Genomic DNA, 57,671 nt, shown 5'->3' with positions numbered 1-57,671 from the left:
TTCATATAGTCCTGCGCTTCATTACGGCCCATATCAAGCTGTTTCGCCAGGCCAAAGGCACTCATACCGTAAATCAGGCCAAAGTTGATGGCCTTGGCGCGGCGACGCTGTTCGCTGGTCACCGACTCAATTGGCAGGCCCAGAATTTCTGCCGCCGTCGCGGCGTGAATATCTTTGCCGTGTCTGAACGCATCAAGCAGCGCCTGATCCCCGGAGAGGTGTGCCATGATCCGAAGCTCGATTTGCGAGTAGTCGACAGCCAACACTTTATACCCCGTCGGAGCGATAAATGCCTGGCGGATCCGGCGACCTTCTTCGTTACGAACCGGAATGTTCTGCAAGTTCGGATCACTGGATGACAGACGCCCGGTCGCAGTCACAGCCTGATGATAAGAGGTATGCACACGCCCTGTCGCCGGGTTGACCATCTTAGGCAGCTTGTCCGTGTAGGTCGATTTCAGCTTGGCCAAGCCGCGATACTCCAGGATCAGTTTCGGCAGCGGATAGTCCAGTGCCAGCTCCTGCAGCACCTCTTCATTGGTGGAAGGCGCACCTGACGGTGTTTTCTTCAGTACCGGCAGCCCCATCTTCTCAAACAGGATAGCCTGCAGCTGCTTTGGCGAGCTGAGATTGAATTCCTGATCAGCAATCTCGAAGGCTTTCTTTTCCAACTCATCAAGGCGAACGGCAATTTCACTCGACTGTGCGCTAAGCAGCATGCTGTCAATCAAGACCCCGGTACGCTCCATGCGTGACAATACAGGTACCAGCGGCATCTCGATATCGTCAAACACCGATTTCAGCTTCTCGTCGGCGCTCACTTTCTCTATCAGTAAATTGTGCAGACGCAGCGTAATGTCGGCATCTTCTGCGGCATATGGCCCGGCCTGTTCCAAATCAATCTGGTTGAACGTCAGCTGCTTCTTGCCCTTGCCGGCAATCTCTTCAAAGCTAATGGTCTTGTGTTCGAGGTAGCGAAGGGACAGGCTGTCCATATCGTGACGGCCGACCACACTGTTGTAGACATAAGACTCCAGCATAGTGTCGTAGCGAATACCTTGCATCTCGATGCCATAGCGAGCCAGAATGCTGGCATCAAATTTAAGGTTCTGCCCGACCTTGGCTTGCTGCGGATCTTCCAGCAACGGCTTGAGCTGCTCCAGTACCCAGTCGCGATCCAGCTGAGCCGGTGCATCAAGGTAATCATGGGCAACAGGCACATAGGCCGCCTTGCCTTCCTCGACGGCAAACGATAACCCGACCAAATTGGCCGTCATATAATCCAGACCGTCGGTCTCGGTATCGAATGCCACGACCTCAGCGCCCTTAAGCTGCTCCAGCCAGCCGGTAAACGCCGCTTCATCGAGTACGGTTTCATAACCGCTGCGATCAATGGTCGGTGCCACTGCTTTTTTCTCAGCCGCAGGCTGAGCAGACTGTTCCTCGGCCACAATCTTGCCGTCACCGCCATCGAGCATTTCTGCCAGCCAGCGGCGGAACTGCAGTTTGCCGAACAGCTTTATCAGCTCGTCGGTATCAGGCTCACCTTTACGCAGTTGATCCGGGGTCACATCCAGCTCGACATCCAGCTTGATCGTTGCCAGCTCGTAGGACAGGTACGCCGCCTCTTTATGTTCTTCCAGTTTCTTCGGCATCGTCTTCGAGCCACGGAAACCCAATGGCGGGATCGCCTCCAGGTTGTCATACAATGCATCCAGACCACCGATCCCGGTCAGCAGCGCCTTGGCCGTCTTTTCACCGACCCCGGGTACACCCGGAATGTTATCCACTTTATCGCCCATCAAGGCCAGGTAGTCGATGATCAGCTCAGGACCGATCCCGAACTTATCAACAACACCGGCCGGATCCATCACGACATCGGTCATGGTATTGATCAGGGTAATGTTCTGATCCACCAGCTGGGCCATGTCTTTATCACCGGTGCTGATCAATACCGGCATGTTCTCTTTCGATGCCTGAGTAGCCAGGGTGCCGATCACATCGTCCGCCTCAACCCCAGAAATCGAGATCAACGGCAGTCCCATTGCCTTGATCACAGCATGCAGCGGCTCAATCTGCCCCCGAAGATCGTCCGGCATCGGCGGGCGGTTGGCCTTATATTCCGGATACATATCATCACGGAAGGTTTTGCCCTTGGCATCAAAGATCACCGCAATATGCTCGGTTGAAAACTGGCGCAGAAGACTACGCAACATATTCACGACACCAAATACTGCTCCCGTCGGCTCACCGTCCGAGTTCGTGAAGTTTGGTGCTGCGTGATAGGCGCGATAGAGATAAGAGGATCCATCAATCAGGATAAGTGGATTTTCAGGGATAGTTGCCATAACGATATTCTTATATCCGGGGGATGAAAGAGTTAGGGCACTAGAATGCCATGACAGCCAGCAAGTGTTAACTGATGTTTTCCACCAAGCCACCATTATCTGTGGATAACTTTGTTAGTATTTAAAATCAAACAGTTGATCAAAAAACATGAAAATTATGCAATTTTCATTCAACTCAATATAAATCAACAACTTAAGATCTTAAGCAAAAATGGATCCTCGATCCTAAAATGATCATTAATTGTGGAAAAAGTTAACATATCGATCTGAAATAAGAATATCTGAATGCAAAAACAGACATATCTGACCATAAAGGAAGCCAAAATGAAGAGAATCGCAGTTATTTTAAGCGGCTCAGGAGTATTTGACGGAGCTGAAATCCACGAGGCCGTATTGGCGCTGCATGCCATCGAGCAAGAAGGCGCAACCTGGCACTGTTTCGCCCCCAATATTGCCCAGCACCATGTCATTAACCACATCACCGGCGCAGAAATGGATGAAACCCGCAACGTACTGGTCGAGGCTGCCCGTATTGCCCGAGGCAATATTGACGATATCGTCAACCTCAATGCCGCCGACTACGATGCCCTGTTACTGCCGGGCGGATTTGGCGCCGCCAAAAATCTCTCCGATTTCGCGTTCACCGGGGCCGGTTGCGAAGTAAATCCGGAAGTGAAAAGAGCCTGCCAGGCCTTTGCCAAAGAAGAAAAGCCTGCCGCCTATTTGTGTATTGCCCCAACCCTGATCCCAACAATCTACGGCCCGGGAGCCAAAGGGACCATTGGTACCGATCAGGATACCGCCATCGCCTTCAACAAGATGGGAGGCGAACACATCAATTGTCCGGTTAACGACTTCGTACTGGATCAAAAGCGACGCATCCTGACGACCCCAGCCTATATGCTGGCAGGCAGTATCTCGGAGGCGGCAAGCGGTATCAACAAGCTGGTGAAGGAACTGGTGAAGCTGGCCTAGGCGCCAGAAAAGAAAAAGCGGCGTTACCTGAGGTTATGAGTACCCGGTAAGCGCCGCTCAGCAGAATTGGTGTTCGTTTTCAGCCCTACACTAAAAACACAGACCGTCGCTGAAGTACACTGGAAGCAATGTGAGCAATGTCGTGCCTTCAAACAAGGGAACCTTTTGCTGTTCTCCCTCGCTGAGTGCAAGTTAATAATAACCATTCTCATTTAAGATGCAAGTATTTTATCGCGAATAATTGTCATTTAATTGCCAGGTTCTTCACAAAATGCAGCCTATAGTCTTCAAGCCCGTCTTTTTTCTCCATATGTTCAATCAGATAGCCATTTCTTAGCAATAACCTCAACATCGCTGGGAAGCGGTTACGCGATTTGACCCGCAGTTCCTCAAAGCCCTGCTGTTTCACCCAGGTTTCCTGTGCCTCCAACAGCGCCTGCGCCACCCCGCTACACCGCCCCTCGGGTGCCACGCCCCCCAACCAGCTATAAAAACACGTCTCGGACAGGCGGTAGCCGATTTTTACCCCGACCAGCTGCTCATCCAGTTCAGCCACGAGGATCAACGGTGCTCTGCCTTTCAATCGAACTTCAAGCGCATGTTCATCGGCTGGCTGGGCAAACTCACTGATCTGAGCCAGCACCTGTGCGGCTTCAGTCAAACTTGCCTGGCGTATCTTCATCACTCCTGCTCCTACTTCTTAGGGTACAAAAAAGCCGACATGGCGTCGGCTGTAAGTCTATACCCTTTATTGTATCAGATAAGCCCCTGCTGAGACTCCAGCTTGGGGGTAATCGTCGTCAGGCGCTTGATCAGGTAATTGAGCAGTACCCCGTACATAGGCACAAACAAGCCAAGACTGATGATCAGTTTAAAGCTGTAATCCACCAGCGCGATCTCGACCCAGTTTTCCGCCATAAACGGATCCGGGCTGTTATAAAACGCAATGGCAAAAAACGCTACCGTATCCAGGGCATTACCAAAAATAGTCGAGCAGCTTGGTGCCACCCACCACTGCTTGGTCTGGCGCAGGCGGTTAAACACCGAGACATCCATGATCTGTCCCAGCAGATAGGCCATGAAGCTGGCTATCGCGATACGGGCTACAAACAGATTAAACTCACCTAAATGGGACCAGCCCTGATACTCACCCTGATAGAACAGCACCGACAACACATAGGAAATGGCCAGTGCCGGCAGCATCACCCGCAGTATGATCTGTCGTGCCATAGCCGCGCCAAAAATTCTTACTGTCAGATCAGTGGCCAGAAAGATGAACGGAAAGGTAAAGGCGCCCCAGGTGGTATGAAAACCAAAAATGGTAAACGGCAGTTGTACCAGATAATTGCTCGAGGCAATAATCAGCAGGTGGAATACAACAAGGAACGATAAGGCTTTGCGCTGCTGCGCGAGAGAAAATTGAGATGCAGTCATTGTCAGACCTTTTTGTCATTGGGGGAGAGGGAACCCAAAACACTACAGCCAGGCTCTCATACCTGCCCGCAGCAACCGAAGCGGCGATTATACATTAACCGCCCAGGTTGCCTAGCCCTGATCATGGCTTTCAATCTGTGCAATCGTTTGCTGACAAAAAAAGCAATTTGATCAGCCTGTAAGCAGGGTAGCCAGAAAGGCCAGCGTCTCGCTATCATTAGGCGACAGCCACTCCAGCCACAGAGCTCCGGCATAATGTTCGCCCTTGAGCATCAGCCGGCAACCTTCGAAATCAATCAGCCACACATGCAGATCGGCATTAAGCTCTCGTTCGACAACCGTCGCATCGATCTGTGTCAGGAACTGTTCGGCTAGCGCAGGAAAACTATCAAAATCGAATTCAGGGCCACCGATCAGCAGTAGCCCCTGCTCCAAATCAAGCTCCCGACAAACAAACGGCGAGGAAGAGACAGTCATTACATATTCCTTTTTATCTACGACAAGCCCACCTCCCATACGGTCTAGGCGGCTTTCCTGTAACCAAGTGTTTCTATGCGTATCAAGCAATAAAGGGGCTATAGCCAGCACGGCTGATCCATGTTTTTATAAGCTCGTTGCCTAGTCGCTGGAAACACATCCCGTCGGTTTCCGATTCCCTAGCAACAGGTGATATTAACATTCTCACCAAATACGCAAGCTGTTTTGTAGCGAACAGAACATACTCGTTATGTTTCTTAAACGCATTTATACCGGACTCGGAATGTCCGGTATTTTTTTATCTACTACTCGCCGGTACCCGCCATCAGGTGATCTTCGATCACGTTCAAAAATACATTGCCGTACTTTTCCAGCTTACGGTGGCCGACACCGTTCACCGCCAGCATTTCACCCGCCGAGGTCGGCAGCATCTCCGCCATTTCCATCAGGCTGGCATCGTTAAACACCACATACGGCGGCAAGTCTTCCTCGTCGGCAATGGCCTTGCGCAACTTGCGTAATTTGGCAAACAGCTTTTTGTCATAATGACGGTTGGCCAGCTTGTCATTTTTCGCACTGCGGGTCGCAATATCCAATCGCGGTACCGCCAGCTCCAGCTCCACTTCGGCGCGCAGTACCGCTCGTGCCTTTTCGGTCAGCTGCAACGTTGAGCTACGGACAATACTCTGGGTAAGAAAGCCCCGGTGAACCAGCTGGCGCAAAATACTCACCCAAAACTCGTGGCTATGCTCGCGGCCAATACCATAGGTGCTCAGCTTATCGTGGCCGTGCTCGCGGATACGCTGGTTCTGCATACCACGCATCACATCCACCACATGGTTGATACCAAAGCTCTGGTTGACCCGATAAACGCAGGACAGGGCTTTCTGAGCCGCTTCAACCGCCGCAAAGCGCTTGGGCGGGTCGAGGCAGATATCACAGTTACCGCACGACTCTTCCCGATATTCACCAAAATAGTTGAGCAATACCTGGCGGCGACAGGTCTGCGCCTCAGCAAACGCCCCCATTGCATTGAGCTTGTGGCTTTCCACCTGCTTCTGAGGCCCTTCCTCTTTTTCATCCAGACAACGGCGCAGCCAGGCCAAATCCGACGGATCATAGAACATCACCGCTTCTGCCGGCAGACCATCACGGCCGGCCCGCCCGGTTTCCTGATAATAGGACTCGATATTACGGGGGATATCGTAATGCACCACAAAACGGACATTGGGCTTGTTGATGCCCATTCCGAACGCCACGGTGGCGACGACGATATGAATATCGTCCCGCTGAAAGTCCTCTTGCACCCTCACTCGCTCGGCATGCTCCAGACCGGCATGATATGCCGCCGCCCGGAGCCCGTTATCACACAACTTTTCGGTAATTTGCTCCACCCGTTTACGGCTATTGCAATATACAATCCCGCACTGCCCGCGAACGCCGCCCAGGTAGCGGGTCAGCTGCGACATCGGTTTGTACTTCTCCTGCAGGGTATAGCGGATATTCGGGCGGTCAAAACTACCCAGGTAAACATGCGGCTCAACCAGACCGAGCCGGGAGACAATATCATTGCGGGTCGTTTCATCCGCCGTTGCGGTCAGGGCCATAATTGGCAGCTGGTCAAAGTGCTGTTTCAGCGTGCCCAGAGACGCATATTCAGGGCGGAAGTCATGCCCCCACTGAGAAATACAGTGCGCTTCATCAACGGCAACCAGGCTCAGTGGCATGTCATAAAGACGCTCGAGAAAATCACGGGTCAGTACCCGCTCCGGCGAAACATACACCAGCTTAACCTCGCCGCTCTGCATCGCGCGGTAGGTATCCTGCATAGCCTCGCGGGACATGGTCGAGTTGAGGTAGTCGGCCGCCACTCCGTTAGCCTTGAGCTGGTCAACCTGATCCTTCATCAGCGAGATCAGCGGAGAGATCACCAGTGTCAGCCCGTCACGCATCAGGGCCGGTATTTGATAACAGAGCGACTTACCGCCACCGGTTGGCATGATCACCAGGCTGTCGCGGCCTTCCGCTATCGCCTCAATCACCTCTTGCTGGCCAACACGAAAGGCCTGATAGCCGAACACATCCTGTAAGATCTGTTCGCTGGTCGCGAGAGAAGCTGGCTGACAAACGGCGGCGCTGCAAGATGACATAAATCGACTCTGTAGTTGACGAGCTGGCTATTCTATACCAATCAGATCGCCGATGTGAACGACACTTACAGCAGCTTCCCCCAGCCAAGCCGGCAAAATGTTGTTTCCTGGAAAACTTCTCGCAAATCCCCACCAGCCTTCGGGCAGGATTTTCTTATCATGTCCGGTGCTAACAAAATCATCAAAAGTTCTGGATGACATCCAACCTGAACACGATTTATACTGCTCCCGCATACCTTTTTAGAAAATGTCATTATTTTCTCTGAATTTTATAAAATAAACCTAAGGATAAGATGGACCAGCAAGCTAAAGATACCCAGCGAGGGGTCATGCTCGCCCTTGGCGCCTACACCATGTGGGGCATTGCACCAATTTACTTTAAGTCTCTCCAGCATGTCAGTCCGCTGGAGATTCTCAGCCACCGGGTGATCTGGTCATTCTTTTTTCTGGCAGCGCTGATCTTCATCGGCAAGCGCTGGAGCAAGGTCAGGGCTGTGCTTCGCCAGCCCAAAACACTACTGGTATTGACGGCCACTGCCCTGCTGGTTGGTGGCAACTGGCTGATTTTCATCTGGGCCGTGAACAACAACTATATGCTTGATGCCAGCCTGGGCTATTACATCAACCCGTTGCTCAATGTCCTTCTGGGAATGTTCTTTCTGGGAGAGCGGCTACGCCCGCTGCAATGGCTCGCCGTCGCGCTGGCGGCCTGCGGGGTTGCCGTACAGCTGATCCAGTTCGGCTCCCTGCCGGTGATTGCCCTGGCCCTGGCGTGCAGCTTTGGTCTCTACGGGCTGCTGCGGAAAAAAGTCAATCTGGATGCCCAAACCGGCCTGTTCATGGAAACCTGTATTCTGCTGCCACTGGCTACCATCTACGTATTGCTGATCGCTGACAGCCCAACGGCTGACTGGGCGGCAAATCCAGCCACGACCAACTTGCTGCTGATGGCCGCCGGGATTGTTACCACGCTTCCGCTGCTGTGCTTTACCGGAGCTGCCACCAAACTGAAACTGTCTACACTGGGATTTTTCCAGTATATCGGCCCAAGCCTGATGTTCCTGCTGGCCATTACGGTCTACGGCGAAAGCTTTACCGCCGACAAAGGCTATACCTTCGCCTTCATCTGGGGAGCACTGGTGCTGTTTAGCTTCGATGGCATCAAGGGCCATCGCCGGGCCAAAAAACGGATTCAGGCAAGCTAGTCCGGCTCACTACCTGCCACAAAGGGTAACTGGCGGCTTGTCAGTTTTTTACAAGCCGCCATCTGTCATTTATGTTCTACTGATAGCCATATTTTTTGACGGCGCCCAATTTACCTGCATCATATTTAACGGCGCTATATTTAACGGCTCTATATTAAACAGCCCCGTATTAGACGGCACCATGCACTCTCAGCCTGCCGGCGGTTAGAAGGATCAGGATGAACAAAGTCAACCACCGAAAATCCGGCATTGATGACATCAACCTGATTGATGCGCATTACCAAAGCTTTGCCTTCAAGCGCCACTACCATCTTGATTACCATCTGGGGCTGATCACCGATGGGCAGCAGCAATACTATTTCAACGGTGCTCGTCATCAGGCTGGTGCCGGTCAGCTGGTGATCATGCCGCCGGATGAAATTCATGACGGCCAACCCCAGCAGCAAGGCTACAAAGTCAAAGTGTTCAGCATTTCCCCGGAATGGCTCGACCACCAGGCCAGCGAACTGTCGGGCAACTGCCAGGTGCACTTTCCGCAGCACAACGTGACCGACAGCCAGCTCTTTTTTCAGCTTAGCCAGCTACACGCCCAGCTGGGCAATCCACACTTTCCCCAGCTCGCCAAGGACTGCATGCCGATCGAGTACTTCTCGCAGCTACTCGGCCGATACAGCCAGCTCCGTCCCCAACCAGTGGTAGCACTGGGTAGCAAAGATCTCCACCAGCTCCGGGACTACCTGATGGCTAACCTGGATCAGAAAATTAGCCTCGACGACCTGGCCAGGCTGTGTGATCTGAGCCCTTCCCAGCTGCTGCGCCAATTTAAAAAAGCCACCGGCATGACGCCCTATGCCTGGCTGGCCCGCCTGCGGCTGGAGCATGCCATGGCCCTGCTCAAAGCAGGCTACTGCAGTACCGATGTCGCCTATTATGTCGGTTTTTATGATCAGGCCCATTTCACCCGGACCTTCAAACAAGCCTTTGGCGTCGCGCCCTCGGAAATCTAGCCAGCCTGTCAATTTTTTACAAGCGCTCCCACGCTCACCCAGGCATGCTAACCCGTGTTATACCACCACCGGATAAAATGAAATGCACGAACTTACCCCATTTGTCACCCTGCTTACCGTCCATGTTATTGCCCTGCTAAGCCCGGGGCCAGATTTTGCCCTCGTCGTCCAAAACGCAGGGCGCTACGGACGCCAGACCGGTGTCACCATTGCACTCGGCCTATCGCTGGGGATCCTGCTTCACTCCATTCTGAGCATTACCGGTGCCAGCCTGCTGATCCGCGAGCAGCCCGCCCTGTTTGCCATGCTACAGGCCGCAGGCGGCGGCTACCTGCTCTGGCTGGGCATCGGCGCTACCAAGAGCGCACTGGAGTTACTCTGGCGCAAAAGCGAATCTCATGCCTCTCCAAGCCCTGCCCAGCAGTTGATAGGTAACCGCAAACAGGCGCTGGCCAAGGGGTTTACCACCAACATCCTCAATCCCAAGGCACTGGTATTCTTCCTGAGCCTGCTATCGACCCTGGTGCCGGCAGATATGTCCGTGGCAGGAAAAGCCACTGCCATCAGCCTATTGTGGGTAACCTCCTTCCTATGGTTTGCCACGCTGGCCTGGCTGCTAACCGGACAGCGGCTGCAGCAAAAAATCCAACAGTGGACACCTTACATTGACGGACTCTGCGGCCTGCTGTTTGTCAGTATCGGCAGTATGATCCTGCTCCGCCTGGTCCTGCCGGCCTGATGGGAAACCTGTAATAAATTGTTGATTACGAGCACAAAACCTGCTCAACAATTAGACAGCTACGGATTCTGCTCTTACGCTATCGAAGCACCCCGTATGCGAAAGAGGAATGAACCATGGAGTGGAATACGTCCCGCCTGGCTGTGGCACTGGCAGCCTGCTTGCTTGCCCCTGCCGCCCTGAGCAAGGATACCAGCAAGCAAACGGCCGATCAGGTTGCCCCCGAGGCTGCTACCGGGATCAGCCAACAGCAGCAAGTAAGCGGCAAAGACTGGATGGTCGCCAGCGCCAACCCCTATGCCAGCGAAGCGGGCGCAGCAATGCTTCGCCAGGAAGGCAATGCGATTGATGCCATGGTGGCCACCCAGCTGGTTCTCGGGCTGACCGAGCCGCAGTCCTCCGGCATCGGCGGCGGAGCATTCATGGTGTTCTGGGATGCAGAAAAAGAAGCCCTTACCACCTTCGACGGTCGTGAAACTGCCCCTTTTGCGGTGACGCCGCGCCTGTTTCAAGATGAAAACGGTAAGCCGCTGGCCTTCTACGATGCCGTGGTCGGCGGCCGCTCAGTCGGAACCCCGGGAACGGTCAAGCTGATGTGGTATACCCACCAGCGTCACGGCAAACTGCCCTGGAGCGATCTGTTTGCCCCGGCAATAAAACTCGCCACCGAAGGCTTTACGGTCAGCCCGCGCCTCGCGGCACTGGTCGCCAAAGATCAGAAAAATCTCCAGCGCTGGCAGGCCACCAAAGCCTATTTCTTCAATGACGACGAAAGCCCTATCCGGGCCGGACAGCGTCTGACCAACCCGGCCTATGCCGACACCCTCACGCAAATTGCCGAGCGTGGCGCCAGCGCGTTCTACCATGGCGACATTGCCAAGGACATTGTCAAAACCGTCCGCAATGCAGAGGGGAACCCCGGCGTACTCAGCGTGATGGATCTGGCCACCTATCAGGTCAAGGAACGAGAGCCGATCTGTGCACCGTACCGCCAGTTTGAGATTTGCGGCATGGGGCCACCAAGCTCCGGCGCCCTGACCCTCGGCCAGATCATGGGGATGCTGAACCAATACCCGATCGACAAAATGGGCCCGAATGACGTCAACAGCTGGCGCCTGCTGGGTGATGCCTCCCGCCTGGCCTTTGCCGATCGCGGCCGCTACATGGCCGACAGTGACTATGTCCCCATGCCGACAGATGGCCTGCTCGATCCCGGCTATCTCAAGCAACGTGCTGCGCTGCTAAAAGGCGACAAAGCCCTTGCCACAGCCGAACCGGGCCTGCCGGTCTGGTCCCATGCGATGCGCTACGCCATGGACGAGTCGCTAGAACTGCCTTCCACCAGCCACTTTTCGATTGTCGACCGTGATCGCAATGTTGTTTCAATCACCACCACCATCGAAAACGGTTTCGGCTCACGCTTGATGGTGCGTGGCTTTCTGCTCAACAACGAACTGACCGACTTTTCCTTCCGCAGCCATATCGGCGGTAACCCGATTGCCAACCGGATTGAGCCGGGCAAACGCCCGCGCTCGTCAATGGCCCCAACCATCGTGATGAAGGACGAGCAGCCGTATCTGGCCGTCGGCTCGCCGGGCGGCAGCCAAATTATCGGCTATGTCGCCAAAACCCTTGTGGGCCATCTCGACTGGGGACTGGATCTACAACAGGCCATCAACCTGCCCAACATGAATAACCGCTTCGGTGCCTTCGAGCTGGAAAAAGGGACCACGGCAGAACAATGGGCCCCCAAGCTTGAGCAACTCGGGTTCGAGATAAAAATCAAAGATCTCAACTCGGGAGTACAGGCTATTCGGATTGACGGCAAGCAGCTTTCCGGTGCTGCCGATCCACGCCGGGAAGGCAAGGTTATCGCCCAGTAAACTACTGAACATTAACCTAGCCTCAAAAACAAAAGCCCGCCAATGCATCAGCATGGCGGGCTTTGTCTTTAACGGCCTGTCAGCAGTGGACTATTACATCGGCTCCAGCTTGGCGTACTGGGTTACCAGCCACTTAATCCCTTCGCCATTGAACGCGACCTGGACCCGGCTCTGTGCACCGCTACCTTCAAAATTGATAATCGTCCCTTCACCAAACTTCGGATGCTGCACCCGCTGACCGAGGCTGAAGCCCGTCTGGTTGAAGTTGTCACTCACCTGGGTCTGGCTGAAACGACCGCTGCTCGCTGGCCGCGAGACCTGCGCCTTCATCCGGACTTCCTCGACGTATTCAGTCGGGATCTCACGAATAAAGCGTGACGGTTTATGGAAATTGTCCTTGCCGTACAGGCGACGCATTTCCGCATAGGTGATATACAGCTTCTGCATTGCACGGGTCATCCCCACGTAACACAGACGGCGCTCCTCCTCCAGGCGTCCCACCTCCTCGGTCGTCCGCGAACTCGGGAACATCCCCTCTTCGACACCGACCATAAAGACGACAGGAAACTCCAGCCCCTTGGCGCTGTGCATCGTCATCAGCTGCACTGCATCCTCGAAATCATCGGCCTGCCCTTCACCGGCTTCCAGCGCCGCATGCGACAGGAAGGCTGCCAGCGGGGTCATCTCTTCCGCTTCTTCCGGCACCTCAAACTGACGGGTGGCGGTCACCAGCTCTTCGAGGTTTTCGATTCGTGCCTGCGCCTTCTCGCCCTTTTCCTGCTCGTACATCGCCCGCAGTCCCGAATTACGGATCACCTCGTCGGTTTGCTGGAACAGCGGCAGATCACGGGTATCATCCTCAAGGGCATTGATCAGCTCAATGAAACGGCGCAGCGAATTGGCCGCACGGCCTGCCAGCACCTGCTCTTCCAGCAGGGCGACACTGGCCTGCCACATCGTCGCACCGCGATCGCGCGCCGCCATACGAATAGTTTCCAGTGTCCGGTCACCCAGGCCACGGGTCGGAGTATTGACCACCCGCTCGAAAGAAGCATCGTCATTGCGGTTCGACATCAGGCGTAGGTAGGCCAGCGAATCTTTGATTTCCTGACGCTCGAAGAAGCGCATTCCGCCGTAAATGCGGTATGGCAGTCCTGCCTGAATAAGCGCCTCTTCCAGTACCCGCGACTGGGCATTACTACGATACAGGAAGGCAGTCTCGTTCAGGGTACCGCCCTGATCGCGCCATTCCTTGATCTTGCCGACTGCAAAACGCGCCTCGTCCAGCTCGTTAAAGGCCGAATACAGCGAGATTGGCTCGCCCTCGGCCCCTTCGGTCCACAGGTTCTTGCCCATTCGCTCGTTGTTGTTGGCAATCAGTTCGTTGGCCGCATTCAGGATATTGCCAGTCGAGCGGTAATTCTGCTCAAGGAAGATCGACGAGGCATTGGTGAAATCCCGCAGGAAGCGCTGGATATTTTCTACCTGGGCACCACGCCAGCCGTAAATCGACTGGTCATCATCGCCGACAATCATCACGTTACAGTCCGGGCCGGCCATCAGGCGCAGCCAGGCAAACTGGATGTTGTTGGTATCCTGGAACTCGTCGACCAGAATATGTTTGAAGCGCGCCTGATAATGCTCGCGAATGTGCTTGTTGTCGCGGATCAGCTCAAAGGCACGCAGCAGCAGTTCGGCAAAATCCACCAGCCCGGCACGATCACAGGCTTCCTGATAGGCGGTATACACCCTCAGCCAGGTTTGCTCGACGGGATCATTGAAGGTATCGATGTTGGCAGGTCGCAGCCCCTCGTCCTTCTTGCCATTGATATACCAGGCCGCCTGGCGCGCCGGCCAATGTTTCTCGTCCAGGTTCTGCGCCTTGATCAGACGGCGGAGCAGACGCATCTGATCGTCGGAGTCCAGAATGTTGAAGTCATCGGGCAGGCGTGCATCCAGATAGTGGGCACGCAGCATGCGATGGCACAGGCCGTGGAAGGTGCCGTTCCACATACCGGCCGACGAGCCCTGCATCAGCTCGTTGATCCGGCCGCGCATCTCGGCCGCCGCCTTGTTGGTAAAGGTCACCGACATGATTGAATACGGCGAGGCCTGCTCAATCTGCATCAACCAGGCGATACGATGGACCAGTACGCGGGTCTTGCCGCTGCCCGCACCCGCCAGGACCAGGTGATTACCTAGCGGCGCAGCCACCGCCTCTCTTTGCTTGTCATTAAGGCCATCTAACAGGAGTGAAGCGTCCATCGTTACCTACTGGTTATTTATACAATGCTGGGGATTATACCAGCTCAATTCAAGAATGCCTCGATATCTTCGCCCTCCCCGGAGATTCAGACAAACCGGCTTTCCGACGACACAGCCGTTTGATAAGTCACCAGTTTCAAACGCTTGCCTTTTATTATTTGTTCTATGCTTGGAAATGGCGGGATGTTACGCACCAGAAAAAAAAGTTAAGAAAGAGTGAAATAAAAAACCGGTTCGCCCTTTCTTATGTTCCGAGAGCGCAATAAGAAGCGCCAACAATAACAAAAGGAAACGTTGCTCCATGCAGCAACAGTCAGCAAATTAAAGAGGAATGATTATGAAAAAGACAACCAATATCGCTCTAGCATCAGCCGTTACCGGTCTTATTGCGCTTGCAGGTACCGCAATGACCACCTCAACCGCGGTGGCAGCCGAAGCCAAAGAGAAATGCTACGGCGTAGCCAAGGCCGGTAAGAACGACTGCGCAACCAAGACCAGCTCATGTGCCGGTACGTCCAAAACGGACAACCAGAAAGATGCTTTCATCATGGTACCAAAAGGTTTGTGTGACCGCCTGGCCGGTGGCTCTACTTCATCGTCTTAATGACCCCGACACCTTGTACTGTTAGTTCAATCTAAGGAATGATTATGAAGAAAACCAACGTAGCCCTTGCCACTGCTGTTTCCGGCCTGCTTGCCCTGGCCGGTACCGCGATGACTGCCTCGACCGCTGTTGCCGCTGAAGCCAAAGAGAAATGCTACGGCGTTGCCAAAGCCGGTAAAAACGACTGCGCCACCAAAACCAGTTCATGTGCCGGCACCTCCAAGGTCGACGGCCAGAAAGATGCCTTTATCATGGTGCCAAAAGGCCTGTGTAGCCGCCTGGCCGGCAGCTCGCCAGAGGCAAAATAAGTGGGCGGCCTGACACAGCGCCAAGTGGTTGGGGTGGGGTTACGCTCCCCCCACATCACCCAGGTTCTGGAGCAGAAACCGGATATCGGCTGGCTGGAGATCCACAGTGAGAACTACTTCACCACAACCTCTACCGCCCGACAGCAGCTACGGCAGATTGCCGAGCACTATCCGATTAGCTGCCACGGTATCGGCTTGTCCCTCGGTTCGGCCGATCCCCTGGATCGCCAGCACCTGAGCCAGCTCAAACAGCTAGTTGATGAAATCGACCCGATTGCCGTCTCGGATCATCTCAGCTGGAGCTCTGTCGACGGGCAGTTTTTCAATGATCTGCTGCCACTGCCCTATACCGAGGAAGCGCTTGAGCACTTTTGTCACAAGGTCGAACAGGTGCAGGACTATCTCGGTCGCCAGATGCTGATCGAGAACCCGTCCAGCTACCTGAGCTTTGCCAGCTCGGCGATTCCGGAATGGGAGTTTCTTCATCAGGTACAACAACGCACCGGTTGTGGCCTGCTGCTCGACCTGAACAATATCTACGTCAGCGCCTTCAACCATGGCTTTGACTGTGATCAGTACATTGCTGCGCTGGATGCCTCGGCGGTCAAAGAGATCCACCTGGCCGGCTTTACCGTCAAACAGTTCGAAGACGGCGAGATCTGGATTGATACCCATAGCAAACCCGTCAGCGAACCGGTATGGCAACTCTATCGCCGTTGGGTACAGCAGCACGGCAGGACACCGACCCTGATTGAGTGGGATTTGGATATTCCGCCACTCTCTGTCCTGCTCGGGGAAGCCGACAAGGCACGCAACATTATCATGCAGGAGGCGCAAGATGGACAAATCCTTACCCCCTGACCGGGACAAAGACGGCAAGCTGCACCAACTGCAGCAAGACTTTGCGGCAGCCCTGCACTACCAGCCCAGCACCGTGGCAACAAACATTGCCGATGGCCAGTTTCCGGCCGAGCAGCTGATCCAGATTTACCGCAACAACTTTATTATCAGCCTGTCGGAAATCCTTGAGGTGGTCTATCCCTGCGTCAAAGCCGTGGTCGGTGACGAGTGCTTTAGCCAGCTTGCGCGCCAGCATGTTCTGACTCACCCGCTGCAGCAAGGCGATGTCAGCCATTACGGCCACGGGTTATGTGAGACCATCAACAGCCAACCGGCACTGACAGAAGCCGTGCCGTACCTGACGGATCTAGCCAGCCTGGAATGGCACCTCGATCGCGCCGCCCATGCGCCGGCCACCGACAGCCAGTTCCCGTTTGCCAAGCTGGGACAACTGACCGAGGCCAATTTGCCCCAGCTGCAGCTTGAGGTACCCGAACCAACATTTTGTATCGACTCCGACTACCCGGTCGCTACCATCTGGCAGATGATCACCGACAACGCCGTTGAAGAGATTGATCTTAGCCAGCCGGAATCTGCGGTGATCCAGCGACGCCCGGATCAGATGATGGTACTAAATACTACGCCGGGTGCCACCGGGCTTATCCGGCTCAGCCAGCAGCAAGGCCGCCTTGGCGACGCCTCCGACGAAATGCTGGCGATGCTCGGCGAGCTCGTCCAGCGACACATTTTTACCGACATTCATGGTTTGCCAGAGGGAGAGTGAGCATGCTGATTTTTATCAAACAAATCGACGGCCTGGCACAGCGTATTACGGAGCCTCTGATCCCGTTGCTGCTGCTATTCACCCGACTCTGGGTGGCCTGGGTATTCTTCAAATCCGGCATGGTCAAATACTCCAGCTGGGACAGCACCCTCTACCTCTTCGAGTATGAGTATCAGGTGCCCTTGCTGCCATGGCAGCTCGCCGCCTATATGGGAACGGCCGCCGAACTGATCCTGCCGGTCTTTCTGGCACTGGGGTTATTCACCCGTCCGATGGCACTGGTACTGTTCGTCTTCAACATCATTGCCGTGGTGTCCTACCCGTTGCTGTGGGAGAAAGGCTTTTTCGACCACCAGCTATGGGGCATGATGATGCTGGTGAATGTGTTCTGGGGCGCGGGACTAATCTCGGTCGACAGGCTGATCAGCAACGAGCCAAAGCAGAGCCTGCTGGAATAGCACGGCTAGAGCCGCGATAGATTTATCGGTTCCAATCGGATCAAAAAAGGCGATCACCGAGATCGCCTTTTTGTTCTTCCCAGCCAGCACTACACCAAGTCAAGCAACTGTGACAGGCGACAGATTTCGACATCCGGCAGCCATTTTGCTTTGGGTTCACGATGCAGCTGACGCTGCTGGTCGTTATACCAACAAGCCTGAAAGCCATTTCGTTTCGCGCCGCCGACATCCGTGACCAGATGATCGCCGACATGGAGAATGTCCTGTGCCGCCGTGCCCAATAACGCAGCAGCCTGGGCAAACATATCCGGCTCGGGTTTCGCCAAGCCGTCCCGGCCTGCCACCAGCACCCGAGAAAAATACTGGCCGAGACCTATCTTGTCCGCATCAACATTGCCGTTGGTAATAGCCAGCAAGGGCAGCGTCTGACCCAGCACGGCCAGTACCCGATGGGTTTCCTCCGGGACATCAACCTGATTGCGGACAACCAGTACCCGCTCCAGTCCTTCCCGGGCGGCCAGCTCGGCCTTCTCCTGTGAATAACCAAGCTGCATCAGTCCGACTTTAAGCACCTCATAGCGCCAAAGGCTTACATCATGGCGCAAATAAGGCGTCTGCTCCGCCAAACGCATTTTCAGCCGCAGCCAGTCTTCCCTGGCCATACTGTGGCTGCACGGATGGTACTCAGCCAGCCAGTCATGCATCGCCTGCTCGGCCCGCCGGATCACCGGGCGGTTATCGTACAGGGTATCATCCAAATCAAAAGTCAGCGCCTTAGGCGACTGGAGGTTGCGATAAAACTGCATATCAGCCCTCGGTTACATCAGCAGAATAGGTGGCAAGACGCACTAGCGTTTGTTTCGTTTTGCCCTCGGATGTGCTTCATCATACACCTGTGCCAGGTGCTGAAAATCGAGGTGGGTATAAATTTGGGTGGTCGACAGGTTGGCATGGCCGAGTAGCTCCTGCACCGCCCGTAAGTCCCCGCTCGACTCGAGCATATGGGTGGCAAAGCTATGGCGTAGCTTGTGCGGATTAATATGGCTGGATACGGCCTGTTTCTGGCCCCATTCCGCCATCCGTTTCTGGACGTTGCGGTTGGAAATCCGCTGCCCCAGCTTGGAGACAAACAAACCAGGTTCACCGCTGGCCGCCAGCTGTCCGCGGACCTTGAGCCAATGGCCAACCCAGTCGCGAGCCAACCCGGCAAAAGGCACAATTCGCTCCTTATCCCCTTTACCGATCACCCGGATATCACCCTTGCTCAGGCTAATATCGCGCACATCCAGGTTTACCAGCTCCGACAGACGCAGTCCGGCTCCGTACATCAGTTCCATCATCGCCCGATCCCGAATTGACAGCGGATCATCCTCATCAACGCTAAGTAGCTGATCCATCTCGTCAACATCGAGATTCTTGGGCAGCGGCCTGGCTTTGCGTGGCGCAGACACCCCCTTGGCGGGGTTGGCCTTCAACACGCCCTGGCGTACCAGATAATCAAAAAAGCTGCGCAGCGCCGACAGGCGCATCGACAAGCTGCTGGCCTTCAGGCCGTCACGCATCCCCTTGCTTGCCAACTGGCGTACCCAGCCGGCATCGACCACGCGCCAGTCCGTGACCTCCAGCTCAACCAGCTGCTCGGCCAGCGTTGTCAGCTGACGCTTGTAGTTCTGCTGAGTGTGCAGACTGAGCTCACGTTCGCTACGCAGGTACTCGTAAAAACGCTGCAGGGGCTTGTCCAGCCCGGAAGGCAACTGACTCAATCAATTACCTCGCGGGTATATTCCCAGTGATGGATCAGGCGAGTCAGCACCAGGGCCAACTGCTCGACAAACAAGGTATCCATCGCAGGCTGGAAATGACCGCCATCGGCACTGGCAAAGCTCAACACCCCGATAGGATGCTCGATCCCCAGCGGCAGCACCACATAGGAGCCTAGGTGCGGCGGATGGCTAAAGAGCAGCTCGCTCTCTTGCCTGCGCAACCGTCCCATGTAAACCGGCCGATGCGACAAATGGGCAACACGAAAGCCCTCAAAAGCCTTACGCGGTAAATAGAGGTTATCATCAAAGCTATCGAACAGCTTCAGGCTGAAGTCCAGCTGCAGCTGGCTGCTGAGCTCTTCAAGGATCACCAGCGCCTGATAGATATTGTGGGTCTGAAACAACTGCTGCTGGGCGCGGGCAAAGATTTCAAACAGCTCGCTGTTCTTACCGGCGGCGGTTACCAGGGTATTAATTTCCCCCTCAAGTTCACGCACCCGGCCTCGTAGCCTGTCGAGCTGAATTTCCACCAGCGACACCGCACCACGCTCACTGTGGGCCACGCGCAGCTGGGTCAGTAATTCCGACTGGCGGATAAAAAAATCAGGGTTGTCGAGCAGAAACTCAGCCACATCCTGATCGGACAACGGGGTGTCTGCCACTACGGGCAGCTCACCCAGTTGGGATACATCTGTCATAATACTATTTGTCCATCAAAGACATGTGCTACAGGGCCAGTCATATACAATGGCTTGCCTTCTCCGGCCCAGCGAATATGCAAATCGCCGCCCGGAAGGCTCACTTTTACATTTTCATCCAGCAGCCCCTGCTGCTGACCAATCGCGACAGCGGCACAGGCACCACTGCCACAAGCCTGGGTTTCACCGGCTCCACGCTCGTAGACCCGCAGCTTGATTTCGCGACGGTTCACTATCTGCATAAAGCCCGCGTTGACCCGCTCAGGAAACCGCTCGTGGGATTCCAGCAACGGACCCATCGTCTCGACGTCAGCCGTATCGACATCGTCCACCACAGTCACGCAATGCGGATTCCCCATGCTTACCGCGCCACAGAATACCGTGTTATCACCGGCTCGCAAAATATAGGTTTTTTCACTTTGCTTGGCACGAAACGGGATCTTGCCCGGCTCGAACTCCGGCGCCCCCATATTGACCGTCACCTGGTTGTCATTTTCCAGCTTCAGGATCATTTTCCCGCCCTTGGTGCTGACGGAAATATGGTATTTGTTGGTGAGCCCTTTCATCCAGACAAAACGGGCAAAACAGCGGGCACCGTTGCCACACTGCTCAACCTCGCTACCGTCGGCATTGAAGATCCGGTAGTGAAAATCTGTCTCCGGATCATAGGGCGGTTCTACCACCAGCAACTGGTCAAAACCGATCCCCCGATGGCGATCGGCCAGCCGCTTGATGGCGTCAGGCGAGAAGAACGCATTCTGCGTCACGCAATCCACCACCATGAAATCATTGCCTAAGCCATGCATTTTTGAAAAATTGATCTGCATGATGTCCCTTCTTGTTATTCTGGCAACAGGTGCTCAGACTGCCACAATTGCTCCAGCGTTTCACGCTCGCGGACCACATAGGCATCTTGACCGTCAACCATGATTTCGGCAGCGCGTGTACGGGTATTATAGTTTGACGCCATCACAAACCCATAGGCTCCTGCCGAACGTACCGCCAGCAGATCGCCCGGTTCGAGGCACAAGGTTCGCTCCTTGCCGATGAAATCGCCGGTCTCACAGATAGGTCCGACAAAGTCATAGGTCTGCTTCTCACCCTCGCGCGGGCATACCGGCACAATGTCCTGCCATGCCTGATAGAGGGTCGGACGGATCAGATCGTTCATTGCCGCGTCGACAATAGCAAAATTTTTGTGCTCGGTGTGCTTGAGATACTCAATTCGGGTCAACATCACACCGGCATTAGCGGCAATTGCACGGCCCGGTTCAAAAACCAGTTCCAGCTCGGGGTGGTCCTTGAGGCGAGCCAGCAGCTCGGTGGCATAGTCAGAAGGCTGTGGTGGCTGCTCGTCACTGTATGTCACGCCCAGTCCACCGCCGACATCGAGGTGCTCGATTTCAATGCCTTCAGCCTTGAGGGTATCAATCAGGGCCAGCAGGCGGTCGGTGGCATCGATAAACGGTTCAATATCCGTCAGCTGGGAGCCGATATGACAGTCCATACCGGTCACTTTCAGGTTTGGCAGGCTCTGTGCCAGACGGTAAACCTCCGGCGCACGGTCAAACACAATACCAAATTTATTGTCACGCAGGCCGGTCGAGATATACGGGTGGGTCTTGGCATCAACATCCGGGTTGATCCGCAAGGACACCGGCGCCACTTTGCCCAGCTCGCCTGCCACCTCATTCAGGCGCTCAAGCTCAGGCTCGGATTCAACATTGAAGCATTTAATACCCAGCTCCAGCGCCCGCTTCATCTCCGCGGCCGTCTTGCCGACACCGGAGAAAACAACCTTGGCCGGATCGCCACCGGCGGCGATAACCCGCTCCAGCTCGCCCTGCGAGACAATATCGAACCCGGAACCCAGCCGGGCTAGCACATTGAGTACCCCGATATTGGAGTTGGCCTTCACGGCATAACAAATCAGGTGCGGGTGGTTGGCCACCGCCTGATCAAACGCATTCCAGTGTCGCTCCAGTGTTGCCCTGGAGTACACATACAAAGGGGTACCGTAACGCTCAGCGAGGTCGGTAAGTACAATGTCTTCGGCCCAAAGCTGGCCGTCTTGCTGGTAGTTAAAATAATCCAAAGTTGTCTCTTCCCTGTCTGATCGCTGTCGTTACTGCTGTTGTTGCTGCTGCTCGGAGTCGTCCGGCATATATAGCGGCCCGCTCTGACCACAGCCATTAAGTGCCAATACACCCAGTACTAAAATTGCCAATAAACCTTTACGCATTTTTCAAAGCCAGTGATTATCATTTCATTGCCCTCTATAATCGCACCAACACTAGGAAAAGCAATAGGACGCAATGGGATGAATGATACAGAATTTCATAAGTTAGCCGATGAGGTTCTTATGAGCATCGAGGAAGGCATCGACGAATCCGGTGCAGACATTGAATATGAGACGACCGGCAACGTACTGACACTGGAATTCGAGAACCGCAGCCAAATCGTCATTAACCGCCAGGAGCCGTTGCACGAAATCTGGCTGGCTTCAAAATCAGGTGGTTACCACTTCAAATACAAAGACGGCCTGTGGCACTGTACCCGCAGCGGGGCCGAGCTGATTTCGCTGGTGAAGCAGGAATGCTCGCTACATGCCGAAGAGCCAGTGGACTGGTCATAGGCCGGCACGACGACTAGGCAAACAGCCCGAAACGAAAAAGCGAGAGCCGACAGACTCTCGCTTTTTGTTATTCGGCCCCAAAACCCAACTACCGTGTCGACAGCGACATCATGTTGGGGGCGGCTCCAGCCGCCGCGGGTCGCGGGATTTGCTGGCCACTCTTGAACGGGATCACCTGCGGCTCACCGCCATCGTTGTGCACGATGTCGTAAAACTGCGGCAGGTTAAAATTGATGAAGTTGGCGCTATAACTGAAGCGATCCTGGGCCGAGGTGTAGAAGCGGTTTACCCCATGGACCATCTCATCTTTGTCACCGCTGCACTGGCGGTAGACTTCCACCCGGTTCGACTCGTCGAGAATATAGATATTGTAGCCGGCATCGCAGTCTTCGAAGAAAAACTGGATCAGGCCTTCGCTGGCATAGGCATCGACAATTTCCGGCGGGTGCGGCTCATCAGCCTTACCCATCACCAGATTGGCCGAGCCAAACAGCTTGTTGGTCGAAATACAGCTATAGAAATCAACCGAGTTTTCCAGCTTCTGGACTGACACCCCACGGCGCTCGAAAAACAGGCCATGGGTCTGTTCGCCAATGCGAATCGCCTTGAAGCGACGGCGTTTCTCCTGCTCAACCGGCTTGAGGCGCATTTCGATACACTCGGCTACCAGCTGATAGACCAGGTTGCGGATCAGGCCGCGCATGTGCTTGCTATAGCAGAACACATCAACCGACTCCGGCGGGATTGCATCCTGGTGCATCTTGCCCAGTACCGTCTTAAGCGCATCCAGCATGGCATTTTCACCGCTGAAGTTCAGGGTACGCACCTCGTTCCACGAATTACGGTAGACCAGATCCACACTGCCCACCAAGCAAGTCTGCTCGGGGCCATAGCTAAAGATGTCGGTATTTTTAAAGTCAAAACGGACCGAACGGTTTTTCAGCTCGGTCGTCGGATCATTTTCCAAGTTGACAAACAACCCGAGCTGGCGAATTTCGCACGGGCTCGACAGCGCCTGCAGGCCCGGCTGCGGACGGCGGATCGGGAACGTATTGCGGATATCGCTGACCAGCTGGTAGAGCTTGTCGATATCCATCGCTGCATCGCGTACCACATTGTGCAGACAGGTCGATTCGGTCAGCAGGCCGTTAAAGTATGCCCAGGCAACCAGCTTACTCAGGTAACGGTTATGTTCCAGCGACGGCTGGCCCAAAATGGCATACGGATCGAGCGAATGCTTGTACAGATACCAACCTGCGGCATTGGTTCGTCCGGCCGGCACCTGGATCAGGCTCAGGTTCGGCTCATGCAAGTCAGGGGAGATCTGCGGGTTGAGCAAAGTGACCTTGCCCGGCAGAACCTCAAACGCGGCGTACAGCTTACGCGCCAGAATACTGATGTCTTCCGGGCTAATTGCCGAAGTGATGTTATTACGACGGGCAAAGCGGATCAGGTTACGGTAGCTAAGCATCAGGGCATCGAGCAGCTCATTGTGCGCCCGCTTGACCTGCTCTACCTTCCAGTCACGGCGGTTGTCCAGCTCAAGCAGCACCTCTTGTGGCCACTGCCAGTCAGACGTCAGCTTGTCCAGGACCTTACGACGCCACGCCACCGAGCCGGAGGCCGGCTCACGGGTCAGCTTCTCATGTGTCTTGAGGTAGAAGCAGCGACGGACCAAGTCCAAGCGGCGGTGATCGTCAATACGCTCCAGGTAAAGCGTCACCTTCTCAAGCATCAGGTAATACGCATCCATACAGTACTCGGTGCGATCTTCCGAAAAGAAGCGGCGCTTGCCGTCGACACTGAGCAGCTGGGTGTGCGGGTATTCCCATGAGTATGCCTCGAGCAAAATCGCTTTCAGCACTGATTTATACGGTGAATCGATACTCTTGTAGAGCTGCCACAGGCTGGAGCCAAAGTATTCCTCGGCCGGAATTCGGGTCAGGCCACCGAAATCAATCCACTCTTCACGACGGATATACCCATTCGAATCAAGGTAATCGATATATTCGTCGTAACACTCTTCCATTTCCGGCGGCACCATGAACCACATCAGGCGCTGGCCGGCAAGCTGGACCGCCGAGCGGTAAAACTCGTCAAGCAGCAGCAGGTGCTGGCTCGAGCCGCAGTTATCACCGGTCATCTGCTCGGAAAAATTATCGCGGAAACGATTTTCGTCAATCAGGAAAAAGTTGGCCTCGACGCCCTGTGCCATCGCCCAGTCGGAGATCAGCGAACACTTGCTCTCAAGCGCCTTGCGATCGTCCGCCGCCATATCGGTACGAATACAGACCCAGATATCGAGATCACTGGTCAGACTCTGACCCAGCGAAGAGGTACTGCCCATGGCATACAGGCCAAGGATCGGGTATTCATCGTTAGGTAGCTGAGGAGGAGTGATGGTCGACTGGCTGGTTAACGCACAATCGTCGATCAGCTGTTGCTGCTGTTCGGAAACGTCAAACGCGGCAATGCCCACAGGCACAGCCTGATCAAGGTAGCCGGGTACCGCCGGGTGATTGTAGTGGAGTAACACGGTCAGCAGGTTGAATACCTGCTCGGACTGCGCATTCATGGCTGCGCGGGCACGCTCCAGCCTTAGCTGGTTGTGCTTATCCAGTCTACTTTTAAGCGTCTCGATATAATTATGCAAATTACTCTTCCAAGAGCTACCAGCTAGAGAGCGGCCCAAATCTTGTCATTATTAGTGTAGATAGTGTCCTACACGCGAGCAAAAACGTGATCAATGTAACAGTTTTTACTTTAACCGTAAAGATAGTGACGATTTATGACAGCTTATGAATGGCTCGCTTTTTGGCAAATTGGCGATACAGCCCATCCTTGTCCCGATTCCCTCAAGCTAGTACAAACTCAATAATCCGCCAGCAGCGGTATTGTAATGAATTTTCCACTTAAAGGTTATGTGAGAAATATCACATTAATTACAACACATATCAAGACAATACTGCTTCACCGCACTGAGGGCAACAAGTGAATTACCATCATGGCGCAGTAGTGATACGATTACCGTGTATAAATGCAAGCGATTTAATGGACCCTATTCTATGACCGATAAACCGATCCGCATTGCCACCCGCAAAAGCCCGCTGGCAATGTGGCAAGCAGAATTTGTAAAAGATGCACTGGAGCAGGCTCATCCAGGCCTGATTGTCGAGCTGGTACCAATGGTTACCAAAGGCGACATCATTCTGGATACCCCGCTCGCCAAGGTCGGTGGTAAGGGTCTATTCGTAAAAGAACTCGAAGTGGCCATGCTCGAAGACCGCGCCGACATCGCCGTACACTCGATGAAAGATGTCCCTGTCGAGTTCCCCGAAGGCTTAGGGCTGGTCACTATTTGCGAACGCGAAGACCCGCGTGATGCCTTTGTCTCCAACACGTTCAATACGATTGACGAACTTCCGGCCGGTGCCGTAGTCGGCACCTCGAGCCTGCGCCGTCAATGCCAGCTTCGCGCCCAGCGCCCTGATCTGGTTGTCAAAGACCTGCGCGGCAACGTCAATACCCGTCTGCGCAAGCTTGATGACGGCGAATACGATGCCATTATCCTCGCCTGTGCCGGTCTGATGCGACTAAAAATGGATGACCGCATCCGTGATGCCATCGCACCAGAGACCAGCCTGCCAGCGGTCGGCCAGGGAGCTGTCGGCATCGAATGCCGTCTGGATGACACCCGCGTCCGGAAGCTACTTGATGCCCTGAACCACCAGGAAACCGCGACCCGCGTACTCTGCGAGCGTGCAATGAACAACCGCCTGCAGGGTGGCTGCCAGGTCCCTATCGGTAGCTACTCGGAACTCAAAGGCGATCAAATCTGGCTACGCGCCCTGGTTGGCGAACCTGACGGCAGCAAGATTGTTAGCGGCGAGATCAGCGGACCGGCCGCTGATGCCGAAGCTCTGGGCACCCAGCTGGCAGAGCAGCTGCTCGACGACGGTGCCAAGGACATCCTGGATAAGCTATACGGCAACGCCTGATGACCATACTGATCACCCGCCCGGCCCCAGAATGCCACCAGCTTGCGCAGCAGCTCAATGCAGCGGGGATCAGTGCTATTGCCCAACCATTGCTCGATATTCAGCCGGGAAAACAACTTCCTACGTTGATTTCCCAGCTAAATCAGCTGCAATCAGGCGATTTTCTGATTGCTGTCAGTGTTCATGCAGTGAACCTGGCGCACAATTACTTAACAACACAAGGTGCCAGCTGGCCAAAAAACGTGCATTATATGGCCGTTGGGCACAAAACTGCCGCAGCACTCTCCGAGTGCACAGGCAGCGACGTGCAATCACCTCAGTCGCGCTGTGACAGTGAAGGATTACTGGAATTACCGGCACTGGCTCAAGCTCGGATACAAAACCGCCGGATACTGATTTTACGCGGCAACGGCGGTCGTGAATTGATCTACCAAACCTTGCAACAGCGCAAGGCCGAGGTCAGCTACTGCGAGACCTACCTGCGCAGCTGGAACCCACTCGATGGCGAGCAGCTGTGCCGGACATGGCAGTCGAGGCAGGTGTCGGCACTGGTTGTCACCAGTGGCGAGCAGCTGGCATACCTAAGTAGTTTAATTCCTGATGACAACAAGGCTTGGTTTCTTCAGCGCCACCTTTTCGTACCAAGCCAACGAATCGCGGACCAGGCTACAACGCTTGGTTTTTGTACAATTTCCACCGTGGGGAGTGCGGCCAACAACTGCCTTTTCACGACCCTAAGCAAGATAGGCACGATGGGATAATCGGATGACTGACAAAAAAACCAATAACGAAACCTCTGCAGATAACAAACAATCGGCAGTGTCAAAAACAACGGACAAGCAAGGTCAATCAAGTGCCAAAGCCCAGGCACCTGAAACCTCTGCACCGAAGGAAACAGCAGCCAAGGCGGAAGCCAGCCAGCCAGCGCCTGCTCCTCAGCCAGCCGAAAAGCAAAGCGGCAGTAAAATGGGGGCTATCGCCATTGCCCTCGTCATCGCACTGGGTGCCGGCCTGTACTACCACGGTCACCAGCAAACCCTGGCCCAGAACGCCAAAATGGCTGAACTTCAGCAACAGCTGGCAGGCGTAAAAAGCAACCTGACCAACAGCATTGCCGCCACCAAACAAGAAACCCTCAACCAAGTAGAGAAGAGCCTGCAACGTACCGGTGTCTCTATCTCGCAGCAGGGCAAATCAATTACCGGCCTGCAAATGGCGCTGTCGGAAATGAAAGGACGCCGTCCAAACGACTGGCTGCTGGCCGAAGCGGATTACCTGGTCAAAATGGCCGGACGCAAACTATGGCTGGAGCATGACACGGCCAGTGCCACCATCCTGCTTGAATCTGCCGATCACCGTATTGCCGAGCTGAACGATCCAAGCATGACGCCGATCCGCGAAGCCATGCACAGTGACATCACCGCACTGAAAGCCGTTGCCCGTGTTGACCGCGACGGCCTGGTGCTTCGTCTGACCAGCCTGCAGGAAGCCGTTGCAACACTGCCGCTGGCCAATGCCATCGTGCCGGAAGCGACAGCGACCGAGTCGGGCACAGTGTCAACTTCTGTTGACGACTGGAAAGAAAACCTGAAGACATCCCTGAAAAACTTCAGCGAACACTTTGTTACCTACCGTACCCGCGACGGCAGCGTTATCCCGCTACTTTCGCCTAAGCAGGACTTCTACCTGCAGGAAAACATCAAGTCGAAGCTGGAAACCGCGATCAAGTCGGTTTACCGCGAGCAGGGCGAGCTATACACCAAGTCACTGATGATGGCCAAAGAGTGGGCCGAGCAGTTCTACGACATGGAAGATCCTGCCGCGCAAAGCTTCATCAGCACCCTGGATAAACTTGCTCAGGAAAATATTGAAGCGAGCTACCCAAGCACGCTGAAGTCACAGCCTCTGATCACCAATGCCATCAGCGAGCGCCTGCGCCAGCAAGTGAAACCACTTAGCACAGAGGAGAACCCAGCATGATCAAACTATTATTGCTGGTTGCTGCGCTGATTGCCGGTATTGTTGCCGGCCCGATGCTGGCGGGCAATCAGGGCTATGTGCTGATTTCCGTTGCCAACCAGACCCTGGAAATGAGCCTGACCACCTTGATCCTGATTGTCGTGATCCTGTTCGGCTCTTTCTTCCTGCTGGAGACCATTCTCAAGCGTATCCTGTCTGTCGGCAGCTCGACCCGTGGCTGGCTGTCTGGCCGCAAAGCACGTAAAGCTCGTCAGCTGACATCAACAGGCTTGATGAAGGTCATCGAAGGCGACTGGAAACAGGCCGAGAAGCTGGTTGTCAAAGCCGCCAAACACAGCGATGCGCCACTGCTTAACTACCTGGCCGCCGCAGAAGCCGCACAAAGCCAGGGCGACGCCAACCAGCGTGACGAGTACCTGAAGCTGGCTGCCGATATCGATGGTCAAAACCTGGCTGTAGCCCTGACTCGCGCCAAGCTGCAGTTCCGTCAGCAGCAGTACGAGCAGGCCGTGGCGACTTTGCAGGATATTCAGCACGAGCACAGCCGTAACCCGGTACTACTGGCGCTGCTAAAAGACTGTTACCTGAAACTGGAAGACTGGAAACCGCTACTGGCACAGCTTCCTCAGCTTGAGAAACTTGGTGTGATCACCGCCGAGGAAGCCGCAGAGCTGCAAATCAAAGCCGAATGCGGGCTGATGACCCACATTACCCAGCAAAGCGGCAGCGAGGGCCTGATGGGCCACTGGAACAGCCTCAACCGTAAAACCAAGCAACGTCCAGAGCTTATTGCCTGCTTTGTAAGGCTAATGAGCAGCCACAGTGCCGACAGCGAGGCGTACACCGTGCTTCGTGACGCGCTGAAGAAAAACAACGACGAAGATCTGATTGAGCTGGTACCGGCACTGAACCTGGCCGACTACCACCCGGCCATTGTCCGCCTGACAGATCTGCTTCGCTATGACAGCAGCAACCCAAGCACCTACAGTGCACTGGGACAGCTGTACATGCGCGAGGAAAAATGGGAGGAAGCCAAGCAGCACTTCGAGAAGGCTATCGAGCTACGACCGAATATGGCTGACTACGGCTACCTGGTTGATGTAATGGAAAAACTGAACGACAGCAAGGCTGCCGCGGATCTTTCCCGTCAGGCCCTGACACTGGCTCTACCTGCCAAAAATTAACATTTAAGCAATATGATATTTTGAGACAAAAAGCACCCATTTGGGTGCTTTTTTATTCTTAAATTCAGCACCTTATGTGTCTATTCGCGATAGTTTGTATCCAAGTGTTAACAGGCATTTCATCTTATATCTGACCTATTGCTAGCATTATGTAAAAGTTATTCAATGCCATCTCTAGTCGCTAACAGGTGGATAACTAACTATGGATATGCTTCCTTGGTTAATCGTTTCTGGGATTGTTGTTTCTGTGATCACTTGCCTGATGACAGCGGTTTTGATCAAAGAATCATAATCGGCCGGAAATTAAAAAAGCCTCCGTACTCGGAGGCTTTTTTAATGGTGTCATTGTCAATTGGTATTACAGGCGGCTAGAGCTTTAACGCTTTTTTGGTCTTCTGCAGCGCCTTCTCATAGCGCTTAACCGCCTTGGCGGCTTTCTTCAACCGCTTGTTTTTCTTCTTAGCCAGCTTCTTCAGCCGCTTGACCTGTTTTTTGGTCACAGCCGGCAACAAAGCCACACTCTCCTGCTCAACGGTGGCAACCGCATCCAGCTGGGCGCGAGCCACAGCAGGCAATGCCGGGAGCGGCCTGACGTTGGTGCCCTGCCTTTCTGTCTCAGAAGCCATTTTTGGAGCAGGAGCCACTTTGGAAACTGGAGCCAATAACGCAGCTTTCTTAAGGGCGCTGGGTTTGCACAGGTACTCCTTGCTGCTGGCCGAGCGTGCACAGCTGCTGCAGACAAAATTAGGCGTACTGACTATTTTGCTGATGTTGGCAAACTGATCGACAATTTCAACTCGGCGATATTTACATAAAGACTTTGCCATTAACCACTCCTTCAGCCAAAGCCAATGATTATTCTTCTTTCTAAGGGTATCACCGCATAGCAGCAAGCAACAGTCAGGAAAGTGATAGCAGTGATCGGCTCAGTTCTATTTCATGGCAGCCAAAACGTAGACATCAAACCGGTTTTTCTTGGTCTCTATCGCCGTTGACGGCTTTTGACCGGCCAAGAATTCGGCGTAGTCAGGACGCTTGACCACCACCCGTTTGGTTGCCAGTGCCATCGCCGGTGCCAACAAGCTGTCTGCATCGTTGTCTGCACCAACCAGAGTCTGGAACACTCGCATTTCTTTCTTCACCAACGCCGACTTTTTCTTGTGCGGATACATAGGGTCAAGGTAGACCACATCCGGCGCGGCAAACTCAGGATCCGCAGTCAGCTTCTCCAGGGCATCATGGCTTGAGGCATGGAGCAAGGTCAGCCGCTCACTGATCCAGCCGCCAATGTCGGGATCCTGCTGTGCACGGCGCAGACCGTCATCAAGCAGCGCTGCCACCACCGGGTGACGCTCGACCATTTGCACCTTGCAACCCAGGGAAGCAAGAACGAAGGCATCGCGACCCAGCCCGGCCGTACCGTCAACCACAGTCGGCGTCACGCCGCCCTTCAACCCAACCGCCTTGGCGATGGCCTGGCCCCGGCCGCCACCAAACTTACGCCGGTGAGACGCTGCCCCACCCGCCAGATCGACATACACAGCGCCCAGCTTTGGCTCGTCACGTTTGTGCAGCTCAAGCCTCTCGCTCGTCAGTACCAGGGCAAAGGTACTGTCTTCATCATGGCTCAGCCCCCAGCGCAGGGCCAATTCATCCAGTTCATGCTGACGGTCAGGCGTGTCACAGATTAAAGCGAGTTGCACAGAATTCTCCGGTAATCAATCAATAAGCCCCGGCGATACGGCTCGCACCGAGCGATCTGGGGATATAAGGGGCAAGATTATACCACTGCCTCCGAGGATTGGCGCAACTCGCTCACCAGATCGGCCAGTGGCTGCGGTTTGCCAAACAGATACCCCTGAGCATAGTCGACACCGAGATCATCAAGCTTCGTGAGGATAGCTTCGTTTTCGACAAACTCGGCCACAGTCTGCTTGCCCATTTTCTTCGCCAGCTCATTGATGGCCTTCACCATGGAATAATCCATCTCGTCGTCAGCGATGTCACGCACAAACATGCCGTCAATCTTGATAATATCCACCGGCATCCGCTTCAGGTAGCCAAACGAAGACAGCCCGGATCCGAAATCATCCAGCGAAATCAGACAGCCCAATGACTTCAGCTGGGTAAAGAGCAGTATCGCCTCGCTCATGTTGCCGATGGCCGCCGTTTCGGTGATTTCCAGACACAGCTTGTTGGTCGGCAGGCCGGAGCTACTGATTTTCTCCACCATGAACTGGATAAAGTCCCGGTTGCCCATCGACTGCCCAGAGAGGTTAATCGAGCACAGCTCCAGTTGCTCGACCGCCTCAGGATGGGCGACAAGCCAGTCAATAACAGCATTGACCACGTAGCGGTCAATCAGGTGTGCCAGGTTATAACGCTCAGCCGCAGGCATAAATAGCCCGGGGGATATCATGGAGCCGTCACTTTCGCGGATCCTGACTAGGATCTCGTAATGCTGTTTGTTACTCGTGGAGGTTAGCGGGGCTATTTGCTGGGCGTGCAACTCCAGCCGCTTCTCGGCCAGTGCCTTGCGGATCAGGTTAACGCACTCCATTTCCAGCTCACGGCGCTTGAGCTCTTCGTCATCCGGATGGTAAAGGTGCAGACGGTTTCGTCCCTCGTCCTTGGCCGCATAACAAGCGGTATCCGCCTGGGCATGAACCTGCTGTGTCGAACCGGCCGTCTCGTCGATAAGCCGGATCCCAATCGAGCCGCTAAAGCTAAACCGGGAGTTCTGCCAGTAAAACTCAGCCTCTTCCAGCAGGTGCAGAATTTCATTACCAAACTGCACCGCCTCATCTGAACTACAGTGACGCAGTATGATGGCAAACTCATCGCCCCCCAGCCGAGACAGCGTAGCCTTCTCCGGGGTGATCCCCCGCAGCAACAGGGCTACTTGCTTCAACGCTTCATCACCGGCTTCATGGCCCGCGGTATCGTTAATCACCTTGAACTGGTCAAGATCGATATACAGCATGGCATGCCGGGCTTCCAGCTCCCTGGCTTCGAGCAACACCTCTTCCAGCTGCTGTTCAAAATGGTTGCGATTAAACAAGTCCGTCAGGTAGTCATGGCAGGCCTGATACTCCAGCTGCGCCTCCAGTTCACGGGTCGAAGTAATATCCTCGCCAACCAGCAGCAGCTGAAGTTTTGACTGGGTAGGACGAATCGTCTCGCGGATCCAGACGGTATGGCCGTCAGCACATTTGTACCTGAGCTGCCGGCGCCAGACCTTTTGCGCATTGCTCTCACGAACCCCCGAGATATATTGCTGCGGCAACGGCACATCATCGAAATAGAAATCCGTTACCTTATGCCCCAGCATCTGACGCTTGCTGTAGCCCAGCAGATCGGCCGCAAACTGGTTAACCGACTGAATGCGAGCCTGACTATCAACAGCCAGCAGGATAACCGGCTGCTGCTCGTACAGCAGACGGTAACTGACTTCCCGCTCACGCAGCTTTTCTTCCATCTGGTGACGGGAGGTCACATCACGGGCCTCAAACAGCAACTGCTCCGCCTCACCGACCGACTCCGGCATACGCTTCATTGCAATATCCAATACCCGCCGGCCGTCCTCACTACTCTGGACCTCGACCTCAAAGCGGACCCGCTGATCCTGCCAGGCGGCATAAAAGGCCTTGCTCAGGCGAGATACCGTATCCTGATCCCAGCAGTGCCAGCGCCACATCGGGCTGTCATATTTGATAATTGAGCGACCGACCAGGTTCTGGAGAGCCAGGTTACCCGAAATTAACACCCCGTTATAATCAAGGATGCCGATATACTGAAAGCTCTGATCAAACACCCCTTCAAATAGGGCCCGGCTCTGTTGCAGTTTGCGCTCGCTCTTGCGTAGCCGGCGAATGATCAAGCTAAGAAAAACAATGATTGCGCCCATAATCACCACAGCCACGGTAATCGCCCGCAGCTCTTTGCTATAGCGCTCAAACCAGCTCTGCGGTTTATTGATCACCACCACATCATCCGGCACGCCCAACCCCCAGCGTTGTAAAACCTGGTGGTTAAACATCTCCTTGCCCGCACTATAGGTAAACATCGGCAGCTCGCTGATTTCGCCATCGATAACCGCCACCAGCATCTGGCCGATTTGCTGCCCCTGCTCATAGCCACTGCTCATGACGCCCCCGACCACACCATGCTCCAGCAAGTAACGGTAGGAAGCATATACAGGTGCCGAGGCAACCTTGGTCAGCGCATCAACGAAAGCGCGGCTTCCCATATACTCGCCATTACTGTCAAAGTAATAGCTTAAGTAGATAATCGCAGACTGGTCAGGCAGTTGTGCGGCACGTGAAAAGATGTCGTCAAACTTACCGGGGGTAAATCGGTGCACGTCCAAATCAGACGGGTTCAGTGTCTGGTAGTCATTGATCTCCTGCCACATCGCCTGTCCGGTATAGGTCTCGTCAGCTATCACATAGATTTGCTTTAAGTCAGGCTGCTGCGACAGGGCCAGGGAAATATTGTCTACCGGGTTGTTCACTTCCAGCACACCCGCAACCTGCGACAACTGATCATGTTTCTCTGGCTGGTAGTTATTGATCCCCACCATCAATACCGGCGTCTCGCCCACTTCCTCAGACAGCTGATTCACCAGCCACAAGGCATGATCATCCGTCACCACAATTGCCCGGTACTTTTCCCGGGTCAATTTGGCCCGGTAGATATCGAGCAGTTCATTGAGGTAACTTTCAGACTGATAGCGTTTGCTGTCCATATAGCTGACATGAAGGGGAATATCATGCGGCTTCGAGGCTGACTCCAGCCCTGCCTGCAACGAATCCGTCCATTGCATGCCCTGGTGGTAGGAATGAATAACCAGGGTATCTTTGACCTGGGCATAAACATGGGCATAGGCAGGTGCCACCAGCAGCACCAAAAACAAAGCTAGAAAGCGCATAGAACGTAGAAATATCCCTATCGTCAAAGTCCATCGAATGCGCAGGCCTAGCTGCCGGCGCAGCTGTCTAAATACAGCGCAATTAAGTCTGATTATTCGATACTGAAGCCAGCTCAGTATAAGATATGAGCTGTATCGGATAAACAAGGGATAATACAAAACCATGACCCAGCCACCACGGATAGACGATTTAGATCGCGATATCCTCAACGCCCTGATGAATGATGCCAGGATCCCTTATGCAGAAATGGCCAAGCGGTTCAATGTCAGCCCTGCCACGGTGCATGTCCGGGTGGAAAAAATGCGGGCAGCCGAAATTATTACCGGTACCGAAGTGGTCGTAAACCCGAAGCTGCTCGGCTATGACGTCTGCTGCTTTATCGGTATCAATCTAAATGCCGCCCGTGACTATCATTCGGCTCTTGCCAAGCTCAACGAGCTGGACGAGGTCGTCGAAGCCTATTACACCACCGGCGCGTACAATATTTTCGTCAAGTTGATGTGCAAGTCGATTGAGGAGCTGCAGTATGTGCTGATCGACAAGCTGCAGGCGATTGATGAGGTGCAGTCTACCGAGACCCTGATTTCGCTGCAGAACCCCATCAACCGCAACGTACAGCCATAAAACAAGAGGCGAGATACTCCTATCCCGCCCCTGTGGCTAGCCAATACTCCGTGGAGTCTTAGGCTTTATTGTCGCTGTCTGCCTGGCGGGAGGCCGCCTCTTCAGCCAGCCACTCGGCAACCGGCTTGGCAAAGTAGGTCAGAATACCGTCAGCACCGGCACGCTTGAAGCACAACAGCGATTCCAATACTGTCTCGCGCTCTTTGAGCCAGCCGTTTTGGATGGCCGCCATGTGCATCGCGTATTCGCCTGATACCTGATAGGCAAACGTCGGTACCTGAAGCTCACTCTTCACCCGGCGTACCACATCCAGATACGGCATACCCGGCTTCACCATCACCATATCTGCCCCTTCGTTGACATCCATGGCCACTTCGTGAAGAGCTTCATCGCTGTTGGCCGGATCCATCTGATAGGTCTTCTTGTCACCACCTTTGAGGTTACCTGCCGAGCCGACCGCATCACGGAACGGGCCATAGTAGTTCGAGGCATACTTGGCAGAATAGGCCATGATCTGGGTATGAATGTAACCCGCCTCTTCCAGGGCTTCACGGATTGCGCCGATACGACCATCCATCATATCGGACGGTGCAACCACATCGGCACCAGCTTCGGCATGTGACAAGGCCTGCTTGATCAGCACCTCGGTCGTCACGTCATTCATCACGTAGCCGGTCTCGTCAATAATGCCGTCCTGACCGTGAATCGTAAACGGATCCAGTGCCACATCAGTGATCACCCCCATCTGCGGCACATGCTCTTTCAGCAGGCGGACAGCACGCTGTACCAAGCCTTCCGGGTTATACGCCTCTGCGGCACAGGTGCTTTTGAAATCCTGCGAAATCACCGGGAACAATGCAATCGCCGGTACACCCAACTTTGACAGATACTCCGCTTCCTCCAGCATCAGATCAATAGACAGGCGTTCAACGCCAGGCATTGACTCCACCGTTTCACGACGGTTTTTACCCATCAGGATAAACATCGGGTAAATCAGATCATTCACAGAAATCTGGTTTTCTGCCATTAGACGACGGCTAAAATCATGCTTACGCATGCGACGCATACGGCGGGCTGGAAACGCGCCCTGGATAGATACAGACACTGCATACTCCTTGTATGGGTTGGTTCGCTTTATGCTGATGATACCACTCTGTCAGGCTTCGGGCGATCCGATCGCAAAAAATGCCTGAGTCGTAGTATAAGAATGGGCAATCACTTCAGCCGTTTCCTGATTGCGACACTGGGCAATCACAGACGCGATATGCGGCAAAAACTTAGGTTCATTACGGCTGGACTTGGGCTTCGGCCGGTAGTCCCGCGGCAGCAAATAAGGGCAGTCCGTCTCGATCATCAGGCGGTTGTCCGGTATATGACGCACGATCTCGCGCAACTCAGTGCCCCGGCGCTCGTCACATACCCAGCCGGTAATGCCAATATGCAGATCCATGTCCAGACACTCTTTCAGCTCCGCCTCGCTACCGGTAAAGCAGTGCAGCACTGCGGCCGGAAGCCGGTCACGCCACGGTTTCAAGATGGCCAGAAAGCGCTCATGGGCATCACGGCAGTGCATGAAGACGGGCATATTGAGCTCCGCCGCCAAGGCCAGCTGCGCCTCAAAAACTGCTTCCTGCTGCGGCCGTGGCGAGAAATCACGATTAAAGTCCAGCCCGCATTCACCGATTGCCACCACTTCCGGCTCTGCCGCCAACTGGCGGATAGCCGGCAGAGCCAAATCGGAGACCATTTTGGCATCATGCGGATGTACCCCGGCCGTACTGTAACAATATTGAGGCCATTGGCGGGCCATCGCCTGCGCCTGACGGCTTTCTTCGATACAGGTTCCGGTCAACACCAGGCCTATGACACCAGCCTCCTTCGCCCGCTCAATCACCGCCTCGCGATCCTTGTCAAAACGACTATTGGTCAAGTTGACCCCGATATCTATCATGTGATCATCCATCTCTGAAAATTGTATAAAAAAACCGGCCAGCGGCCGGTTCTTCTGTCATGCATTACGCTTACTGCTCGTCATGTTCCGCGTTTTCCTCTTCTCCGTCGCGAATATAGAAACGCGAGAAGAACAAGCCAACCTCAAACAACAAGCACATCGGAATGGCCAGCAATGTCTGCGAAATAATGTCCGGCGGCGTCAGCATCATCCCCACCACAAAGGCTGCCACAATGATATATGGCCGCTTCTGCTTCAGGCTCTGCGGATCGGTCGCTCCGGTCCAGCACAGCAGAATAATGGCAACCGGGATCTCAAAGGCAATACCGAAGGCCATAAACAGTGCCAGAACAAAGTCGAGGTAGCTGGCAATGTCTGTTGCAACCTGTACCCCGTCCGGCGCAATGCTGGTAAAGAAACCAAACACGAGCGGGAACACGACAAAATAAGCAAAAGACACCCCGGCGTAGAACAGCAACGAGCTGGAAAACAGCAACGGCATGATCAGCTTACGTTCATGCTTGTACAGGCCAGGTGCAATAAAGCCCCACACCTGATACAAAATCATCGGTACAGCAACAAACACTGAGGTAACCAAAGTGAGTTTTATTGGTGTAAAGAAAGGCGATGCCACATCCGTTGCAATCATCGTCGCCCCGTCGGGCAGACGCTCGACCAAAGGTGCCGACAAAAACGCATAAATGTCGTTGGCAAACCAGACCAGACCAAGAAAAACCACTAAGACACTCAAAATGGAACGCAGCAGCCGATTACGCAGCTCTACCAAATGGCTGAATAACGGTTGCGTTTCTTCGACTGTAGACATAGTGATGTAATTTAATCCTGCTTTTGAGAAGTCGTTGCTGAGGTGTGCTCGTTTTTCTCAGCATAGGGACGCTGCACATCCGCGGCGGCTTGTTTCAGCTCTTCCACCGAATCACGCAGTTCAGGCGACAAGTCCTTCATTCCCATCTGCTCGGCCTTCTTCAGATTCTCCTGCAATTCCTGAATTTTCAGCTCTTGCGACAGTTCATCTTTCACCGAATTAGCCATATTACGAGCAGCGCCAACCCAGCGCGATACCGAACGGATCGCGACGGGAAGGCGTTCCGGCCCCAGTACTACCAATCCCACCACCGAGATCAGTATTAACTCCCAGAACCCGATATCAAACACGCGTTAAACCTGCTCTTTGTCTTTCTGACTCTTTTGAGCCGACTCACCCTGCTGATCATCAGCAAGTTTCTTTTGCTCGAAATCCGCGTCAGCGTCTTTCTTGGCTGCCGAGTCATCTTCACCGATCGCTTTCTTAAAGCCCTTCACGGCAGAACCCAGATCACCGCCCAGCGAGCGAAGTTTCTTGGTACCGAAAAGAAGCACAATGATCAATGCAATGATAAGCAATTGCCAGATACTAATACCACCCATGCTTGTTTTACCTCAGCTAATTGTGGTTGATAACAAAAACGATATGTTTAGGCTGCATACTTTACCTGCTATTTGCGGCAAGCACGCCACCCAAGTAACCAAAACGTGACCCCCGTAACGGCCGAGACCGCTGGATAAGTTTCAATATGATTACTAAAAAGTATGGCAGAACATACAACCAAGGTTGCACCTATACCAAAATAGAACCTTGCCAGGCTCTGATCACGCCGACTGTCCATAAAGTTGTCGTAGAGTGTATCAATCCGTTGGTTCAGTGCATTGCCCTGGCGCAAACTGTCATACAGTAATTCCGGCAACTCCGGCAATTTTTCTGCCCAGAACGGAGCCCTACTTTTAACACCATCAATCACAGCCTGTGGTCCAACCTGTCGGGACATCCAGTCTTCCAGGAAGGGTTTGGCCGTATCCCACAAGTCCAGCTGCGGGTAGAGTTGGCGCCCTAACCCTTCGACATACAACAGGGTTTTCTGCAGCAGCACCAGTTGCGGCTGTACTTCCATATTGAAGCGACGTGCGGTATTAAACAGGTTCAGCAGCACATGGCCAAACGATATTTCAGCCAGTGGCTTTTCAAAAATAGGCTCGCACACCGTGCGGATCGCGAACTCGAAATCATCGATGTTGGTGTCTTTCGGTACCCAGCCTGAATCAACGTGCAACTCGGCCACTTTCCGATAGTCTCGGTTAAAAAAGGCCAGCAAGTTTTCAGCCAGGTAGCGCTTGTCTTCCCGGTTGAGGGTGCCGACGATACCACAATCGAGCGCAATCCACTGCGGATTTTCCGGGTTTTCTCGTGCAACAAAAATATTACCGGGGTGCATGTCGGCATGGAAGAAACTGTCGCGGAACACCTGGGTAAAGAAGATGTTCACTGCGTTTTCGGACAGCAGCTTCAAATCTGTGCCATTGGCCACCAGGGCATCGACATCAGAGACCTGAATGCCGTAAATTCGCTCCATCACCAGCAAGCGCTCGCTGCTGAGATCGGTATATACCTCAGGCACATACAGCATCTCGCTGTCTTCAAAGTTGCGGCGCAACTGAATACCGTTAGCCGCCTCGCGCATCAGGTTCAGCTCGTCCAGCAGGGTCTTCTCGTACTCCCGTACCACCTCGACCGGACGCAGGCGACGGGCTTCCGGCAACGCCCGCGACAAAATGCGCGCCATCCGGTACATCAGCTTAATATCGGCCTGAATCACCGGCAGAATATCCGGACGGATCACCTTGAGTACGACCTTGCGACCATCCGATTTCAGCGTCGCGGTATGAACCTGGGCAATAGAGGCGGATGCCAGCGGTGTTTCGTCAAAGTCATCAAACCAGGTTTCCAGCGGTCCACCCAGCGACTGCTCCATCTGCTGCTTTGCCAGCTTGCCGTCAAACGGGGCAACCTGATCCTGCAGCATCGCCAGCTGATCGGCGATATGCGGCGGAAACAAATCCCGGCGGGTCGACATCATCTGGCCGAACTTGATCCACACCGGTCCCAGCTCCTGCAGCGCCAGCCTCAGGCGGACACCCAGCGGTTTGTCGGCATGCTGGTTCTTGATCCAAAACAGTGACTTGCGAGCCATTTTCGGTGCTTTAACCCGCGGGTCGTCAGGCAAAAACTCATCCAGCCCGTAGCGCAGCTTCACCGTGGTTATTTGGTAGAGGCGTTTAAACTCCGAATAGGTCATCATGATTTAACGTCGCCCCAGCAGCTGATCAAGGCGGGCCTCGAAGCGGGCAACATCCGATTTCAAATCATCGACCTGATCGGCAAAGTGGGCAATCTCCAGCGCCTGCGGCGCAAGCTTCCATTCTTCGGTGATCACTTCTGCCAAATCGCGCTGACGTCGCTTCGCTTCCTGACGAATACGTTGCGCGCCAGTTTTCAGCCCGCTGACCAGGGTGTGGGCAACAATATCACCGGTATATTGCGACAGCTTCTCTTCCACATCCGGTTTTAGCCCGCTCAGCAATGCCGAGAACTGCTGGGCCAGCTGGATATCTCCTTCCAGCGCCAGCTTATCGGCCTTGATCAACTGGGTCAGGTTAGCCTGCTGACGCAGCTCCGGCAGCACGGTCAGGTTCAGTGCAAGTTCGCAGTCCACCTCACCTTCATAGACTGCCAGTACGTCTATTTGCTGACTGAAAATAAAGATCAGCTTCTTGCCAAACTCATTAATGGTTACGCTAATGACTTTGCCGCGCAGACGTCCCAAACGACGCTGACTCTCGGCGTCGTCCTTTAACAGGGTATTTAGCGAGGTTTCTACCGCGCCGGTAACAAAAGCATCGAATGGCATAATGTCCTCAGAACTTGTAGCCGCGGTGCAGGGCAACAATACCGCCCGTCAGGTTGTAGTACTGGGTCTGCTCGAAACCGGCATCCTTCATCATGCCTTCCAGCGTATCCTGATCCGGGTGCATCCGGATAGACTCAGCCAGATAGCGATAGCTTTCCGCATCATTGGCAATCAGTTCGCCCATTTTCGGTAACAGATGAAAAGAATAGGCATCGTAGACCTTAGACAGCGGCTCAAGCTGCGGCTTGGAAAACTCCAGCACCAACAGGCGGCCACCCGGCTTCAGTACCCGGAACATCGAGCGCAGTGCCTTGTCTTTGTCAGTCACGTTACGCAGACAAAAGCTAATAGTAATACAGTCAAAGTAATCATCCGGGAACGGCAGCTCTTCGGCATTGGCCTGCACATAACCGACGTTACCGACGATGCCGATATCACGCAGCTTGCTGCGACCGACTTTCAGCATCGAGTTGTTGATATCCGCCAGTACAACCTGACCATCTTCACCGACGATACGGGAAAACTTAGCCGTCAGATCACCCGTACCACCACCGAGATCCAACACACGATGGCCACGGCGAACACCACTGCAATCAATGGTAAAGCGCTTCCATACCCGATGGATACCCATCGACATCATGTCGTTCATAATGTCGTATTTCGCGGCTACGGAATGAAATACTTCCGCGACCAGATCCGCTTTGTCTTCCTTGGCTACAGTACGATAGCCAAAATGGGTCGTATCTTGTGTGGTGTCCGTCATGCTATATCCGTCATACTATATGTGTTTAATTATCCGGCTTAGTGTACTTGATGGCTGCGGTTTGCTCAAAGCACTACGGTAAATCATTTGCAACCGAGGCAGCGGGCGATAATACCGACGGTATGTTTTCTTCCGTGGCAGCGACCGCTGCTTGTGCCTGCTCGGCCAGAGCAGGGTTGATATCCCGCTTAACCTCAACACCCAGCAACTTGAAGCTTTCAGCCTGGCGGATCACATTGCCGCGCCCTGTCGCCAATTTATTCATTGCTCCCTGGTAGCTCAGGTTAGCTTTGTCGAGCGATGCCCCGACGGCTTCCATATCGGTAACAAACAAACGCAATTTGTCATAGAGCTTGCTGGCCCGCTCGGCAATTTGCTTGGCATTCTGATTCTGGCGCTCGTTACGCCACAGGTTGTTGATCGTACGCAGGGTCACCAGCAGGGTTGTCGGGCTGACCAGCATGATATTTTGATCCATGGCATCACGGATCAGGCTAGGATCGGCTTCGACTGCCGCCTGAAAGGCCGGTTCGACCGGGATGAACATCAGCACGTAGTCCAGGCTGCGAATACCATGCAACTGGTGATAGTCCTTACGGCTCAAGCCGCGCATATGACTTCGCACCGATGCCACATGCTCGCTCAGGGCCAGCTCCTGTTCGGCCTTGGTATCTGCATTGAAGAAACGTTCGTAGGCAACCAGCGACATCTTGGCATCGACCACCACGTCCTTCTCCTGTGGCAGGCGCACAACCACATCCGGCTGGTAGCGCTTGCCCTCTTCGTTTTCCAGGCTGATCTGGGTCTGGTACTCATGGCCTTCCCGCAACCCGGATTCGCTCAGTACCCGGGCCAGCACCACTTCGCCCCAGTTCCCCTGCGCCTTGTTGTCCCCTTTCAGGGCCTGGGTCAGGTTGATCGCCTCACGGGCCATCTGTTCGTTTAGCTGCTTCAGGTTATTGATCTCATGCACCAGAGTGTGGCGCTCACGGGCTTCCTGACTGAAATTGTCGGTCACCTGCTTTTTAAAGCCCTCCAGCTGCTCTTTGAGCGGGCTGAGCAGGTGTTCCAGGCTGAGCTTGTTCTGCTCGTCAACGGTTCGGGTTTTCTGTTCGAACAACCGGTTGGCCAGACTTTCAAACTGGACCCGCAACCGCTCTTCGGCATTTTCCAGCAAGGTAATCTTGTCATCTGCTGCTCTTTGCTCTTCGAAATGACGGGCCTCCTGCTCGCGCAGATCCGCCTCTAACCCGGCATTAGCCAGCCGGGCATTCTCCAGCTGTTCAGTCAGGTACTGTTTCTCATTTTTCAGCGCTTCGAAATGGCGCATTTTTTCCAATGCCGCCGCCAAACGGGCATGCATCTGACGCAACTCGGACGTCAGGCGGTCCCGTTCGACATCCAGTTCATCGAGATCCTGGTTTCGCTCTGCAAGCTGAGCCTGATAATGCTGTTCCTGGCTTTGGGCCAGGCGGGCATCCGCTTCTGCCTGCTGGCGGAGCAGTTGCGCTTGTTGCTGCCAGCGGCCTTTCATCCATAATGCCGTGATCACACTGGCTACGGTTGCTCCGGACAGCGCTGCAACAACAGCCAGCTCCGCTCCTGTGAGCCACTCAGTTATCATGATTTCCAACCCTAATTAATAGCAAGAATGATGGCTGTCAGACGAGCTCATTCTCGATTTATTCTGTGCTAAAGGCTAAGTGGATACTGGATAAATGTCCAGCCATTATGGCCGGTAAAGCGGCCTGAAAGGGGAGCTGCAACCCATCAGGCAGAATGATTGGGCTTGCTGTCACAGCCTGAGAAACCGCGATCTGGTCGGGCTATCGACAATCGAATAGACTGCGCTCTAGGCCTATTGACCTAAATATTATGAATAACCCGTGCTGCGACTTCTGATATAAAAGCAGACAAAAAGATGATGGATGAATAATGAACGAACGTTACGCTCTCGGATATGGGTTGGCAGCAGTTCTACTCTGGTCGACGGTTGCCACGGCATTTAAGATCACCCTTGATTTCTTCAGCCCGATCCAAATGATGGTGGCAGCCAGTGCGGTCTCCGCTTTCGCGCTGATAATTATCGCTTTCTTTCAGGGCAAGCTACATCTGCTTGGTCGCACGTTCATGGCCCGTCCTTTCTATTATCTGCTGCTCGGCTTGATCAATCCCTTTGCCTATTATCTGATCCTGTTCAAGGCCTATGACCTATTGCCAGCCTCGCAGGCCCAACCCCTCAATTACAGCTGGGCCATTACCCTGACTCTGATGGCCGCGGTGTTTCTCGGCCAGAAAATTCGCAAGCAGGACTGGGTAGCCTGTGGCTTAGGCTACCTGGGTGTAGTGGTGATCGCGACCAAGGGCGATATCATGGCATTGCAGTTTGATAACCCTACCGGAGTCGCACTGGCACTGTTATCCACGCTGCTGTGGGCCATGTACTGGATCCTCAATGCCAAGAACCAGGCCGATCCCGTACTGGGCGTATTGCTCGGCTTTTTGGTTTCGCTGCCTTTTTCGATCGGCCTCAGCCTTTATCTCGGCAACTGGCCAAGCGTGCCGTGGCAAGGCTGGCTTGCCGTCGGCTATGTCGGGCTGTTTGAGATGGGCGTGACGTTTGTCCTGTGGCTCAATGCCCTGAGACTCACCCGCAACACAGCCCGGATCAGCAACCTGATCTTCATTTCGCCATTTATCTCCCTGCTGTTGCTGGCAACCATCATCGGCGAAGAAATCCATCCCTCGACCCTTGCCGGGCTGGTGCTGATTGTCTGCGGACTGTTGATCCAGCAATGGAAAGGCAAAAAAAAACCTGCCACAGCGTGACAGGCAAATCATAGAAGGGTTGTCGAGACCCAGCGCCCTGCAGGGAAAAGGCGTCTAGTTATAAATTCAGTATTCTTAGCTGGTTGTTGCGACAGCATGCCAGCGGCGACCCAACTTTGACCACAGGATCAACAGGCCGGGAACCAATAGCCACATCTGCAGCGTCAGCAGCATCGGCGGGGTTAAATCCAAACGCTGAGTCAGGCTCACCATCATGCCGGCACCGCTCATCTGGAACAGCCCCAGCAATGCCGCAGCCGTGCCGGCACGGTCACCGAACGGTGCCAGCGCCTTGCCTGCCGCCGAGCCCAAGACAAAGGCAAAACCAAAAGACGACATAAAGATAGGCACCATAAAGGCCCATGCCTGATGAATGCTGCTCAGTACCAGCATCGCCGCTCCGGAGCCAATCAGCATCAGCAAACCGAGATTTAGGGTGTTACGGGTACCAAACTTATCCATGTATTTGGGTGCCACCATGCAGGCCAGAATATTCAGGACAGCATTCACTCCGAACCACATTGTAAACTGTCCCATGCTCTGTCCCTGCTCCACCATCAGCCATACCGGCGCCGAGGTCACATAGGCCAGAATCACCGCCATCGACAGCATACAAAGCGTGGCGTGGAACAAAAACACCGGTTCGCGCAACACCGACATATAGCGTTCAGCACTGAACAGCACACCATCAGCCTTGGTTTCCGCCGGGCGTGTTTCCTTGAAAAAGACCGCCAGGAAGGTACCGGCTACCAGGGCAAAGCCAGCCATAAAGCTGAAGTTCGAACGCCAGCCAAATTCATGGGTCAGCCACGAGCCCAGCAGCGGTGCCAATGCCGGAATAAAGCAGATCGCCCCATTGAGGTAGCTGATCATTCGGCCGCTACGCTCAGGCCCGAAGCTGTCGCGAACGGCGGCAAAGGCAGCCACCGAGGTTGCACAGGCACCGAACCCCTGCAGCAGTCTAGCCACCAGCAATAAATCCAGTGTCTGCGCCCAGTACGCCATCGCCGCACTGAGGGCATAAATACTTACTCCGCCCAGGGCAATAGGGCGACGTCCAAAACGGTCAGCCAGCGGGCCTGCCAATAGCTGTCCCAGGCCGAGGCTAAACATAAACCAGGTCACCGTATCCTGAACCCGGGTGGCATCAACCGCAAAGGTCTCTGCCATCGCCGGCAGGGCGGGCAGGTAGATATCGATAGCCAATGGGCTAAACAGGACAAGGGTGACCATCAGGGCGACCAATCTTGTTCCGGACTGCGTTTTTTCAGGCTTCATGTGACTTTCCTCTCTTGTTATGGCGGCAGTCTAAGCCCTTAGAGATATGAACAGAAATGGTTTATATTCAAATCAGAATTTCCATTCTGGAATATCACTCTGCCTGAGGTTTTGTTGTGTCTTTTGAAAAACTTGCCCGTATCGATCTCAACTTGCTGGTTTGCCTCCATGTCCTGCTGGAAGAGCGCAGTGTGACCCATGCCGCCAGACGGCTGAACCTCAGCCAGTCGGCGGTCAGCAAAAGCCTGACGAGACTTCGCGAGCAATTTAGCGATCCGCTCTTTACCCGTACCGCCCACGGTATGGCACCAACTCCCCGGGCGCAGGCTCTGCTTCCCCTGCTCGATCACCTGCTGCGAGAAATCGAACTGCTCACTGCCCCGGCAGAGTTTATTCCCGAGACCAGCGAACGCCATTTCAAAATGGCCCTGGTCGAGAGCGCCTACCCGCTTTTTCTGCCGCAGTTCTTGGGGGAGATTTTTGCCAAAGGACCCAATATCATTCTCGATACCCAGGCATGGGAGCCTAATACCTTTGATCGGCTCCAGCGGGGCGAAATTGATTTCGGGATCACCGGCAAGGATCTCAACCCCAAGGACGCAATGCTGACCCTGATGCCGCCAAAAGGAATTGTGTTCCAGGAGTTATGCCGTGATACCCAGCGCTGTATTGTCCGCCAGGGCCACCCGATCCTGTGCCAGACCGACAGGGAGTGGGATCAGGACTACTACCTCGAACAACGCCATATCCAGGTCCGCTGCGGGCAGGACGATCGCTGGCTGCTGGACTACAAACTGGCCGAGAAAGGCTTGCACCGTGACATCGCGATGTACGTGCCGGACTTCAACAGTGCTGCCAGTTTATGCACCCATACCGATCTCGTATTTACCGCCCCGAGTCACTTTGCCCATTACATCACCGCCCAGCTCGATCTCGTGGTATTACCGCTTCCGCCAGAACTTCCTGCTATGGCATACACGCTTTTCTGGCATCAACATCAAGAAAAAGACCTCGGGCACAGTTGGTTAAGGGAGTTAATCATCAGCCGATGTCGTGATTTGTCTACCACCTAATTGCAGCCGACTTGCAAAAGCGCTAACGTTATGGCCGCAGCCTGAACAACTCAGTGCAAGGCAACCTGTCTCATTACTCGTCGCCTTGCTTTGATTTCTTCAGGTTGGCATTCATTCCGTCATTCAGACGGCGGCAAAAACAAGGAACCTCAAAACATGCAAGAAGTTATCTCACAACGTGTTGAGCAGATCCGCCAATGGTTGGCCGACAACCAGCTAGACGCTTTGCTTATTCCTCATGAAGATGAATACCTCGGCGAATATATCCCGGCCCATAACGAACGTTTGCTGTGGGCAACAGGTTTTACGGGATCGGCCGGTATGGCGGTGATCACGCGTGAAAAAGCAGCTGTATTTGTCGACGGTCGCTATGTTGTTCAGGTCCGTAAGCAAGTACCGGGCGACGTTTTCGAATACCGCCATCTGATTGACGAACCGCCAGTCCAGTGGACCCAGGATAATCTGGCCGCCGGCAGCAAAGTGGCTGTTGATGCCCGCCTGCATAGCGGCGCCTGGCTGGCTCGAACCACCGAAAGCCTGGCCGGAGCCCTTGAGCTTGTTTGTGTTGATGCCAACCCTATCGATACCCTTTGGCATGACCGTCCGGCAGCGACACTGTCCGATGCAAAACTAATGGGTCTGGATTTCGTTGGCCAGAGCAGCGCCGACAAGCGCAGCAACATTGCAACCGAGCTAAAAAAACAAAAAGCCGAAGCGGCCCTGCTGACTCAGGTAGACAGCATTGCCTGGCTGCTGAATGTCCGCGGCAGCGATGTACCGAGCCTGCCGGTATTGCTATCAACAGCGATCATCCATGCTGACGAGAGCGTTGACTTCTACATCGACCCGGCGCGTCTGCCTGCAGAGTTTGCCGCCCATGTCGGTGAAGGTGTCCGTATCCATAAGCCAGAAGCACTGGAAGCAGGACTTCAGTCTCTGAACGGCAAACCGGTATTGATTGACCCGGCCACCAGCAATGCCTGGGCAGCTCAGGTACTGCGTACAGCAGGTGCCAGCCTGATTGAAGCTGCGGATCCTTGTCTGCTACCAAAAGCGGCGAAAAACCCGACTGAAATTGCCGGCATGAAAGCCTGCCATATTCGCGATGGTGTCGCTGTCTCCAAGTTCCTGGCATGGGTTGATGCCCAAGTTGCAGCAGGTAACCTGCTAGACGAAGGTACGCTGTCTGACAAGCTGTGGCAGTTCCGCATTCAGGACACCAGCTGCACCGATGTCAGCTTCGATACGATTTCGGCTGCCGGCGGCAACGCTGCCATGTGCCACTACAACCACCAGAACCAGCCGGAGCCAAGCGTTCTGGAAATGGACAATGTTTACCTGGTTGATTCAGGCGGCCAGTACCCAGACGGTACAACGGACATTACCCGTACCATCGCTATCGGCCAGCCGGGCGACGAGGTCAAGCAAACCTTCACCCTGGTACTGAAAGGCCATATTGCCCTGGCGACCGCCCGTTTCCCGAAAGGCACCACCGGCTCTCAGCTCGATGCACTGGCTCGCCAGCACCTATGGGCACACGGCTTTGACTACGACCACGGTACCGGCCACGGTGTCGGCCACTTCCTGAGCGTCCATGAGGGCCCGCAACGCATTGCCAAGGTCCATAACCCAACCGCCCTGCTACCGGGCATGGTGTTATCGAACGAGCCGGGTTACTACCGCGCCGATGCCTTTGGTATCCGTATCGAGAACCTAGAACTGGTTGTTGAAGTGGAAACTGCTGGCGATATGACGGTGATGGGCTTTGAGTCACTGACCCGCGCTCCGATTGACCGTCGTCTAGTCGATATGAGTCTGCTGACAGATGTCGAACTGGCATGGCTAAACAACTACCACAAGACAGTGTTCGAGGTTATCAGCCCGGCACTGGAAGGTGATGATCTGGCTTGGCTGGCACAGGCAACAACACCGCTCAAGCGCTAACAGCTCATCTCAAGCTGTAGATACCACAACGCCCGCATCCTCGCGGGCGTTATCATATAGACTGTTCAGGATTTGGCTCTAGAGCAAAGAGAAAGCGCGGAGTTTATAGATATAGAGCCAAATATCAACAGTCCGCTAGCCCGAGTAGGCATGGTGCCAGTCCTTCCACACCACCTCGAAACCGTGCTTTTTGACCGCCTCTGCCACGGCAGCGGCCGAGCGCTCATCACTGATCGAGAACTGCTCCAGTTCCGGCTCGTCATCGGCATAGCCGCCCGGCTGTGTTTTCGATCCGGCCGACATGCTGGTTACCCCTAACGGCAAGGCATTATCTCGAAACTGTGGCGACTCACGGGTCGATAGCGACAACTCCACTTCCGGGTTAAACAGGCGGTAGGCACAGATCAGCTGTACCAATTGGCGATCATCCATAACGGACTTGGGCTGCAGGCCCCCTTCACAAGGCCTTAGCCGCGGAAACGAGATGGAATAGCGGGTCTGCCAGTAGGTGCGCTCAAGGTAGTCGAGGTGACTGGCGACATAGAAACAGTCCGTGCGCCACTCTTCCAATCCAATCAGGGCGCCAATGCCTATCTTATCAATCCCGGCTTTCGCCAGGCGATCCGGTGTTTCCAGCCGGAATTCAAAGTCCATTTTGTTGCCCCGCAAATGATGCTCGGCATAAGTTGATGCGCTGTAGGTCTCCTGGTATACCATCACGGCGTCCAGTCCCAAGGCTTTCAACTCGGCATACTCATCCTGATCCAGCGGCTGAACTTCCATGGCCAGGTAGCTGAACTGCTCTTTGACCGCCGGCACCGCTTCACGAAAATACGCCATCCCGACCTTACGCTCATGCTCGCCGGTCACCAGCAGCACGCTATCAAAATTCATCGCTTTGATAGCCTGACATTCTCGGGCGATTTCAGACTTATTCAATGTCCGGCGCTTGATCCGGTTCTCCATCGAAAAACCGCAATAGGTACAGGCATTGGCACACAGGTTCGACAGATAGAGCGGCACATAAAAGGAAATCGTATGGCCGAACCGCTTGCGGGTCAGCGCAGCCGACTGCTGCGCCATTTGTTCCAGATAAGGCTCGGCCGCAGGAGAAATCAAGGCCTTGAAATCCTCCAGATCGCGCTTGGGTTTGCGCAGGGCACGCTCAACATCCGACGCCGTTTTGCTGTAAATCGACAGCCGGATATCATCCCACTCAAGCTGCTTCCAGACATCAACGTAACTCATGTCGAACCCCTATGCGCTCTGATCCAAAAAAGCCGTCAGCGGGCTGGAAGCAATCGCATGGTTAACCGTACCGGCCAGCCCTGCTTCATAGGCCATGCGGCCGCTCTCAACAGCCAGCTTAAAGGCCTTGCCCATGGCTACCGGATCGGCCGCGGCCGCAATCGCGGTATTCACCAACACCGCATCGGCCCCCATCTCCATCGCTTCGGCGGCATGAGAAGGAGCACCAATACCGGCATCGACTATTACCGGCACCCGCGCCTGATCGATGATGATTTCCAAAAAATCACGCGATGCCAGTCCTTTATTGGAACCTATCGGTGCCCCAAGCGGCATCACCGCCGCACAGCCGGCCTCTTCCAGTCGTTTACACAACACCGGATCGGCATGGCAATAAGGCAATACGATAAAGCCTTCACGCACCAGTTCTTCAGCGGCTGCCAGGGTTTCAATCGGATCGGGCATCAGGTATTTCGGGTCCGGGTGAATTTCCAGCTTCAGCCAATTTGTTCCCAGCGCTTCGCGCGCCAGTTTTGCGGCAAATACGGCTTCTTTTGCATTCTTTGCGCCCGAGGTATTAGGTAGCAAGTTCACCCCGGCAGCCACAAGTGGAGCCAAAATATCATCGTCACGATTTTCGATATCGACCCGCTTTAAGGCCATGGTGACCAGCTCTGACCCGGAAGCAATAATAGAGTCCGCCATTGCCTGACTGTTGGCATATTTTCCCGTGCCGGTAAACAGGCGGGATGAAAACGTCTTGTCTGCAATAGTAAGCATTTAGCCTCCGGCAATAGCTTGGAATAAGGCAATACGATCGCCCGTATTAAGTAATGTGCTGTCCCACTCGCTGCGGGCAACAATATCGTCATTCAGCGCCACCGCCGTTGCCTGCAACGGCATTTCCAACGTGGTTAGCAACGCTGTCAGGCTCTGTCCTTCCGGGCATCTCACAGGTTTGTCATTGACCTGAACCTGAATGACGGATGTTGTGTCTGTCATAATTCGTTATTCTCCTGTGCCACATACCGGGCACCCTTTATCTTGAGCAAGATTGAACCTGTGCCATGCCATCATCAGCCCGTCGAACTGCTGCAAAGCGCCAAAGGCAACTTCTCCGGCGCCGGTAATCAACTTGATAGCCTCCAGCGCCTGCATGGTTCCCATCATGCCGACAACCGGGCCGGCAATACCGGAGTTGCTGCAGTTCTGTGGCTCTTGCGGGTCATCCACCTGCCAGGGAAACAGGCAGTGATAACAAGGCCCCCGGCCCTGACGAAAATCAAAAGCCATCAGCTGTCCCTGCCAGCGAATAGCAGCGCCTGAAATCAATGCTTTGTTGGCACGAAAACAGGCACGGTTTACGGCATGGCGCGTCTCAAGGTTGTCAGAGCAATCAAGCACCACATCGGCCAGCGCCACTTCCATCGCCAGTCTCTGATCAGCAAGCCGAGCCTGGACCGGACGAACCCGGATATCAGGATTCAGCGCCTTTAGCTGCTCTGCCGCCGCCTGCGCCTTACTCTGTCCCTGATGGTTATCACGGTAGATCACCTGCCGCTGCAAGTTCGAACTGTCGACCTCGTCATCGTCAGCGATAATAATATTGCCGACACCGGCCCCGGCCAGATACAGCGCAGCCGCCGAACCCAGCCCGCCGGCACCGACCAGTAACACCTGCGCTTCAGCCAATAACTGCTGACCCTGCTCGCCGATCTCGGGTAGCATGATCTGGCGGTTATAGCGTAGAAACGCCTGATCACTGAGCATCATCGCCATCCTTGGTATGCTCATGGCGAACCAACAACTGATTAAAGGCGTCAACCGCAGCCTGGGTATCGTCGGCCTGAGTCACCGCGCGAACCACCGCCACGCTGCTGACACCGGTGCGCCAGACTTTTTCAGCCCGGGCCAAGTCAATGCCGCCAATGGCCACGGTAGGGAACTGATCACCAATCAGCTTCTGATATAGCGCCAGCCGGTTCAGCCCCTGTGGCTTGGACGGCATCTCTTTGGTCGTGGTCGGGAAGATATGTCCCAGCGCGATATAACTCGGCGCGAACTCGACCGCCCGCAAAATTTCATAATAGCCATGGGTCGACAGACCCAGGCGCAAACCGGCCTGCTGGATTGCCTGCAAATCGGCCGTTTCCAAATCTTCCTGCCCAAGGTGGACCCCGTAGGCCTGATGTTTGATGGCCAACTGCCAGTAATCATTCACATACACCTGGGCCTGATGCTGGTTTCCGGCAGTAATGATTTGCTTAACCTGGGCTTCCAGAGTCGGCTCGGCCGGATCCTTGATCCGCAGCTGAGTGGTGGTCACTCCCATCGATAGCAAGCGCTCCACCCACTCCGCCGAATCCACTACCGGATACAGTGCCAACTGGGCAGGATCTGTCGCGACAAAGGGCGCGACGGCCACTTCCTTGCTGCTCCAGCCCAGTTCATCCACTTCCTGATGATTGGCCGTGAGCGGACGCGGGAACAGCTCTCGCGTCATTGGCCAACCCGTTTCACCATAGCCATCCGCATGACTTTCAAAGTAGCCTCGGGCATGGGCTCGGGACAGCGTGACCGCATCTTCCAGCGGGTAGTCCAACGCCAACGCTGCCAGCAGCATGGCACGCTGTGGTTCACTGGCACCGGCATGATGGCAATAGACGGCCCTCGCCTCGCCATTGTGGTGCCAAATATCGACGCAGCCCTTCTCGGTCGGTAAACCACAAACAACCAAAGACGGATCAGCAGCCACTTTCTGCTGTATCTCGCAAAGTTCCGGATAAGGTGCAATCCACTGATCCAGCACCTTATAGCCGGCAATATCAGCCTCAGCCTGATTAAACACCAGGCTGAACTGACGCTCTTCGATTTGAATATCGACAGTCTCCGACTCGCTCCACTCCACACTCACCTGCTCGCCCAACTGATATTTATCAGCCGCAGCAAGCAAAGGTTCCACATGCATCAGCAGTGGCGTTAAACTATCGGGTAAACATAAAGAGCTCATTAACTATCCTCTTGAACAGGGTGATATAACTCACTACCTCGAGCCCGGAATTCATCGGCTTTCTGCTGCATACCTTCGAGAGGATCTTCAAGCAGCTTGATGGCCAGCTCCTCGTTCTTTTCCAGATCGCTGGCATAATCCCGCACTTCCTGCGAGATCTTCATCGAACAGAATTTGGGTCCACACATTGAACAGAAGTGAGCCACTTTTCCGGACTCCTGAGGTAGAGTTTCATCATGATAGGCGCGCGCCGTATCCGGGTCTAAACCTAGGTTAAATTGATCTTCCCAGCGAAATTCAAAGCGCGCTTTAGACAATGCATTATCACGAACTTGGGCCCCCGGATGACCTTTTGCCAAGTCTGCCGCATGAGCACATAGCTTGTACGTGATCAGACCCACTTTTACATCGTCTTTATTTGGTAATCCCAAATGTTCCTTCGGTGTGACATAACAAAGCATGGCACAACCGTACCAGCCAATCATCGCCGCACCAATCCCCGAGGTGATGTGGTCATAGCCAGGAGCAATATCGGTCGTTAGCGGGCCAAGGGTATAAAAAGGCGCTTCATGGCAATGCTTGAGCTGCTCTTCCATATTTTCTTTGATCATGTGCATCGGCACATGGCCCGGGCCTTCAATCATCACCTGCACATCGTATTCCCAGGCAATCTTGGTCAGCTCACCGAGGGTGCGTAATTCACTAAACTGAGCTTCGTCATTGGCATCGGCAACAGATCCCGGACGCAAGCCGTCACCCAACGACAGGGCAATATCGTACTGGGCACAGATTTCGCAAATCTCGCGAAAATGCTCATACAGGAAGCTTTCCTGATGGTGGGCCAGACACCACTTGGCCATGATAGAACCACCACGGGAGACAATCCCCGTCACTCGCTTGGCAGTCATCGGGACATAACGCAGCAAGACTCCGGCATGGATCGTAAAGTAATCGACCCCTTGCTCAGCCTGCTCCAGCAGCGTGTCGCGGAAGACTTCCCAGTTCAGGTTCTCGGCGATCCCGTTCACCTTCTCCAATGCCTGATACATAGGAACCGTACCGATCGGTACCGGGCTATTGCGGATGATCCACTCACGGGTTTCATGGATGTTACGACCGGTAGACAGATCCATCACAGTATCGCCGCCCCAGCGGGTCGACCATACCAGCTTCTCCACCTCTTCCTCGATAGACGAGCTCACGGCGGAATTACCAATATTGGCATTCACCTTTACCAGAAAGTTACGGCCAATGATCATCGGCTCGGTTTCCGGGTGGTTGATATTGGCAGGAATAATGGCGCGACCTTCTGCCACTTCTCGGCGAACAAATTCCGGCGTGATCTCTTCCGGCAAGTTGGCCCCAAAGCTGATCCCCGGGTGCTGTTGGTTCAGGACTTCGTCACGATACTTGGCCCGGCCCATGTTTTCGCGGATTGCGATGAACTCCATTTCCGGTGTAATGATCCCCTGGCGAGCATAGTGCAATTGGGTCACGCATTTGCCAGCTTTGGCGCGGCGTATACGGTTTGCTTCGGCAAAACGCAGTTCATCCAGCGTTTCATCAGCCAGACGCTCTTTGGAATAAGCGGAGCTAAGCTCATCAAGCAACTCGGTATCGGCACGCTCGGCAATCCAGTTTTCGCGCACTTTCGGTAGCCCGGCATAGATATCAACCGCCTGCGCCGGATCGGTGTAATAGCCCGAGGTGTCATAAACACGCACCGGCTCATTCGGCTCGAAGACAGGTTCTTGTTTTGTACCGCCGACCAAACTATCCGACAGCGATATCTCGCGCATTGGCACCTGGAGATCAGAACGGCTCCCTTGCACATAGACTTTCTGGGAGTTGGGGTAAGGTTGGGCAGTCAGTGAATCAATAAATTGTTTAGCTTCCAGTCTCGCTTGTTTGCGACTCGACATAGCAATTTCCTTTATATTCCATATAGGGGGAAGTTGCTTGACGGATTGGTGCTTAAACAAGAGGCGTACACGTAGGGTGTGCAGCGTCATCTGGTACCGCAGCTACAGTTTTATGGATCATAAAGGTGCAGCTAAACAGAAGATTTTTCTCTTGTTCCCTTCGCAGGTATTAGCCCGATCAGGTTCTACGGATCCCGCAATGCGGTCTCAGCCAGTTGGCACTCCGACAAGTTGAGTGAAGAGTATAGGTAAGCCGGCTATCAGCAGCAAGTGCAATCGACAGAAAATGTTTAACGAATGTAAAAACAACTCGGGCCGCACTGTCATGCGGCCCGATAATTATTTGGTGTACTTTTTCACCACCGTCTTAAGCAAGGACGAATGCGTATCTCTTAGCTCACCTAACTTATGGGTGATTGTCGGCGCTCCATCCAGATCGAACAATTTCGGCACAGCCACTCTCTGAGAAGAATAGATACCGGTATGACCGCTAAAGTAATAGGCGGTATAACAAGCAATAGCGAAATACAGCATATGCTCGGCACCAAACAGTTCAATCCCCATAATGGTACACGCCAGTGGTGTATTAGTGGCCGCGGCAAACACCGCCAGGAACCCTAACGCAGCAAACAGATCGACAGGGGCACCCAACAGCCAGGCCATGGTATTGCCGAGTGTCGCCCCGACAAAGAACAGCGGAGTTACCTCACCGCCTTTATAACCGGCAGCCAGAGTAATCGCCGTCAGCAGTAGTTTTAGCAACCAGCTGTACCATTCCGCGCCACCTTCGGTAAACGCACTGAGGATACTAACTCCCCCTTCCCGGCTTGAATAAACACCGAGGCCGATGTAGTCATAGTTACCTATTAGCTGAACCGCAGCGATAACAATCAGGCCGCCAACGACAACAATAAGATAGGGGTTTTTCAATGTTGCTTTGAAGATGTCCTTAAACACATGGGTCAGCTCGCCAAACAGGTACCCCGCCAAACCAAAAGCAACGGCTGCCAACACAATCTTCGCTATCATCACGATATCGACTTTGATGGCATGCTCGAACAACGTAATGGTCTCAAGAAAGTCTATCCGGTAATGCGTATGGTGAGCTCCCCACGCGCTGCATACAACATCTGCAAGAATAGCGGCAAACAAGGCAGGAATGATGGCATCGTAGCGCAGACGTCCTATCGCCAGTACCTCAAGGGCAAATATCGCCCCTGTCAGCGGCGTACCAAACACCGCGCCAAAGCCGGCAGCCACACCTGCAATTAATATCAGACGCGTATCAGCTTCGTTGAGCTTGAACACTCGGGCTAGCCAATGTGTTGTCGCCCCACCAATCTGCACTGCGGTTCCTTCACGCCCCGCTGAACCGCCGAATAAATGGGTGATCACTGTTGTGATTAAAACCAGCGGCCCCATGCGTGTAGGGATACCAGCGCCAGGTTCATGGATCTCATCCATGATCAGATTATTGCCACCTTCGGAGTTCTTACCCAAATTACGGTAACAATAGACAATGACAATACCGGCCAGCGGCAGCAAATAAATCAACCACGCATTATCGATTCGTGTTTCATTGGCAAGATTTAGGATCCACAGAAAAAAGGCATTTAGAGAGCCGACAATAACGGCAACAGGGATAATAAGAAGCGTCCATCTCAGGATCTGGACAAAAATTTTAGGATTAGCGCTTAATGGGTGTGCCATACCAAGTTTCTATCTCATTTGGGAATATGTTCAAGGATAGATGCTATGGCAAATGACCGGGCCCCACCATAGACGGATCTATCCTACTACAGCAGGAGTCATCATCTCAGTCGAGCGGTTAAAGGTGGAACTCCATCACCCGTTACTAACAATGGCTGTCAGTAACAACTGTCGTATGCTATCGGTAATTATCAGAAGCAACAAGCGTAAAATGCATGTTTACCCATTTGGGTTGACCTTGAACAACTTTCACATCATCCAGATACAGCAAAGCCCCGACATTTCTGTCGAGGCTTTTATATGTGGCAGGGGTGGAGAGATTCGAACTCCCAACACGCGGATTTGGAATCCGCTGCTCTGCCAATTGGAGCTACACCCCTGTAGTGCTGTTTTCAGCGACTTCCCAGAATTTAACTCATTCCTTAGGAAGTGATGAGTATTTTATACAGCTAGCAGAGAATTACCAGAGTTAATTCAAGAATAATTAAAATTTACATCCAAATGCACGGATAACAATCAAATCATTCATTTAGCGTTCAATCTCTGATTTTCCCTAGGTGCTCATCCACTGACTACAGTGCCGCTTGTGCCTTTTTCTTCTTGTAGACAGCGAACGCCACAACAGCAGGACCGACAACCAGCATTCCCATTCCCAGACAGGCAAGTGCTGTCATTACCAACATTTCGAACTCAGACATAGTTGAACCTCATTGACTTTACTTTGTAGTTTTCGGCCTTTATTCAGAGCCTGTTATTGATACGTTATAGGTACAAAATGATAACAAGAAACACAAACAAAACAATCAGTTAACAATTAATAGACCGAGTCATACCAATCTAAGTAAAAATATGATCTAATTGAGGATTGTCTTTCAGATGATCAAATCGCTATGGATAGCCTCAATAATAT

Annotated in this window: 54 protein-coding genes, 1 tRNA gene and 2 riboswitches (1 of these 57 running past the window's edge); of the genes, 19 read left to right on the top strand and 36 right to left on the bottom strand. The window is 54.0% G+C overall.

Annotation, left to right across the window (positions count from 1 at the left end; all coding sequences use genetic code 11):
- Positions 1 to 2,348 carry the 5' portion of a DNA polymerase I gene (polA, locus tag BIT28_RS03040; RefSeq protein ID WP_075762166.1) on the bottom strand. The gene continues 424 nt to the left of window position 1, outside the view, so 2,348 of the gene's 2,772 nt are visible here — the first part of the coding sequence; the start codon lies at positions 2,346 to 2,348; the stop codon falls past the left edge of the window.
- Positions 2,349 to 2,672: 324 nt separating this feature from the next.
- Between polA and elbB the strand changes: the two genes are divergently transcribed.
- On the top strand, positions 2,673 to 3,323 hold the full coding sequence (elbB, locus tag BIT28_RS03035) for an isoprenoid biosynthesis glyoxalase ElbB (protein WP_075762209.1): 651 nt from the start codon (positions 2,673 to 2,675) through the stop codon (positions 3,321 to 3,323).
- A gap of 244 nt (positions 3,324 to 3,567) precedes the next feature.
- On the opposite strand, the gene BIT28_RS03030 is transcribed toward elbB, so the two are convergent.
- The 5 genes from BIT28_RS03030 to BIT28_RS29775 all read right to left on the bottom strand — a co-directional run bounded on the left by BIT28_RS03030 (position 3,568) and on the right by BIT28_RS29775 (position 7,585).
- Positions 3,568 to 4,005, bottom strand: coding sequence for a GNAT family N-acetyltransferase (locus BIT28_RS03030; protein WP_075762165.1), 438 nt, complete (start codon positions 4,003 to 4,005; stop codon positions 3,568 to 3,570).
- Positions 4,006 to 4,079: 74 nt separating this feature from the next.
- Positions 4,080 to 4,757 carry a 7-cyano-7-deazaguanine/7-aminomethyl-7-deazaguanine transporter gene (locus BIT28_RS03025; RefSeq protein WP_075762164.1) on the bottom strand — a complete coding sequence of 226 codons (678 nt, stop codon included), beginning with the start codon at positions 4,755 to 4,757 and terminating at the stop codon, positions 4,080 to 4,082.
- A 171-nt stretch (positions 4,758 to 4,928) separates the two neighbouring features.
- Complete coding sequence (locus BIT28_RS03020; RefSeq protein WP_075762163.1) at positions 4,929 to 5,234, bottom strand: DUF3630 family protein; 306 nt, start codon at positions 5,232 to 5,234, stop codon at positions 4,929 to 4,931.
- A gap of 305 nt (positions 5,235 to 5,539) precedes the next feature.
- Positions 5,540 to 7,384: an ATP-dependent DNA helicase RecQ gene (gene recQ / locus BIT28_RS03015; RefSeq protein WP_075762162.1), complete on the bottom strand. Its 1,845-nt coding sequence runs from the start codon at positions 7,382 to 7,384 to the stop codon at positions 5,540 to 5,542.
- 27 nt (positions 7,385 to 7,411) lie between these two features.
- Entirely contained in the window at positions 7,412 to 7,585 is a 174-nt protein-coding gene (locus tag BIT28_RS29775; protein ID WP_217696612.1) for a hypothetical protein, read from the bottom strand.
- A 92-nt stretch (positions 7,586 to 7,677) separates the two neighbouring features.
- Between BIT28_RS29775 and rarD the strand changes: the two genes are divergently transcribed.
- The 4 genes from rarD to ggt all read left to right on the top strand — a co-directional run bounded on the left by rarD (position 7,678) and on the right by ggt (position 12,218).
- Complete coding sequence (gene rarD, locus BIT28_RS03010; protein ID WP_075762161.1) at positions 7,678 to 8,589, top strand: EamA family transporter RarD; 912 nt, start codon at positions 7,678 to 7,680, stop codon at positions 8,587 to 8,589.
- Between the two features lie 218 nt (positions 8,590 to 8,807).
- Positions 8,808 to 9,596, top strand: coding sequence for an AraC family transcriptional regulator (locus tag BIT28_RS03005; RefSeq protein WP_075762160.1), 789 nt, complete (start codon positions 8,808 to 8,810; stop codon positions 9,594 to 9,596).
- 82 nt (positions 9,597 to 9,678) lie between these two features.
- Positions 9,679 to 10,335, top strand: a complete 657-nt coding sequence (locus BIT28_RS03000) for a LysE family translocator (RefSeq protein ID WP_075762159.1) — start codon at positions 9,679 to 9,681, stop codon at positions 10,333 to 10,335.
- Positions 10,336 to 10,451: 116 nt separating this feature from the next.
- Positions 10,452 to 12,218: a gamma-glutamyltransferase gene (gene ggt / locus BIT28_RS02995; protein ID WP_075762158.1), complete on the top strand. Its 1,767-nt coding sequence runs from the start codon at positions 10,452 to 10,454 to the stop codon at positions 12,216 to 12,218.
- Positions 12,219 to 12,311: 93 nt separating this feature from the next.
- Here the strand turns inward: ggt and uvrD are convergent, their stop codons facing one another.
- The gene (uvrD, locus tag BIT28_RS02990) at positions 12,312 to 14,483 is read right to left on the bottom strand and encodes a DNA helicase II (RefSeq protein ID WP_075762157.1); all 2,172 of its coding nucleotides are present in this window, start codon (positions 14,481 to 14,483) and stop codon (positions 12,312 to 12,314) included.
- A 337-nt stretch (positions 14,484 to 14,820) separates the two neighbouring features.
- On the opposite strand from uvrD, the gene BIT28_RS02985 reads away from it, so the two are divergent.
- From BIT28_RS02985 to BIT28_RS02965, 5 genes are read left to right on the top strand one after another with little or no spacing between them, the layout of a single operon-like run.
- Positions 14,821 to 15,087, top strand: coding sequence for a BufA1 family periplasmic bufferin-type metallophore (locus BIT28_RS02985; RefSeq protein WP_075762156.1), 267 nt, complete (start codon positions 14,821 to 14,823; stop codon positions 15,085 to 15,087).
- A 44-nt stretch (positions 15,088 to 15,131) separates the two neighbouring features.
- Positions 15,132 to 15,395, top strand: a complete 264-nt coding sequence (locus BIT28_RS02980) for a BufA1 family periplasmic bufferin-type metallophore (RefSeq protein ID WP_075762155.1) — start codon at positions 15,132 to 15,134, stop codon at positions 15,393 to 15,395.
- Positions 15,396 to 15,404: 9 nt separating this feature from the next.
- Positions 15,405 to 16,256, top strand: a complete 852-nt coding sequence (bufB, locus tag BIT28_RS02975) for an MNIO family bufferin maturase (protein WP_075762208.1) — start codon at positions 15,405 to 15,407, stop codon at positions 16,254 to 16,256.
- Positions 16,234 to 17,019, top strand: coding sequence for an HvfC/BufC N-terminal domain-containing protein (locus tag BIT28_RS02970; protein WP_075762154.1), 786 nt, complete (start codon positions 16,234 to 16,236; stop codon positions 17,017 to 17,019). The genes bufB and BIT28_RS02970 overlap by 23 nt, the downstream gene beginning before the upstream one ends.
- A gap of 2 nt (positions 17,020 to 17,021) precedes the next feature.
- Entirely contained in the window at positions 17,022 to 17,477 is a 456-nt protein-coding gene (locus BIT28_RS02965; RefSeq protein ID WP_075762153.1) for a DoxX family protein, read from the top strand.
- 89 nt (positions 17,478 to 17,566) lie between these two features.
- Here BIT28_RS02965 and yigB read toward each other — a convergent pair whose 3' ends face one another.
- The 6 genes from yigB to lptM are packed head-to-tail and all read right to left on the bottom strand — an operon-like array spanning position 17,567 to position 22,180.
- Complete coding sequence (yigB, locus tag BIT28_RS02960) at positions 17,567 to 18,283, bottom strand: 5-amino-6-(5-phospho-D-ribitylamino)uracil phosphatase YigB (protein ID WP_075762152.1); 717 nt, start codon at positions 18,281 to 18,283, stop codon at positions 17,567 to 17,569.
- A gap of 42 nt (positions 18,284 to 18,325) precedes the next feature.
- Positions 18,326 to 19,240: a tyrosine recombinase XerC gene (gene xerC / locus BIT28_RS02955; protein WP_075762151.1), complete on the bottom strand. Its 915-nt coding sequence runs from the start codon at positions 19,238 to 19,240 to the stop codon at positions 18,326 to 18,328.
- On the bottom strand, positions 19,237 to 19,938 hold the full coding sequence (locus BIT28_RS02950) for a DUF484 family protein (RefSeq protein WP_075762150.1): 702 nt from the start codon (positions 19,936 to 19,938) through the stop codon (positions 19,237 to 19,239). Before BIT28_RS02950 ends, xerC begins: the two co-directional genes overlap by 4 nt.
- Positions 19,935 to 20,765: a diaminopimelate epimerase gene (gene dapF / locus BIT28_RS02945; protein WP_075762149.1), complete on the bottom strand. Its 831-nt coding sequence runs from the start codon at positions 20,763 to 20,765 to the stop codon at positions 19,935 to 19,937. Before dapF ends, BIT28_RS02950 begins: the two co-directional genes overlap by 4 nt.
- Positions 20,766 to 20,779: 14 nt before the next feature.
- The gene (gene lysA / locus BIT28_RS02940; RefSeq protein WP_075762148.1) at positions 20,780 to 22,033 is read right to left on the bottom strand and encodes a diaminopimelate decarboxylase; all 1,254 of its coding nucleotides are present in this window, start codon (positions 22,031 to 22,033) and stop codon (positions 20,780 to 20,782) included.
- Between the two features lie 30 nt (positions 22,034 to 22,063).
- Positions 22,064 to 22,180 (bottom strand): LPS translocon maturation chaperone LptM, encoded by a 117-nt coding sequence (lptM, locus tag BIT28_RS02935; protein WP_075762147.1) that lies wholly within the window; start codon positions 22,178 to 22,180, stop codon positions 22,064 to 22,066.
- A 78-nt stretch (positions 22,181 to 22,258) separates the two neighbouring features.
- Between lptM and cyaY the strand changes: the two genes are divergently transcribed.
- A complete protein-coding gene (gene cyaY / locus BIT28_RS02930; RefSeq protein WP_075762146.1) occupies positions 22,259 to 22,573 on the top strand; it encodes an iron donor protein CyaY in 315 nt (104 codons plus the stop codon).
- 88 nt (positions 22,574 to 22,661) lie between these two features.
- Here cyaY and BIT28_RS02925 read toward each other — a convergent pair whose 3' ends face one another.
- A complete protein-coding gene (locus BIT28_RS02925; RefSeq protein WP_075762145.1) occupies positions 22,662 to 25,226 on the bottom strand; it encodes a class I adenylate cyclase in 2,565 nt (854 codons plus the stop codon).
- A 412-nt stretch (positions 25,227 to 25,638) separates the two neighbouring features.
- On the opposite strand from BIT28_RS02925, the gene hemC reads away from it, so the two are divergent.
- From hemC to BIT28_RS02905, 4 genes are read left to right on the top strand one after another with little or no spacing between them, the layout of a single operon-like run.
- On the top strand, positions 25,639 to 26,571 hold the full coding sequence (hemC, locus tag BIT28_RS02920) for a hydroxymethylbilane synthase (RefSeq protein WP_075762144.1): 933 nt from the start codon (positions 25,639 to 25,641) through the stop codon (positions 26,569 to 26,571).
- Positions 26,571 to 27,332, top strand: a complete 762-nt coding sequence (locus tag BIT28_RS02915; protein WP_075762143.1) for a uroporphyrinogen-III synthase — start codon at positions 26,571 to 26,573, stop codon at positions 27,330 to 27,332. Before hemC ends, BIT28_RS02915 begins: the two co-directional genes overlap by 1 nt.
- A 4-nt stretch (positions 27,333 to 27,336) precedes the next feature.
- Complete coding sequence (locus BIT28_RS02910; protein ID WP_075762142.1) at positions 27,337 to 28,551, top strand: uroporphyrinogen-III C-methyltransferase; 1,215 nt, start codon at positions 27,337 to 27,339, stop codon at positions 28,549 to 28,551.
- On the top strand, positions 28,548 to 29,735 hold the full coding sequence (locus BIT28_RS02905; RefSeq protein WP_075762141.1) for a heme biosynthesis protein HemY: 1,188 nt from the start codon (positions 28,548 to 28,550) through the stop codon (positions 29,733 to 29,735). Before BIT28_RS02910 ends, BIT28_RS02905 begins: the two co-directional genes overlap by 4 nt.
- A gap of 368 nt (positions 29,736 to 30,103) precedes the next feature.
- Here the strand turns inward: BIT28_RS02905 and BIT28_RS02900 are convergent, their stop codons facing one another.
- The 3 genes from BIT28_RS02900 to BIT28_RS02890 all read right to left on the bottom strand — a co-directional run bounded on the left by BIT28_RS02900 (position 30,104) and on the right by BIT28_RS02890 (position 34,665).
- The gene (locus BIT28_RS02900; RefSeq protein WP_075762140.1) at positions 30,104 to 30,562 is read right to left on the bottom strand and encodes a hypothetical protein; all 459 of its coding nucleotides are present in this window, start codon (positions 30,560 to 30,562) and stop codon (positions 30,104 to 30,106) included.
- Positions 30,563 to 30,667: 105 nt separating this feature from the next.
- Positions 30,668 to 31,438 carry a class I SAM-dependent methyltransferase gene (locus BIT28_RS02895; RefSeq protein WP_075762139.1) on the bottom strand — a complete coding sequence of 257 codons (771 nt, stop codon included), beginning with the start codon at positions 31,436 to 31,438 and terminating at the stop codon, positions 30,668 to 30,670.
- Positions 31,439 to 31,515: 77 nt separating this feature from the next.
- A complete protein-coding gene (locus BIT28_RS02890; RefSeq protein ID WP_075762138.1) occupies positions 31,516 to 34,665 on the bottom strand; it encodes an ABC transporter substrate binding protein in 3,150 nt (1,049 codons plus the stop codon).
- Positions 34,666 to 34,828: 163 nt separating this feature from the next.
- Here BIT28_RS02890 and asnC point away from each other — a divergent pair, with 163 nt between their 5' ends.
- A complete protein-coding gene (gene asnC / locus BIT28_RS02885) occupies positions 34,829 to 35,290 on the top strand; it encodes a transcriptional regulator AsnC (RefSeq protein WP_075762137.1) in 462 nt (153 codons plus the stop codon).
- Between the two features lie 58 nt (positions 35,291 to 35,348).
- Here asnC and hemB read toward each other — a convergent pair whose 3' ends face one another.
- From hemB to rmuC, 9 genes are all read right to left on the bottom strand, one after another.
- Positions 35,349 to 36,395 (bottom strand): porphobilinogen synthase, encoded by a 1,047-nt coding sequence (hemB, locus tag BIT28_RS02880; RefSeq protein WP_075762136.1) that lies wholly within the window; start codon positions 36,393 to 36,395, stop codon positions 35,349 to 35,351.
- Between the two features lie 51 nt (positions 36,396 to 36,446).
- Positions 36,447 to 37,241 (bottom strand): 3'-5' ssDNA/RNA exonuclease TatD, encoded by a 795-nt coding sequence (gene tatD, locus BIT28_RS02875; protein WP_075762135.1) that lies wholly within the window; start codon positions 37,239 to 37,241, stop codon positions 36,447 to 36,449.
- 70 nt (positions 37,242 to 37,311) lie between these two features.
- Positions 37,312 to 38,067, bottom strand: coding sequence for a Sec-independent protein translocase subunit TatC (gene tatC / locus BIT28_RS02870; RefSeq protein ID WP_075762134.1), 756 nt, complete (start codon positions 38,065 to 38,067; stop codon positions 37,312 to 37,314).
- An 11-nt stretch (positions 38,068 to 38,078) separates the two neighbouring features.
- Entirely contained in the window at positions 38,079 to 38,417 is a 339-nt protein-coding gene (gene tatB / locus BIT28_RS02865; RefSeq protein ID WP_075762133.1) for a Sec-independent protein translocase protein TatB, read from the bottom strand.
- 3 nt (positions 38,418 to 38,420) lie between these two features.
- Positions 38,421 to 38,669 carry a Sec-independent protein translocase subunit TatA gene (tatA, locus tag BIT28_RS02860; RefSeq protein ID WP_075762132.1) on the bottom strand — a complete coding sequence of 83 codons (249 nt, stop codon included), beginning with the start codon at positions 38,667 to 38,669 and terminating at the stop codon, positions 38,421 to 38,423.
- Between the two features lie 68 nt (positions 38,670 to 38,737).
- Positions 38,738 to 40,372, bottom strand: a complete 1,635-nt coding sequence (gene ubiB, locus BIT28_RS02855; RefSeq protein WP_075762207.1) for a ubiquinone biosynthesis regulatory protein kinase UbiB — start codon at positions 40,370 to 40,372, stop codon at positions 38,738 to 38,740.
- A 6-nt stretch (positions 40,373 to 40,378) separates the two neighbouring features.
- Complete coding sequence (locus BIT28_RS02850; protein ID WP_075762131.1) at positions 40,379 to 40,984, bottom strand: ubiquinone biosynthesis accessory factor UbiJ; 606 nt, start codon at positions 40,982 to 40,984, stop codon at positions 40,379 to 40,381.
- Between the two features lie 7 nt (positions 40,985 to 40,991).
- Positions 40,992 to 41,747: a bifunctional demethylmenaquinone methyltransferase/2-methoxy-6-polyprenyl-1,4-benzoquinol methylase UbiE gene (gene ubiE / locus BIT28_RS02845; RefSeq protein ID WP_075762130.1), complete on the bottom strand. Its 756-nt coding sequence runs from the start codon at positions 41,745 to 41,747 to the stop codon at positions 40,992 to 40,994.
- A gap of 73 nt (positions 41,748 to 41,820) precedes the next feature.
- Positions 41,821 to 43,371: a DNA recombination protein RmuC gene (gene rmuC / locus BIT28_RS02840; RefSeq protein WP_075762129.1), complete on the bottom strand. Its 1,551-nt coding sequence runs from the start codon at positions 43,369 to 43,371 to the stop codon at positions 41,821 to 41,823.
- Between the two features lie 311 nt (positions 43,372 to 43,682).
- Here rmuC and BIT28_RS02835 point away from each other — a divergent pair, with 311 nt between their 5' ends.
- Positions 43,683 to 44,576 carry a DMT family transporter gene (locus BIT28_RS02835; protein ID WP_075762128.1) on the top strand — a complete coding sequence of 298 codons (894 nt, stop codon included), beginning with the start codon at positions 43,683 to 43,685 and terminating at the stop codon, positions 44,574 to 44,576.
- 75 nt (positions 44,577 to 44,651) lie between these two features.
- Here the strand turns inward: BIT28_RS02835 and BIT28_RS02830 are convergent, their stop codons facing one another.
- Complete coding sequence (locus tag BIT28_RS02830; protein ID WP_075762127.1) at positions 44,652 to 45,854, bottom strand: multidrug effflux MFS transporter; 1,203 nt, start codon at positions 45,852 to 45,854, stop codon at positions 44,652 to 44,654.
- A 116-nt stretch (positions 45,855 to 45,970) separates the two neighbouring features.
- Between BIT28_RS02830 and BIT28_RS02825 the strand changes: the two genes are divergently transcribed.
- Positions 45,971 to 46,927 (top strand): LysR substrate-binding domain-containing protein, encoded by a 957-nt coding sequence (locus tag BIT28_RS02825; protein WP_075762126.1) that lies wholly within the window; start codon positions 45,971 to 45,973, stop codon positions 46,925 to 46,927.
- A gap of 156 nt (positions 46,928 to 47,083) precedes the next feature.
- On the top strand, positions 47,084 to 48,871 hold the full coding sequence (locus BIT28_RS02820; protein WP_075762125.1) for an aminopeptidase P family protein: 1,788 nt from the start codon (positions 47,084 to 47,086) through the stop codon (positions 48,869 to 48,871).
- A 135-nt stretch (positions 48,872 to 49,006) separates the two neighbouring features.
- Here the strand turns inward: BIT28_RS02820 and thiH are convergent, their stop codons facing one another.
- From thiH to BIT28_RS30155, 9 genes are all read right to left on the bottom strand, one after another.
- On the bottom strand, positions 49,007 to 50,119 hold the full coding sequence (gene thiH, locus BIT28_RS02815; protein ID WP_075762124.1) for a 2-iminoacetate synthase ThiH: 1,113 nt from the start codon (positions 50,117 to 50,119) through the stop codon (positions 49,007 to 49,009).
- A 9-nt stretch (positions 50,120 to 50,128) separates the two neighbouring features.
- Positions 50,129 to 50,899: a thiazole synthase gene (locus tag BIT28_RS02810; protein WP_075762123.1), complete on the bottom strand. Its 771-nt coding sequence runs from the start codon at positions 50,897 to 50,899 to the stop codon at positions 50,129 to 50,131.
- On the bottom strand, positions 50,900 to 51,121 hold the full coding sequence (thiS, locus tag BIT28_RS02805) for a sulfur carrier protein ThiS (RefSeq protein WP_083651710.1): 222 nt from the start codon (positions 51,119 to 51,121) through the stop codon (positions 50,900 to 50,902). It lies immediately after the preceding gene.
- 6 nt (positions 51,122 to 51,127) lie between these two features.
- The gene (locus BIT28_RS02800; protein ID WP_089153652.1) at positions 51,128 to 51,889 is read right to left on the bottom strand and encodes a HesA/MoeB/ThiF family protein; all 762 of its coding nucleotides are present in this window, start codon (positions 51,887 to 51,889) and stop codon (positions 51,128 to 51,130) included.
- A complete protein-coding gene (locus BIT28_RS02795; protein ID WP_075762121.1) occupies positions 51,879 to 53,129 on the bottom strand; it encodes a thiamine phosphate synthase in 1,251 nt (416 codons plus the stop codon). The genes BIT28_RS02800 and BIT28_RS02795 overlap by 11 nt, the downstream gene beginning before the upstream one ends.
- Positions 53,129 to 55,051 (bottom strand): phosphomethylpyrimidine synthase ThiC, encoded by a 1,923-nt coding sequence (thiC, locus tag BIT28_RS02790; protein WP_075762120.1) that lies wholly within the window; start codon positions 55,049 to 55,051, stop codon positions 53,129 to 53,131. Before thiC ends, BIT28_RS02795 begins: the two co-directional genes overlap by 1 nt.
- A gap of 138 nt (positions 55,052 to 55,189) precedes the next feature.
- Positions 55,190 to 55,287: riboswitch (TPP riboswitch) on the bottom strand.
- Between the two features lie 103 nt (positions 55,288 to 55,390).
- Positions 55,391 to 56,761, bottom strand: coding sequence for a voltage-gated chloride channel family protein (locus BIT28_RS02785; RefSeq protein WP_075762119.1), 1,371 nt, complete (start codon positions 56,759 to 56,761; stop codon positions 55,391 to 55,393).
- 85 nt (positions 56,762 to 56,846) lie between these two features.
- Positions 56,847 to 56,910: riboswitch (Fluoride riboswitch) on the bottom strand.
- Between the two features lie 154 nt (positions 56,911 to 57,064).
- Positions 57,065 to 57,141: transfer RNA gene (locus BIT28_RS02780), tRNA-Trp, on the bottom strand.
- A 192-nt stretch (positions 57,142 to 57,333) separates the two neighbouring features.
- Positions 57,334 to 57,459, bottom strand: coding sequence for a hypothetical protein (locus BIT28_RS30155; protein WP_275690384.1), 126 nt, complete (start codon positions 57,457 to 57,459; stop codon positions 57,334 to 57,336).
- Between the last annotated feature and the right edge of the window lie 212 nt (positions 57,460 to 57,671).

It is taken from the genome of Photobacterium proteolyticum, assembly GCF_001939735.1.
GTDB lineage: Bacteria > Pseudomonadota > Gammaproteobacteria > Enterobacterales > Vibrionaceae > Photobacterium > Photobacterium proteolyticum.
This window is presented reverse-complemented; position numbering and strand designations above follow the sequence as displayed.

Coding starts and splice junctions, on each gene's coding strand:
- BIT28_RS30155 (WP_275690384.1), bottom strand. CDS start 57,459: ATGTCTGAGTTCGAAATGTTGGTAATGACAGCACTTGCCTGTCTGGGA.
- BIT28_RS02980 (WP_075762155.1), top strand. CDS start 15,132: ATGAAGAAAACCAACGTAGCCCTTGCCACTGCTGTTTCCGGCCTGCTT.
- BIT28_RS02985 (WP_075762156.1), top strand. CDS start 14,821: ATGAAAAAGACAACCAATATCGCTCTAGCATCAGCCGTTACCGGTCTT.
- BIT28_RS29775 (WP_217696612.1), bottom strand. CDS start 7,585: ATGTCATCCAGAACTTTTGATGATTTTGTTAGCACCGGACATGATAAG.
- BIT28_RS02795 (WP_075762121.1), bottom strand. CDS start 53,129: ATGAGCTCTTTATGTTTACCCGATAGTTTAACGCCACTGCTGATGCAT.
- BIT28_RS02785 (WP_075762119.1), bottom strand. CDS start 56,761: ATGGCACACCCATTAAGCGCTAATCCTAAAATTTTTGTCCAGATCCTG.
- recQ (WP_075762162.1), bottom strand. CDS start 7,384: ATGTCATCTTGCAGCGCCGCCGTTTGTCAGCCAGCTTCTCTCGCGACC.
- tatC (WP_075762134.1), bottom strand. CDS start 38,067: ATGTCTACAGTCGAAGAAACGCAACCGTTATTCAGCCATTTGGTAGAG.
- ggt (WP_075762158.1), top strand. CDS start 10,452: ATGGAGTGGAATACGTCCCGCCTGGCTGTGGCACTGGCAGCCTGCTTG.
- yigB (WP_075762152.1), bottom strand. CDS start 18,283: ATGCAGTTTTATCGCAACCTCCAGTCGCCTAAGGCGCTGACTTTTGAT.
- BIT28_RS02970 (WP_075762154.1), top strand. CDS start 16,234: ATGGACAAATCCTTACCCCCTGACCGGGACAAAGACGGCAAGCTGCAC.
- ubiE (WP_075762130.1), bottom strand. CDS start 41,747: ATGACGGACACCACACAAGATACGACCCATTTTGGCTATCGTACTGTA.
- BIT28_RS03005 (WP_075762160.1), top strand. CDS start 8,808: ATGAACAAAGTCAACCACCGAAAATCCGGCATTGATGACATCAACCTG.
- rarD (WP_075762161.1), top strand. CDS start 7,678: ATGGACCAGCAAGCTAAAGATACCCAGCGAGGGGTCATGCTCGCCCTT.
- BIT28_RS03025 (WP_075762164.1), bottom strand. CDS start 4,757: ATGACTGCATCTCAATTTTCTCTCGCGCAGCAGCGCAAAGCCTTATCG.
- BIT28_RS03030 (WP_075762165.1), bottom strand. CDS start 4,005: ATGAAGATACGCCAGGCAAGTTTGACTGAAGCCGCACAGGTGCTGGCT.
- uvrD (WP_075762157.1), bottom strand. CDS start 14,483: ATGGACGCTTCACTCCTGTTAGATGGCCTTAATGACAAGCAAAGAGAG.
- BIT28_RS02820 (WP_075762125.1), top strand. CDS start 47,084: ATGCAAGAAGTTATCTCACAACGTGTTGAGCAGATCCGCCAATGGTTG.
- BIT28_RS02910 (WP_075762142.1), top strand. CDS start 27,337: ATGACTGACAAAAAAACCAATAACGAAACCTCTGCAGATAACAAACAA.
- hemC (WP_075762144.1), top strand. CDS start 25,639: ATGACCGATAAACCGATCCGCATTGCCACCCGCAAAAGCCCGCTGGCA.
- BIT28_RS02810 (WP_075762123.1), bottom strand. CDS start 50,899: ATGCTTACTATTGCAGACAAGACGTTTTCATCCCGCCTGTTTACCGGC.
- cyaY (WP_075762146.1), top strand. CDS start 22,259: ATGAATGATACAGAATTTCATAAGTTAGCCGATGAGGTTCTTATGAGC.
- asnC (WP_075762137.1), top strand. CDS start 34,829: ATGACCCAGCCACCACGGATAGACGATTTAGATCGCGATATCCTCAAC.
- BIT28_RS02905 (WP_075762141.1), top strand. CDS start 28,548: ATGATCAAACTATTATTGCTGGTTGCTGCGCTGATTGCCGGTATTGTT.
- BIT28_RS02915 (WP_075762143.1), top strand. CDS start 26,571: ATGACCATACTGATCACCCGCCCGGCCCCAGAATGCCACCAGCTTGCG.
- BIT28_RS02900 (WP_075762140.1), bottom strand. CDS start 30,562: ATGGCAAAGTCTTTATGTAAATATCGCCGAGTTGAAATTGTCGATCAG.
- elbB (WP_075762209.1), top strand. CDS start 2,673: ATGAAGAGAATCGCAGTTATTTTAAGCGGCTCAGGAGTATTTGACGGA.
- BIT28_RS02850 (WP_075762131.1), bottom strand. CDS start 40,984: ATGCCATTCGATGCTTTTGTTACCGGCGCGGTAGAAACCTCGCTAAAT.
- thiC (WP_075762120.1), bottom strand. CDS start 55,051: ATGTCGAGTCGCAAACAAGCGAGACTGGAAGCTAAACAATTTATTGAT.
- lptM (WP_075762147.1), bottom strand. CDS start 22,180: ATGCGTAAAGGTTTATTGGCAATTTTAGTACTGGGTGTATTGGCACTT.
- BIT28_RS02950 (WP_075762150.1), bottom strand. CDS start 19,938: ATGACAGATGTATCCCAACTGGGTGAGCTGCCCGTAGTGGCAGACACC.
- thiH (WP_075762124.1), bottom strand. CDS start 50,119: ATGAGTTACGTTGATGTCTGGAAGCAGCTTGAGTGGGATGATATCCGG.
- rmuC (WP_075762129.1), bottom strand. CDS start 43,371: ATGATAACTGAGTGGCTCACAGGAGCGGAGCTGGCTGTTGTTGCAGCG.
- ubiB (WP_075762207.1), bottom strand. CDS start 40,372: ATGACCTATTCGGAGTTTAAACGCCTCTACCAAATAACCACGGTGAAG.
- BIT28_RS02965 (WP_075762153.1), top strand. CDS start 17,022: ATGCTGATTTTTATCAAACAAATCGACGGCCTGGCACAGCGTATTACG.
- dapF (WP_075762149.1), bottom strand. CDS start 20,765: ATGCAGATCAATTTTTCAAAAATGCATGGCTTAGGCAATGATTTCATG.
- BIT28_RS03020 (WP_075762163.1), bottom strand. CDS start 5,234: ATGACTGTCTCTTCCTCGCCGTTTGTTTGTCGGGAGCTTGATTTGGAG.
- BIT28_RS02800 (WP_089153652.1), bottom strand. CDS start 51,889: ATGCTCAGTGATCAGGCGTTTCTACGCTATAACCGCCAGATCATGCTA.
- BIT28_RS03000 (WP_075762159.1), top strand. CDS start 9,679: ATGCACGAACTTACCCCATTTGTCACCCTGCTTACCGTCCATGTTATT.
- tatA (WP_075762132.1), bottom strand. CDS start 38,669: ATGGGTGGTATTAGTATCTGGCAATTGCTTATCATTGCATTGATCATT.
- BIT28_RS02835 (WP_075762128.1), top strand. CDS start 43,683: ATGAACGAACGTTACGCTCTCGGATATGGGTTGGCAGCAGTTCTACTC.
- BIT28_RS02830 (WP_075762127.1), bottom strand. CDS start 45,854: ATGAAGCCTGAAAAAACGCAGTCCGGAACAAGATTGGTCGCCCTGATG.
- tatD (WP_075762135.1), bottom strand. CDS start 37,241: ATGATAGATATCGGGGTCAACTTGACCAATAGTCGTTTTGACAAGGAT.
- BIT28_RS02890 (WP_075762138.1), bottom strand. CDS start 34,665: ATGCGCTTTCTAGCTTTGTTTTTGGTGCTGCTGGTGGCACCTGCCTAT.
- thiS (WP_083651710.1), bottom strand. CDS start 51,121: ATGACAGACACAACATCCGTCATTCAGGTTCAGGTCAATGACAAACCT.